The sequence below is a fragment of the Neoroseomonas terrae genome (assembly GCF_018129025.1).
Classification (GTDB): Bacteria; Pseudomonadota; Alphaproteobacteria; order Acetobacterales; family Acetobacteraceae; genus Neoroseomonas; species Neoroseomonas terrae.
The window spans coordinates 112,936-170,370 of record NZ_JAAEDI010000010.1; the positions used below are offsets into that span (position 1 = coordinate 112,936).

50 protein-coding genes (1 of these 50 only partly in view) are annotated in these 57,435 nt (G+C 67.2%); 27 read left to right on the forward strand and 23 right to left on the reverse strand.

The features are described 5' to 3' along the window. Positions 1–196 precede the first annotated feature (196 nt). Together GXW78_RS10885 and GXW78_RS10890 are read right to left on the reverse strand one after the other, a co-directional pair. Positions 197–1,075, reverse strand: a complete 879-nt coding sequence (locus tag GXW78_RS10885; protein ID WP_211868679.1) for an NAD(P)-dependent oxidoreductase — start codon at positions 1,073–1,075, stop codon at positions 197–199. A gap of 8 nt (positions 1,076–1,083) precedes the next feature. Then, entirely contained in the window at positions 1,084–2,055 is a 972-nt protein-coding gene (locus GXW78_RS10890; protein WP_211868681.1) for a Bug family tripartite tricarboxylate transporter substrate binding protein, read from the reverse strand. A gap of 104 nt (positions 2,056–2,159) precedes the next feature. Here GXW78_RS10890 and GXW78_RS10895 point away from each other — a divergent pair, with 104 nt between their 5' ends. Then, positions 2,160–3,218, forward strand: coding sequence for a LacI family DNA-binding transcriptional regulator (locus tag GXW78_RS10895; RefSeq protein WP_272876829.1), 1,059 nt, complete (start codon positions 2,160–2,162; stop codon positions 3,216–3,218). 11 nt (positions 3,219–3,229) lie between these two features. Beyond that, positions 3,230–4,183: an amidohydrolase family protein gene (locus tag GXW78_RS10900; RefSeq protein ID WP_211868683.1), complete on the forward strand. Its 954-nt coding sequence runs from the start codon at positions 3,230–3,232 to the stop codon at positions 4,181–4,183. Between the two features lie 168 nt (positions 4,184–4,351). On the opposite strand, the gene paoC is transcribed toward GXW78_RS10900, so the two are convergent. From paoC to GXW78_RS10920, 4 genes are all read right to left on the reverse strand, one after another. Further along, entirely contained in the window at positions 4,352–6,562 is a 2,211-nt protein-coding gene (gene paoC / locus GXW78_RS10905; protein ID WP_211868684.1) for an aldehyde oxidoreductase molybdenum-binding subunit PaoC, read from the reverse strand. After that, entirely contained in the window at positions 6,559–7,512 is a 954-nt protein-coding gene (locus GXW78_RS10910; protein WP_211868685.1) for an FAD binding domain-containing protein, read from the reverse strand. The genes paoC and GXW78_RS10910 overlap by 4 nt, the downstream gene beginning before the upstream one ends. Then, positions 7,509–8,159: an aldehyde dehydrogenase iron-sulfur subunit PaoA gene (gene paoA, locus GXW78_RS10915; RefSeq protein ID WP_211868686.1), complete on the reverse strand. Its 651-nt coding sequence runs from the start codon at positions 8,157–8,159 to the stop codon at positions 7,509–7,511. Before paoA ends, GXW78_RS10910 begins: the two co-directional genes overlap by 4 nt. A 549-nt stretch (positions 8,160–8,708) precedes the next feature. Next, the gene (locus GXW78_RS10920) at positions 8,709–10,070 is read right to left on the reverse strand and encodes a tripartite tricarboxylate transporter substrate-binding protein (RefSeq protein ID WP_211868687.1); all 1,362 of its coding nucleotides are present in this window, start codon (positions 10,068–10,070) and stop codon (positions 8,709–8,711) included. Positions 10,071–10,307: 237 nt separating this feature from the next. Here GXW78_RS10920 and GXW78_RS10925 point away from each other — a divergent pair, with 237 nt between their 5' ends. Both GXW78_RS10925 and GXW78_RS10930 read left to right on the forward strand, forming a co-directional pair. Continuing rightward, positions 10,308–10,928, forward strand: coding sequence for an amino acid synthesis family protein (locus GXW78_RS10925; RefSeq protein WP_338147727.1), 621 nt, complete (start codon positions 10,308–10,310; stop codon positions 10,926–10,928). A 160-nt stretch (positions 10,929–11,088) separates the two neighbouring features. Beyond that, entirely contained in the window at positions 11,089–11,781 is a 693-nt protein-coding gene (locus tag GXW78_RS10930) for a cupin domain-containing protein (protein WP_211868691.1), read from the forward strand. Positions 11,782–12,054: 273 nt separating this feature from the next. On the opposite strand, the gene mtgA is transcribed toward GXW78_RS10930, so the two are convergent. Next, positions 12,055–12,720: a monofunctional biosynthetic peptidoglycan transglycosylase gene (mtgA, locus tag GXW78_RS10935; RefSeq protein WP_211868693.1), complete on the reverse strand. Its 666-nt coding sequence runs from the start codon at positions 12,718–12,720 to the stop codon at positions 12,055–12,057. A 673-nt stretch (positions 12,721–13,393) separates the two neighbouring features. Between mtgA and GXW78_RS10940 the strand changes: the two genes are divergently transcribed. The 3 genes from GXW78_RS10940 to GXW78_RS10950 all read left to right on the forward strand — a co-directional run bounded on the left by GXW78_RS10940 (position 13,394) and on the right by GXW78_RS10950 (position 16,104). Further along, positions 13,394–14,377, forward strand: a complete 984-nt coding sequence (locus GXW78_RS10940; protein ID WP_211868694.1) for a Bug family tripartite tricarboxylate transporter substrate binding protein — start codon at positions 13,394–13,396, stop codon at positions 14,375–14,377. A gap of 294 nt (positions 14,378–14,671) precedes the next feature. After that, positions 14,672–15,055, forward strand: a complete 384-nt coding sequence (locus GXW78_RS10945; RefSeq protein ID WP_211868696.1) for a c-type cytochrome — start codon at positions 14,672–14,674, stop codon at positions 15,053–15,055. Positions 15,056–15,309: 254 nt separating this feature from the next. Then, positions 15,310–16,104, forward strand: coding sequence for a DUF2189 domain-containing protein (locus GXW78_RS10950; RefSeq protein WP_211868697.1), 795 nt, complete (start codon positions 15,310–15,312; stop codon positions 16,102–16,104). 42 nt (positions 16,105–16,146) lie between these two features. On the opposite strand, the gene GXW78_RS10955 is transcribed toward GXW78_RS10950, so the two are convergent. Genes GXW78_RS10955 through GXW78_RS10975 form a run of 5 tightly spaced genes read right to left on the reverse strand, consistent with a single transcriptional unit; the run spans position 16,147 to position 20,523 of the window. Beyond that, positions 16,147–16,527 carry a cytochrome C oxidase subunit IV family protein gene (locus GXW78_RS10955; protein ID WP_211868698.1) on the reverse strand — a complete coding sequence of 127 codons (381 nt, stop codon included), beginning with the start codon at positions 16,525–16,527 and terminating at the stop codon, positions 16,147–16,149. A gap of 11 nt (positions 16,528–16,538) precedes the next feature. Next, on the reverse strand, positions 16,539–17,261 hold the full coding sequence (locus GXW78_RS10960) for a heme-copper oxidase subunit III family protein (protein ID WP_211868699.1): 723 nt from the start codon (positions 17,259–17,261) through the stop codon (positions 16,539–16,541). Positions 17,262–17,275: 14 nt separating this feature from the next. Then, on the reverse strand, positions 17,276–17,944 hold the full coding sequence (locus tag GXW78_RS10965) for a cytochrome c oxidase subunit 3 (RefSeq protein WP_211868700.1): 669 nt from the start codon (positions 17,942–17,944) through the stop codon (positions 17,276–17,278). Then, a complete protein-coding gene (gene ctaD, locus GXW78_RS10970) occupies positions 17,941–19,701 on the reverse strand; it encodes a cytochrome c oxidase subunit I (protein ID WP_211868701.1) in 1,761 nt (586 codons plus the stop codon). Before ctaD ends, GXW78_RS10965 begins: the two co-directional genes overlap by 4 nt. Before the next feature lie 21 nt (positions 19,702–19,722). After that, entirely contained in the window at positions 19,723–20,523 is an 801-nt protein-coding gene (locus tag GXW78_RS10975) for a cytochrome c oxidase subunit II (RefSeq protein WP_246522039.1), read from the reverse strand. A gap of 610 nt (positions 20,524–21,133) precedes the next feature. On the opposite strand from GXW78_RS10975, the gene GXW78_RS10980 reads away from it, so the two are divergent. Beyond that, positions 21,134–21,472 (forward strand): helix-turn-helix domain-containing protein, encoded by a 339-nt coding sequence (locus GXW78_RS10980; RefSeq protein ID WP_338147730.1) that lies wholly within the window; start codon positions 21,134–21,136, stop codon positions 21,470–21,472. A 61-nt stretch (positions 21,473–21,533) separates the two neighbouring features. On the opposite strand, the gene GXW78_RS10985 is transcribed toward GXW78_RS10980, so the two are convergent. The 8 genes from GXW78_RS10985 to GXW78_RS11020 form a co-directional block, all read right to left on the reverse strand. Further along, on the reverse strand, positions 21,534–23,084 hold the full coding sequence (locus GXW78_RS10985) for a DUF1254 domain-containing protein (protein ID WP_211868703.1): 1,551 nt from the start codon (positions 23,082–23,084) through the stop codon (positions 21,534–21,536). A 20-nt stretch (positions 23,085–23,104) separates the two neighbouring features. Further along, on the reverse strand, positions 23,105–24,673 hold the full coding sequence (locus GXW78_RS10990) for a DUF1254 domain-containing protein (RefSeq protein ID WP_211868705.1): 1,569 nt from the start codon (positions 24,671–24,673) through the stop codon (positions 23,105–23,107). 691 nt (positions 24,674–25,364) lie between these two features. Then, positions 25,365–27,008 carry an ABC transporter substrate-binding protein gene (locus tag GXW78_RS10995; protein WP_211868706.1) on the reverse strand — a complete coding sequence of 548 codons (1,644 nt, stop codon included), beginning with the start codon at positions 27,006–27,008 and terminating at the stop codon, positions 25,365–25,367. 34 nt (positions 27,009–27,042) lie between these two features. After that, entirely contained in the window at positions 27,043–28,005 is a 963-nt protein-coding gene (locus GXW78_RS11000; RefSeq protein WP_211868707.1) for an ABC transporter ATP-binding protein, read from the reverse strand. Next, positions 28,002–28,820 carry an ABC transporter ATP-binding protein gene (locus GXW78_RS11005; protein WP_211868708.1) on the reverse strand — a complete coding sequence of 273 codons (819 nt, stop codon included), beginning with the start codon at positions 28,818–28,820 and terminating at the stop codon, positions 28,002–28,004. Before GXW78_RS11005 ends, GXW78_RS11000 begins: the two co-directional genes overlap by 4 nt. Next, complete coding sequence (locus GXW78_RS11010; RefSeq protein WP_211868709.1) at positions 28,817–29,638, reverse strand: ABC transporter permease; 822 nt, start codon at positions 29,636–29,638, stop codon at positions 28,817–28,819. The genes GXW78_RS11005 and GXW78_RS11010 overlap by 4 nt, the downstream gene beginning before the upstream one ends. Next, the gene (locus GXW78_RS11015) at positions 29,635–30,645 is read right to left on the reverse strand and encodes an ABC transporter permease (RefSeq protein ID WP_211868710.1); all 1,011 of its coding nucleotides are present in this window, start codon (positions 30,643–30,645) and stop codon (positions 29,635–29,637) included. Before GXW78_RS11015 ends, GXW78_RS11010 begins: the two co-directional genes overlap by 4 nt. 16 nt (positions 30,646–30,661) lie before the next feature. Further along, on the reverse strand, positions 30,662–31,960 hold the full coding sequence (locus tag GXW78_RS11020) for an NtaA/DmoA family FMN-dependent monooxygenase (RefSeq protein ID WP_246522041.1): 1,299 nt from the start codon (positions 31,958–31,960) through the stop codon (positions 30,662–30,664). 260 nt (positions 31,961–32,220) lie between these two features. On the opposite strand from GXW78_RS11020, the gene GXW78_RS11025 reads away from it, so the two are divergent. Both GXW78_RS11025 and GXW78_RS11030 read left to right on the forward strand, forming a co-directional pair. After that, positions 32,221–33,162: an allantoinase PuuE gene (locus tag GXW78_RS11025; RefSeq protein WP_211868711.1), complete on the forward strand. Its 942-nt coding sequence runs from the start codon at positions 32,221–32,223 to the stop codon at positions 33,160–33,162. Then, entirely contained in the window at positions 33,159–33,638 is a 480-nt protein-coding gene (locus GXW78_RS11030) for an ureidoglycolate lyase (protein ID WP_211868712.1), read from the forward strand. Before GXW78_RS11025 ends, GXW78_RS11030 begins: the two co-directional genes overlap by 4 nt. Positions 33,639–34,156: 518 nt before the next feature. On the opposite strand, the gene GXW78_RS11035 is transcribed toward GXW78_RS11030, so the two are convergent. Next, complete coding sequence (locus GXW78_RS11035; protein ID WP_211868714.1) at positions 34,157–36,223, reverse strand: ATP-dependent helicase; 2,067 nt, start codon at positions 36,221–36,223, stop codon at positions 34,157–34,159. 300 nt (positions 36,224–36,523) lie between these two features. Between GXW78_RS11035 and GXW78_RS11040 the strand changes: the two genes are divergently transcribed. From GXW78_RS11040 to GXW78_RS11085, 10 genes are all read left to right on the forward strand, one after another. Continuing rightward, positions 36,524–37,147 carry a cytochrome c3 family protein gene (locus tag GXW78_RS11040; protein ID WP_211868716.1) on the forward strand — a complete coding sequence of 208 codons (624 nt, stop codon included), beginning with the start codon at positions 36,524–36,526 and terminating at the stop codon, positions 37,145–37,147. A 29-nt stretch (positions 37,148–37,176) separates the two neighbouring features. Further along, positions 37,177–39,864 carry a 4Fe-4S dicluster domain-containing protein gene (locus GXW78_RS11045; RefSeq protein ID WP_211868718.1) on the forward strand — a complete coding sequence of 896 codons (2,688 nt, stop codon included), beginning with the start codon at positions 37,177–37,179 and terminating at the stop codon, positions 39,862–39,864. After that, entirely contained in the window at positions 39,861–41,183 is a 1,323-nt protein-coding gene (gene nrfD, locus GXW78_RS11050) for an NrfD/PsrC family molybdoenzyme membrane anchor subunit (protein WP_211868719.1), read from the forward strand. The genes GXW78_RS11045 and nrfD overlap by 4 nt, the downstream gene beginning before the upstream one ends. Next, on the forward strand, positions 41,180–41,719 hold the full coding sequence (locus GXW78_RS11055) for a DUF3341 domain-containing protein (protein ID WP_211868721.1): 540 nt from the start codon (positions 41,180–41,182) through the stop codon (positions 41,717–41,719). The genes nrfD and GXW78_RS11055 overlap by 4 nt, the downstream gene beginning before the upstream one ends. Further along, complete coding sequence (locus tag GXW78_RS11060; RefSeq protein WP_211868723.1) at positions 41,716–42,129, forward strand: c-type cytochrome; 414 nt, start codon at positions 41,716–41,718, stop codon at positions 42,127–42,129. The genes GXW78_RS11055 and GXW78_RS11060 overlap by 4 nt, the downstream gene beginning before the upstream one ends. Then, the gene (locus tag GXW78_RS11065; protein WP_211868724.1) at positions 42,129–43,073 is read left to right on the forward strand and encodes a hypothetical protein; all 945 of its coding nucleotides are present in this window, start codon (positions 42,129–42,131) and stop codon (positions 43,071–43,073) included. Before GXW78_RS11060 ends, GXW78_RS11065 begins: the two co-directional genes overlap by 1 nt. An 84-nt stretch (positions 43,074–43,157) precedes the next feature. Then, the gene (locus tag GXW78_RS11070; RefSeq protein WP_211868725.1) at positions 43,158–43,898 is read left to right on the forward strand and encodes a cytochrome c oxidase assembly protein; all 741 of its coding nucleotides are present in this window, start codon (positions 43,158–43,160) and stop codon (positions 43,896–43,898) included. Then, the gene (gene coxB / locus GXW78_RS11075) at positions 43,895–44,869 is read left to right on the forward strand and encodes a cytochrome c oxidase subunit II (RefSeq protein ID WP_338147729.1); all 975 of its coding nucleotides are present in this window, start codon (positions 43,895–43,897) and stop codon (positions 44,867–44,869) included. The genes GXW78_RS11070 and coxB overlap by 4 nt, the downstream gene beginning before the upstream one ends. Next, entirely contained in the window at positions 44,866–47,403 is a 2,538-nt protein-coding gene (locus GXW78_RS11080) for a cbb3-type cytochrome c oxidase subunit I (protein ID WP_211868726.1), read from the forward strand. Before coxB ends, GXW78_RS11080 begins: the two co-directional genes overlap by 4 nt. Next, the gene (locus GXW78_RS11085) at positions 47,400–47,771 is read left to right on the forward strand and encodes a hypothetical protein (RefSeq protein WP_211868727.1); all 372 of its coding nucleotides are present in this window, start codon (positions 47,400–47,402) and stop codon (positions 47,769–47,771) included. The genes GXW78_RS11080 and GXW78_RS11085 overlap by 4 nt, the downstream gene beginning before the upstream one ends. Before the next feature lie 6 nt (positions 47,772–47,777). On the opposite strand, the gene GXW78_RS11090 is transcribed toward GXW78_RS11085, so the two are convergent. Continuing rightward, positions 47,778–48,239 carry a c-type cytochrome gene (locus GXW78_RS11090; protein WP_211868728.1) on the reverse strand — a complete coding sequence of 154 codons (462 nt, stop codon included), beginning with the start codon at positions 48,237–48,239 and terminating at the stop codon, positions 47,778–47,780. A 454-nt stretch (positions 48,240–48,693) separates the two neighbouring features. Here GXW78_RS11090 and GXW78_RS11095 point away from each other — a divergent pair, with 454 nt between their 5' ends. Beyond that, positions 48,694–49,005 (forward strand): hypothetical protein, encoded by a 312-nt coding sequence (locus tag GXW78_RS11095; protein ID WP_211868729.1) that lies wholly within the window; start codon positions 48,694–48,696, stop codon positions 49,003–49,005. Positions 49,006–49,197: 192 nt separating this feature from the next. On the opposite strand, the gene GXW78_RS11100 is transcribed toward GXW78_RS11095, so the two are convergent. Further along, the gene (locus GXW78_RS11100; RefSeq protein ID WP_211868730.1) at positions 49,198–50,790 is read right to left on the reverse strand and encodes a winged helix-turn-helix domain-containing tetratricopeptide repeat protein; all 1,593 of its coding nucleotides are present in this window, start codon (positions 50,788–50,790) and stop codon (positions 49,198–49,200) included. 270 nt (positions 50,791–51,060) lie between these two features. Here GXW78_RS11100 and GXW78_RS11105 point away from each other — a divergent pair, with 270 nt between their 5' ends. The 6 genes from GXW78_RS11105 to GXW78_RS11130 all read left to right on the forward strand — a co-directional run. Further along, positions 51,061–51,222, forward strand: coding sequence for a DUF1127 domain-containing protein (locus GXW78_RS11105; protein ID WP_211868731.1), 162 nt, complete (start codon positions 51,061–51,063; stop codon positions 51,220–51,222). A gap of 42 nt (positions 51,223–51,264) precedes the next feature. Further along, positions 51,265–52,215, forward strand: coding sequence for a DMT family transporter (locus GXW78_RS11110; RefSeq protein ID WP_211868733.1), 951 nt, complete (start codon positions 51,265–51,267; stop codon positions 52,213–52,215). A gap of 191 nt (positions 52,216–52,406) precedes the next feature. After that, positions 52,407–53,942 (forward strand): phosphoric/sulfuric ester hydrolase PehA, encoded by a 1,536-nt coding sequence (gene pehA / locus GXW78_RS11115; protein WP_211868734.1) that lies wholly within the window; start codon positions 52,407–52,409, stop codon positions 53,940–53,942. Beyond that, a complete protein-coding gene (locus GXW78_RS11120; protein ID WP_246522066.1) occupies positions 53,942–55,564 on the forward strand; it encodes an ABC transporter substrate-binding protein in 1,623 nt (540 codons plus the stop codon). The genes pehA and GXW78_RS11120 overlap by 1 nt, the downstream gene beginning before the upstream one ends. 3 nt (positions 55,565–55,567) lie before the next feature. Beyond that, positions 55,568–57,133, forward strand: a complete 1,566-nt coding sequence (locus tag GXW78_RS11125; RefSeq protein ID WP_211868738.1) for an ABC transporter substrate-binding protein — start codon at positions 55,568–55,570, stop codon at positions 57,131–57,133. Positions 57,134–57,136: 3 nt separating this feature from the next. Next, positions 57,137–57,435, forward strand: the start of a protein-coding gene (locus GXW78_RS11130) for an ABC transporter substrate-binding protein (protein ID WP_211868740.1). 1,321 nt of this gene lie beyond the right edge of the window; the window shows 299 of its 1,620 coding nt (coding positions 1–299); its start codon is at positions 57,137–57,139; its stop codon lies off the right edge, out of view.

Below are 57,435 nucleotides of genomic sequence, written 5' to 3' on the forward strand. Positions count from 1 at the left end.
TGCGCACGACATCAGGAGCAATGGGCGCCGCCATCGCGGTGGCAACGCACCGCAGTGCGGAGCGCAATTGGTCCTCGTTTCCTCCATTACTAGGGAGGAGAAAGGTATCGCTACGACCTGTCAACAGTTAGAGGCAGGCCGTCGCCGCGCACGCCGCGGCCGATCACCAGACGGGAGGTGGCTGGCCCTCAGAGCGTCAGTCAGGCCGATACATCCGAATGACCGACGACGTGTCGGCCATCGCATTGCCCGCCGCGACGAAGGCCTCGAACTGTCGCGCTGCCGCGGACACGAGAGGAAGCGCGGCTTCGACGTGCCGCGCGAAGGCCAGCACGGCCTGCATGTCCTTGTTGAGCTGCCTTGCATAGCCGGTCGGCGGATCGAAGTTCCTCTGCTGCATGCGGGGGTAGCGATGGCGCAGCAGGGCACTGTCCGCGAAGCCGCCCGCCAGCGCTTCCGGCAGCTTCGCCGTATCCAGCCCGGCCGCCTCGGCCAGTGCGAGCGCCTCGGCCAGCAGCACAAAGCCCGTGCCGACGATCGCCTGATTGATGACCTTCGTCGTCTGGCCCGCTCCGACCGGACCCATGCGGGTGAGGCCCGACCCGAGCTCGCGCAACAGCGGCATGGCATCGGCGACGTCCTCCTCGGCGCCGCCGAGCATCAGGGCCAGGCTGCCCTCGCGCGCGGCCTTGATGCCGCCGGAGGCGGGGGCATCGACCCAGCGCATCCCGGTCGCGCCGCGCAGGCGGCCGGCCATGTCGCGCGTCGCCTGCGGGTCGATCGTCGAGACGTCGACCAGGATCTTCCCTGGCTGCGGCCCAGCCTCGGCGATGCCACCCGGGCCGAAGACGCAGTTCGCCACCGCCTCGGTATGCAGCACGCACATCAGCACGCAATCGGCGGCCTCAGCGACAGCGGCGGGGCTGGCGGCAACCGCGGCCCCGTGGGGGACGATCGTGTCGAGGCGCTCCGGCTCCAGGTTCCAGGCGGTAACGCGGTGGCCGCGCTCGAGCAGCCGCCGCGCCATCGCCTCCCCCATGAGCCCGATGCCGATGCAGCCAACATTCAGGGGCATGGTGCGGCTCACTCCTCGCGAATGCCGGCGGCGCGGATGACGGCGCCGAAGCGCTGGCGGTCGCGCGCAATGGTCGCGGCGAACTCGTCCGGCCCTTCGACCCGCGGCACCAGCCCGAGCGACAACAGGCGCTCGCGCACTGCGGGATTGGCGGCCATGCGGCGCATCGCGTCGTGCCAGCGCTCGGCGGCCGCGCGCGGCGTGCCGGCTGCGCCGCAGACGCCGAAGAAGCCGCCCACCACGAAGTCCGGCCAAGTCTGCGAGGTCCGCGGCACGCCCGGGAACTGCTCGGATCCCATGTCGTCGCTGAAGGCGAGCACGCGCACCTGGTTCCCCTGTATCTGGCCCGTCACGTCCGCCAGGTTGGTGAACATCATATCGATGCGTCCCGCCGTGAGATCGACGATCGCCGGCGCAGCGCCGCGATAGGGAATGTGGCTGATGTCGAGCTGCGCGAAGTGCTTGAAGGATTCGCCGGCGAGCTGCTGCATCGTGCCACCACCCGCGCTGCCGTAGTTCAGGCGGCCGGGGTTGGCACGGGCATGGGCGATCAGGTCATCCATGCTGCGCCAGGGCCTATCGGCTGGCACCACGAGCACGTAGTTGGGCACGGCGAGCGCCGCGAGCGGCGTCATGTCGCGTCCCGGATCGACGGCCAGCGGCGGGCCCGGCAATTCGGGGAGCATCGACATCTGTCCGGCGGCGCAGGTGTAGACCGTGTGGCCGTCCGGCGCCGAACGCGCGACGAACTCCATCGCGATCTTGCCGCCCGCGCCGGCGCGATTCTCCACAATGACGCGCTGGCCAAAGATGGGCGCGGCATGCTCGGCAATCAGGCGAGAGACGATGTCGCACGCTCCACCTGGCGCAAATCCACAGACAACACGGATCTCGCGATCAGGAAACTCGGCGCGCGCGGCACCGGGCATGAGCGCAAGAAGGACCCCGGCAGCGACGGCCAGTCGAGGCAATGTAAGCATGACTTTCCTCCTGCGCACCGAGGTCATTGCCGTTCGCGTGGCCTCGGCGTTATGTTTGTTAGCGCTAAAGGTAGCGCTAACGTCTTTCCTCTGGCAAGGAACCGATGTCGCCGTCCGACGGAGCTAGAACCCAACGCTCACGCCCAAAGGCCCGGCGCGCTGGTGGCGGACACGTCACCCTTCGTGACGTTGCGGCGCAGGCGGGCGTGACGTCGATGACGGTGTCCCGCGCATTGCGCGAGCCGGACGCTGTCTCGTCTCGCGTTCGGGAGAAGGTCGCCACCGCGGTGCGCGATCTGGGCTATTTGCCCAATCGTTTTGCCGGCGGTCTTGCAGCGCGCCGCTCGCGGCTGGTCACCGTGATCGTCTCGGGCATCTCCGCTTCGGTCTATGCCGACGCACTGCGGGGCGCGGACGAAGTCTTGCGCCCGCTTGGCTATGAGGTGCTGATCAGCCAGCTCACCGAAACACCGGAGCAGGAGGAGCGCGCGGTCGCGGCCCTGCTGGGATGGCAGCCCGAGGGTGTCATTCTCTCCGGCATCGAACGCACGGACGCCACCCGCCGGATGCTGCACGCCGCTGGCGTGCCTGTCGTTGAAGCTCTGGAGCTGACCGACACGCCCATCGATTCCAACGTCGGGCTGGATCATCGCTCTGCCGGCATCGCCATGGGACGGCACCTGGCCGACCGTGGCTATCGCCGTATCGCCTTCTACGGCGCGCGGCTCGACTCCGACTTCCGTGCGTTCCGGCGATTGGAGGGGTTGCGCGCCGGCCTCGCGGAGTGCGGGCTCGTTCCCGTCCGAGTCGTGTGCTCCGAAGCACCCAGCACACCCGAAACAGGCGCCAGGTTCCTGCGAGAGCTGCTGGACGATGCTGCCGCGCCGGATGCGGTGTTCCTGTCCAATGATACCATCGCGATGGGCGCGCTGTTCGAAGCGCAGCGACTTGGCGTCGCGGTGCCGGAGCGCATTGCGATAGCTGGCTTTGGCGGATCCGACATCACAGCCGCGATCAACCCGCCTCTCACGACAATACGCTTCGCACGCCGAGAGATGGGCCGGCGCGCTGCGCTGACGCTCTTGGACCGCATCGAGCGGCGCGCCCCGCCCGGACAGCGGGTCGATGTGGGGTTCGAACTCCTGGCCCGCGGGACGACGTGAGGAGAAATGACGTGACCGACCCGCGTGAGCAGGAGGCTTTCCTGCGCAATCTGCCCATCATCGACCCGCACCAGCACTTCTGGGACCTGCAGGCCCATCCTGAGCGCTACCCCAATTGGACGACGCGTCCGGAGCCCTTCAGATACGGCAGCACCGAGCGGCTGATGGGGCAAAGCTACCTGCCTGACGATTACCGGCGGGATGTGGCCGCGCATAATGTCGTCGGCACTGTCCATGTACAGGCCGGCTGGGTCGGCGACCCGCTTGGCGAGGCGCGCTGGCTCGCGCAGCTCCGGCATCGCGAGCGCCTGCCGACGGTGGCCGTGGGGCAGGCGTCGCTGCATTTGCCTGATGCTGGGCAGACGCTAGCCGGTCTCGCCGGCTTCGACTTCATGCGCGGGATCCGCACCAAGCCGACGCAGGTGGAAGCTCCCGCCGACGCGCAGAGGGGCCGGCCGGGCTCGATGGACGATCCAGCCTGGCGGCGCGGCTACCAGCAACTCGAACAGCACGGCTTCGTCGGGGAAGTGCAGGTGCCCTGGTGGGATCTGGCTGCGGCTGCCGAGGTGGCGCGCGATCATCCCGGTATCCACCTGGTCCTGAACCACACCGCCTTGCCGTCCGACCGATCGGCGGAGGGGCTTGCCGCGTGGCGTCGGGCAGTCGCGCTGCTCGCTCCGCACGACTGCGTCCGCATGAAGCTGTCCGGCATTGGCTTGGCGCCTGGTACGTGGCCTACCGAGGAGAACATGAGGATCGTGCAGGAGGCGATCTCCATCCTGGGCTGGCAGCGGTGCCTGTTCGCCAGCAACTATCCGGTGGACAGCCTGGTCGCGAGCTTCGACACGATCTACTCAGGCTTCAAGCGAGCGGTTCGGGGTTTTCCTCGCCAACAGATGGACGCACTGTTTCATGACAATGCGGCGGCGCTGTACAGGATCGCCGACCAGCCCGCCGCGGCCTGAAATGCGACTTTGAACGAGTATGATGATCTCAGCCGCAGCCATCCATGGTGACGGTGCTGCGCTCTATCCTGGCGCGTTCGGTTGCCGTGGCGTAGCAGGCGCTTTGTGTCACTCGAGCCAGTCGATCGGGAACGCGCAAGCAGCGTTGGGCCGCGCCCTCCGCATCCATCACATGGTCGCCGGCAGCCCTTCCAGCAGCTTATCGAGCGTGATCGGATAGTGCCGCACCCGCACCCCCGTCGCATTGTAAATCGCATTCGCAACTGCCGCGCCCACGCCGCAGATGCCAAGCTCCCCGACACCCTTGGCCTTCATCGGGGAAGAGATCGGATCGACTTCGTCCAGGAAGATCACCTCCTGATGCGGGATGTCGGCGCAGACCGGCACCTCATAGCCGGCCAAATCGTGGTTGACGAAGAATCCGCGGCGCGTGTCCACCGCCAGCTCCTCCATCAGCGCTGCGCCAACCCCCATCGTCATGGCGCCAATCACTTGGCTCCGCGCCGATTTGGGATTGAGGATGCGTCCGGCGGCACAGACGGCGAGCATCCGCCGGACCCGCGACTCCCCAGTGGCGGCATCCACCGCCACCTCCACGAAATGTCCGGCGAAGGTCGATTGCTGGTATCGCTTGGCGAGGTCGCCGTATTCCATCTTGTCCTCGGCCGTCAGGCCATCCGCGCCCGCCGCGTCGCCAAGCCGGACGCCGCGGTTGCCGGCACGCACCATCCCCTCGACAAACTCGGCCTCCGCGGAATTGAAGCCGAGCCGTCCCGCCACGGCCTCACGCAGCTTCACGCAAGCCGCATAGACGCCCGCCGTCGCACTGTTGCCGCCCCATTGGCCGCCTGAGCCGGCCGAGGCGGGAAAGCTGGAATCGCCCAGGTGCACTGTCACCTTGTCGAGTGACACGCCCATCATCTCTGCCGCGGTCTGCGCGATGATGGTGTAGCTGCCTGTACCGATGTCAGTCATGTCGGTTTCGACCGTCACGCCCCGATCCCGGTCCAGCCGCACCCGAGCGCCGGACGCCATCACCAGGTTGTTGCGGAAGCCGACCGCAACCCCCATGCCGAGCAGCCAGCGACCCTCCCGACGTTGGCCCGGCGTCGCGGCGCGCCGGCTCCAGTCAAAGCGCTGTGCGCCATGGCGAAGGCATTCGATAAGCTGGCGCTGCGAGAACGGCCGGTCAGGGTCGTCAGGATCAACCTGCGTGTCGTTGACGACGCGGAACTCAATCGGATCCATGCCGAGGCGCTCCGCCATCTCGTCCATGGCCACCTCGAGCGCCATCAGGCCCGGCGCCTCCCCCGGGGCACGCATGGCATTCCCCTCCGGCAGGTCGAGCACAGCAAGGCGCAGCGCGGTTAGCCGATTGCGGCCAGCGTAGAGCAGCTTCGTTTGAGCAACCGCTGTCTCCGGCCCGCCATCCTCCAGATCGCCCGAAAGGCTTACATGCGCAATTGCCGTGATCCTGCCGTCCGGCGCCGCGCCGATACGAATATGCTGGATCGTGGCCGGCCGGTGCGTGGTGTTGTTCGCCATAAGCGGTCGGGTTAACGCGACCTTGACAGGACGTCCCGCTGCCCGAGCCCCGAGCGCCGCGAGAACCGCGTCAGCGCGCAGGAACAGCTTGCCGCCGAAGCCGCCGCCGACGAAGGGGGAGTCGACGCGCACATTCTCGGCCGGCAAGCCGAGCGTCCTCGCCAAGTCGCGCTTCCCCCAGGCGATCATCTGGTTGGAGGTCCAGATAGTGAGCTTCTCGCCCTCCCACGCGGCGATGGTCGCGTGTGGCTCCATCATCGCGTGGCTTTGGTCCGGCGTGGAATAGGTCTCGTCCAGTCGGATCGCGGCCTGTGCGAACGCGCCTTCGAAATCGCCGACGCGGTCCTCCTGCGGTGGCGCGCCGCTGTCGGCCGAGGCGAGTTCTGCCTTCGGTGCCTCTGCGGTCAGATCGAAGCGGCCGCGCTGAGGCGCATAACCCACGCGGATCATCGCGGCGGCGTCGCGCGCCTGCTCGAAGCTTTCCGCGACCACGACCGCGATCGCCTGATGGTAGTGCTGGATGTCAGGACCGCCGAAGAGGCTGGCCGTGTTCGTCACCCCCTTCTCGAGCCGCGGCATGTCGAGTGTCGTGACCACCGCGAGGACGCCGGGCGCAGCCTTCGCCGCGCTCGCATCGATGGCGGTGATCCGTCCCTTGGCGATGCCTGCTCCGAGGACATGACCATAGGCCTGATTGGGCACAACCTCGTGCCGCTCATAGGCGTATGGCGCGGTGCCCGTGGTCTTGCGTGGTCCGTCGATACGATCGACTGGCTGCCCCACGACCTTGAGGCGGTCGATTGGATTGTCGGACGCGGGAGCGTCGAACTTCATGGCTCAGCCCTCGCCTCGGCCAGGATCGAAGCGAGCGCCCGCTCCGCCAATGTCAGCTTGAATGCGTTGTCATGGCTCGGCCGCGCGCCATCGAGGATGCCGGCCATGGTTGGCTTGGCGCCGCGCGGCAACGTCGCCTCGGCGGCCTCGACCCGCCAGGGGCGATGTGCCACGCCGCCGAGGGCGACGCGGCCGGTGCCATCCCGCTGGACCACTGCCGCCACGGCGACGAGCGCGAAGGCGTAGGAGGCGCGGTCGCGTACCTTGCGGTAGAAATGGCGCCCACCGAGCGGGGGCGGCAGGATAACGCCGGTGATGAATTCGCTCGCCTCGAGCGTTGTCTCGACCTGCGGCGTGTCGCCGGGCAGGCGGTGGAACTCGGCGATCGCGATGCTGCGCGTCGCACCGTCCGCCTTCACCGTTTCCACCACCGCATCCAGGGCCCGCAGGGCGACCGCCATGTCGCTGGGGTGGGTCGCGATGCAGGCCTCGCTGGCCCCAATCACCGCGAGTTGCCGCGTGACGCCGCCGATCGCTGCGCAACCGGCCCCCGGCTGGCGTTTATTGCAGGGCTGCGCAGTGTCATAGAAATATGGGCAGCGAGTGCGTTGCAGAAGATTGCCGGCAGTCGTCGCCTTGTTGCGCAGCTGCGCCGAGGCGCCGGCCAACAGCGCGCGGGATAGCACGGCGTAGTCCCGCCGCACCCGCTCGTCGGCGGCAAGCTCGGTGTTGCGGACCAGGGCGCCGATGCGCAATCCGCCGTCGGCCGTCGGTTCGATCCGGTCGAGGCCGAGCCCATTCACATCGATAAGATGCGTCGGCGTCTCGATCTGCAATTTCATAAGGTCGAGCAGATTTGTGCCGCCGGCAATGAACTTGGCGTGGGGCCGGCGCGCGGCCACCGCCGCCTCGGCAGCGGTCCGTGCGCGCTCATAGGTGAAGGGCCTCATCCCGGCCTCCCGGCGACCTCTACGATCGCGTCGACGATGTTGGAATAGGCACCGCAGCGGCAGATATTGCCGCTCATCCGCTCGCGGATCTCCTCCGCCGTGACCTGCGGTGGCGCCATAAGGTCGGCGGTCACATGGCTCGGGACGCCGGCCCTGATTTCATCCAGCATGGCCACGGAAGCGCAGACTTGGCCGGGTGTGCAGTATCCGCACTGGTACCCGTCGTGGCTGACGAAGGCAGCCTGCATCGGATGCAGGTGGCCGGGGCGGCCAATTCCTTCGATGGTGGTGACTGCATCGCCATCATGCATTACGGCTAATGTCAGGCAGGAATAGATACGCCGGCCTTCCACGATCACCGTGCAGGCGCCGCACTGGCCGTGGTCGCACCCCTTCTTGCTGCCGGTCAATCGCAGGTGCTCACGCAAGGCGTCGAGCAACGTCGTGCGCGGATCCAGCGCAAGGTTGCGGCTTTGCCCGTTTACGCGCAGCGATATCTGCGCCGTTGTCGCTTCCGGCGATCCGGGAGTTCCATGTGGAGCGGAAACTGATTGCGCGCCCGCCTCGCCATGGATAGGCGCGGTACCGGCGGCCGTTCCAGCCACCAATGCGCGCCTGGATATCGAGTGATGGCCTGAAGCTGTCATCGGGTCGTGTCCTTCACCGATGGCCGTCCGACCTGAGGATGGGCGCGGTCGGATCTCGCGATCGACTGTCTGAACACACCCTAAGCGCCTGGCCGCTCGGAGAGTTGCCGAACGCCACGCCGGAGGCAGCGTCTTCGCCGTGGACCCATCTCATGCTCAGGACGACCAGCGAGGCGCGTCATGCCATGAAGGCCGGGGTTAGATCGGACGCGGGGCCGGCGAACGCGAACGGCAGCGGTCTCAGGTCTAACCTCAACAGCCGCCGGATCCGCAGACGAAAAAGACGGCCGGCTCGCCAAAGGCGAATGCAGCACAGCGCGGGTGCCCACACCTACAGGCGCTACGTTCGGAGCCGATCGGGAGGACGCGACCTGCTTGGCTGTGGCCGTGGGACAGCGACATTTGCGTACATCGGCACATGGTGTCTGAATGACATCATGGCTCGGTCTGCATAGCGATCAGCGCTGCATGACAGCGCAGCCAGGTGCCGAACTCATGGGGCCGATGTCAAAGCGCGTCGGTGCGGCTCCCGCCGGCTTGCCCTTGCGTTCAGTTCATCTCGACCTGCATTTCCCGCAGCAGGGGTGTCCAGCGCGCTACTTCTGCACGGTAAAGCTGCGCAGCCGCATCCGGTCCCTCCGGGTCGCCAACCACACCCTCGCTGGCCAACCGCTCCCGAACCGCAGGCGTCCGCATCGCCTGTGTCACGGCTGCCGCCACCCGATCGAGTATCGGCCGCGGTGTTCGCGCTGGCGCAACGATCGCTGCCCAGTTGGAAAACTCATAACCGGGGAAGCCCTGCTCAGCGATCGTCGCCACCTCCGGAAGCAGAGGGCTGCGCTGCGCGCCACTGACGCCGACCGCCTTCACCGCGTTGGATCGTACCTGCGATGCCACGGAGGAGATCGTGGTGAACATCACGTCGAGCCGCCCCGCGAGTAGGTCGTTCAGCGCCGGCGCCGTGCCGCGATAAGGCACGTGCAGCATCTCGATCGCCAACGTCCGCCATAGCATCTCGGACGCGATGTGCGTCCCGCTGCCCTGCGCGACCGCGGGTGCCGCGAGAAGTCCGAACAACGCCGCGGCGAGCGCGGCGCGCCGGCCGCTTGGCGGCGCATCCGGCCGGGTCAGGAACTCGCGCAGATGGCCGGCGACAACGTCGGGCGCCTCCAGCAGGATGGAGTGGCGCAATCCAGGCAGGATCTGAAGCTCCGATCCGGCGATACGCTCATGCATCAGCCGCGCCATGCGCGGGTTCGATCCCTGGTCGAACTCGCCGGTCATCACCAGCGTCGGGACCGCGATCCGATGCAACGCATCGGCGAGGTCGCTCGTCGCCAGGACGCGATAGGCGGCGGCGTAGCTGGGCTTGTGGTTGGCCGCGATGCGGGCGAGCCGGCTCTCGACAACGTCTGGATGGCTTTCGCGGAAGGCATCCGTGAACCATCGCGACGCGGATGCCGTCGCATGGCTCATCGGCTCGTCGCGCTCGAGGGCTGCAAGGCGCTTCAGCACCGCCTCGCGCTCGGCCCCGGTGCGGCCGGCAACGCCGCTGACGAGAGCGAGGCGTCGCACGCGGTCAGGATGGTCCAGCGCGAAGCGTTGCGCGATCAGCGCACCGAGCGAGAAGCCCATGATGTCAGCGCTGGTGAACCCGACATGCTCCATCATCTCCGAGATATCGTCGGTGAAGTCTTCTAGGACATAGGGGCCGGGCACGCGCTCTGACTGGCCATGGCCGCGCAGATCAGGGCGCAGGATACGGAAGCCGGTCCCGAGCGCTCCCGCGACGAGCGACAGGTCCTCCAGGTCGCTGCCGACGCCGTGAATCAGCACGACAGGCCGTCCCTCACCATGCAGCCGATAGCGGGTGCGCAGCCTAGTCCCTGAAAAGAAGCGATCGTCAGACACTTGTCCCAGCCCTCCGCCGAATGGCGCATCGGCACCAACCGCATCGAGCCTAAGCAAGCGTTGAAACGAGGGTCAAGTTAGTTTTTCAGAAAAATGAAACATGCGGGCCACGTATCGCCGCTATTGCCGGGCGTCTTGACATCGAATACTCAGATTAATGAAAATCCTGGCCGCCAGCCCGGAGAAGGAAGCGATGATGAGAGCACGCGACGATCGCATGAGACAGGATCTCTGTCCGTGACGCCTCACCCCATTCGCAAGATCGTCACCTTCATCGACGATACGCTGGAAGAAGGCGGAAGAGCGACAGCACGGCCCATTCGCATGGCGGGCTGCGCGGCGGTCGTCCGTAATCCGTGGGCCGGTGCCGCATTCGTGGACAACCTTCGTCCCGGCATCACGGCGTATGCCGCCGCCCTGGGCGATACCCTCGTGCCGCGGCTGGTCGACCTCTTCCCCGATGCAGATGCCATCGAGGCCTTCGGCAAATGCGCGGTCGTCGGGGTCAATGGCGAGATCGAGCACGCCGCAGCGATGATCCACACCCTGCATTTCGGCAACCGGGTCCGCATCGGCACGCGTGGCGATTCGTTCATGTCCTTCACCAACAAGCGCAACGGTGCCGGTGGCGCCGTCATCCTGCCGCTGACGCACAAGACAAGCGAGCTGCGCGGGTCTCGTTCGCATTTCCTGACCCTCGAATTCGCGATCCCCGACGCGCCCGGACCGGATGAAATCGTGGTCGCTATCGGAGCCTCCGACGGCGGCAGGCCGCATTCGCGGATCGGCGACCGCTACATCGACATGAAAGAGATGGGCGTGGATCAGACGGGCAAGCCGCTTACAGCCCCTGCCTGATCGCGGGAACACGCACCGGCAGCATCCGCGTTCCCGCGTCCGGCACGGCCACGACAACTCGCGCATCGCGACGGAGGCCGTAAGGGCAGTTCCTACGAGCTTGCCTATGCTGGCCGGCTGGCATGGCCAGACCCTGATCCCTCAGCCTCGCCAATGCGGCTTGAACTTCAAGCATGCGGCTCGACAAGATAGATTGTCCGACCGCAACCTTGGCGAGACCTGCTTGGCGATGGAAGATGTAGAGTTGGCGAGCACGGCCGAGGCGTCGGGTGAGACCGACGCAACGTCCGCTGTGATCGGTCCCAAGATCCGCATGCTGCGGCGCTCACTATCGCTGTCCCTGCAGGTCCTTTCAGACCGGACTGGTATCTCGATCGGCCTGCTAAGCCAGATCGAGCGCGGCATCTCCGCGCCATCACTGAAGAACCTCGTTGCCCTGAGCTCGGCGCTTGGCATCCGCACGGGATGGTTCTTCGAGGAGGGCCATGCCGGTGACGATGGCGAGGGGCACTTGATCGTCAGGCGGGAGTTCCGCCGCAAGATCACCATGGCGAGCGGCACGAGCATGAGCAAGGAGCTGCTGAGCCCGAGGCGGGACGGCTCGCTCCAGATGTTCATTCTGACGCTGGAGCCCGGCGGGAGCACCGGTGAAGAACCCTATTCGCACCCGGCCGAGGTCGGCGGTTACGTTGTCTCGGGCCGCCTCGATCTTTGGCTGAATGGCCGGAGCTTCGTGCTGCGCAGCGGGGATAGCTTCTCGATTCCACCGAATTGCCTGCGACGCTATTCGAACGCAGATCCGCGCGAAGCCGTGGAATTGGTGTGGTCGATCGCCTACCCGGATCGCATGTAAGCTGCCGTGCTGTCCGGTGCAGATAGCCTGGGGACGGCCAGGCGATGCCTTCATCGCCGACGGGCATCGCGGCGCGCTGGACCGAGTCTCGTGCACGCGATGGAGCGTGCGAGGCTCCGGCGCTCCGGCACAGATAGTGCCTCCAACAAGTTGGCTGATGTCTACGGCGTCGCTGCACGAATCGAACGCTGTTCTCCGAATCATCTGATGCCGATGATCGACGGAGTAAGTCCGCCAGAAAGCGACTAAATCACCCGGTCGCGCCGCCGGACCCTACCATGAGCAGCCGAGCAGAGGGCGGATCTGCCCGATGCGCCGCTCGATGACGGCGGCGCGCCGGCGCACATACGGACCTGGCGATCCCGCAGACCAGGACAATGGGTTGGGAAGGACCGCCGCCAGGGTCGCGGCTTCCCGCGTCGAGAGCCGCGCGGCAGGCTTCCCAAAGAAGTGCTGGGCGGCCGCTTCCGCGCCATAGATGCCAGGGCCGAACTCCACGATATTAAGGTACACCTCAAGAACGCGCCGCCGCGGCCACAACAGCGCAATTTGCGGCGTGAACCAGGCTTCCAGGACCTTCCGAACAGGATCCCGTCCGGGCCACAAAAAGAGGTTCTTGGCCGTCTGCATCGTGATGGTGCTGGCACCGCGAGGCCGGTCGCCCTCCGACCAGGCGTCCACTTGCTCGCCAAGCGCATTGAAGTCGAATCCCAGCCACTGCTCGCAGAAGAGATTGTCCTCCGCAGCAATCACCGCTGCGGCGAGCGCTGGAGCAATCTCATCATGGGGCATCCAGCCGCGCTGCCAGCCGTATCCCTCCATCAGCCGTATGAGCATCAACGGCGTTGCCGGCGGCGGGAGGAAGCGGAACAGGAGTATCAACGCCAGCGGCACCGCGACTACCAGAATGGACACCCGCACGATGATTCGGCGCACCATGAGCATCCTTCTTGCCGTGGTTCGGATGAGCCGCCCGCGCTTGGCGACCTCCGTGTGCTTTGGCGGGAGATCAAACGGCGGTAGCGCGGGCAATGCTTTGCCCGAACTGTCTGGCAGCCCGATGACCGGGCGCAGTAGGCAGCTACCCCGTGCCGAGAACGTTTTGCAGTGAGACCAGATTATCGCCGCCCCAACCATGTGGCGCCGGATACCGCTCCAACTGCGCCGGAAGGTCGCGAAGCCAAGGTGGCCGATCATCCGACGGCGCAGCTCGGAGCTGCGGCAATGCGCTGCGCGATGGCGAAACCGAGCAACCCGATACCATCAGCGCCGCGGCGGCTATGCAGACTCCTATCAGTGCCGATCGTGACATCCGTGACCTCATCGACGAACCTGTACCACGATTTCGCCGAGCGGGCCCTGTTCGCTACGCGCCGGTCCTCGTCGGATCTTCCTCGGCTCGCGGGCGCCGGGCCTGTTTCGCGACAACGCTTTCGCATCGCGACGGCTACTCTTCGGGTTGATGAGTGTCCCCCGGACATGAAGGATTGCCGTCTGCGATACCGGCGGGCCTGCGGGGCACGCGCCTTTGGTGCGCCGGCACCGTCAGGAGATACTCGGCACGCTCGCCAACCGATGGTATCGACGATGTGCCTTCGGGAGGAAAACACCAGTGAAGCGTCGCCGTCTGCTCGCCAACGGGGCTGCCAGCCTCGCCCTGCCCGTCCTTCTCGGTCGCACGGCCCAGGCCCAGTCCGCCTGGCCCGACCGTCCGATCCGCCTGATCGTTCCCTTCCCGCCCGGCGGCGGCACCGATACCGTGTCGCGCGAGTTGGCGACGCGTATCGGCCTCGCCACGGGGTGGACAATTGTTGCCGACAACCGTCCCGGTGCGGGGGGCACCATCGGCCTGGACGTCGTCGCCAAGGCGGCGCCGGACGGCTACACGATCGGGCTCGGCCAGACCTCCAACCTCGCGATCGCACCGGCCATCTATCCGAATCTGCCCTTCGACCCGTTGCGCGACCTCTCGCCGATCGGTCTCGTCGCGCAGCAGCCGAATCTCATCGTGGTCGCGCGCAACTCGCCGATCCGTGACCTCGACGGCCTGCTGGCAGCGGCGCGGGCCCGGCCCGGGCAGCTCAGCGCAGGCCATCCGGGCAACGGCACGGTCGGCCATCTCGGGGGCGAAGTGATGAATGCCAGCGCGGGCATCGATATCGTCCAGGTGCCCTATCGCGGCGCAGGCACCGTCGTTGCCGACCTGCTGGCCGGCCGAATCGACGTCTATTCCGCGAATCCGCTGTCCGTGAAAGGCGTTCTGGAATCGGGAGAGATCCGGGCACTGGCCGTCACCTCTCCTGCGCGTAGCTCAGCGTTCCCGGACGTGCCGACGGTGGCAGAACTCGGTCACCCGGCTTTCGAGGCGATGAACTGGACCGGCCTGGTCGGCCCAGCGCGCCTGCCGGAGCCGATCGTCAACCGGATGAACGAGGAGATGCGCAAAGTGCTGGCCAATGCCGATGTGCGCGCGCGCTTCACCAACGAGGGCAGCGACGTAGTGGGTTCCACCCCGGCCGAGTTCCGGCGCCATCTGGAATCCGAGATCAACAAGTGGGGCACGCTCATTCGCTCGGCGAACCTGCGCGTCAACTGAGCGCCGCTTGCTTTGGCGGCCTCTCGCCGCAGATGGGTTCGCCCGATCATCGGGCGGCTCATGCTGCCGGTTCGGAGCGGCCGGCACACCTCGTTGAGGTTCAGCCGGCCAGCGATGGGCTAGCGGAGCAGTCTCCCGGCTTCGCCTGGCGACACCCCGAGTCCGAATGGGGCTCTGGGGCCAACAGAATGCTGCGTCACATGCCCCGCAGTTTGCTAGAATAGCGCAACATCTCCACGCCGGTGCCGGGGTTCACCGCGCGCGCCGGTACGGCGCGCCACTGAGGAGGTCGCAATGTGGCGCATCATCCTGCTGGCGGTACCCGCAATCGCAAGCATTGTCGCCACGGCTTCTGCCCAATCGGGTGATGCCGCCGCGGGACGGCGCGTCTTCAGCCAATGCCTCGCATGCCACACCATCACTGAAGGCGGGCGCAACGGCGTCGGTCCCAACCTCTGGGGTGTCGTCGGCCGCCGTGCGGCGAGCATCGAAGGGTTCCGCTACTCGGCGAACATGCGCGAACGCGGCGAGGGCGGGCTGACCTGGACCGAAGATCAACTGCGCGTCTACGTCCGCAACCCGAAGGAGTTGGTGCCGCGCGGCACGATGAGTTTCCCGGGGCTGCGCAACGACACGCAGTTGAACGACCTCATTGCCTATCTTGCAGCGCAGCGATAACCCGGAAGTGTTCTCTGCCCGCGGTGCGGTTGATGGTGCCGCCGCGCAACGCCCGACGACCGACGCGCCGCCCACCGACATCGGCGCGTGCGAAGCGCGGGCCGATATGCTAGCCATGAATTGTAGTTGTTGGCCCGAGAGCCTGTCGCTCGACGGACGCTTGGCTGCCTCGTCACTGCAGGCCGCAGGGTCATCCTCCGTGGCTCCTGGTCACGAAGGAGGTGACTGCGAGCGCTTCAGGAGGAGGCATTGTCATGGTTCAGGCCGTGCTGGTTTCCCGAGACAGCCAGGCTCACCTCGCCCCCATTGTCAGAAAGATCGGCCTTTCCGACATCCGTGTCGCTCTGGCCCGGGGTTACGCCGACTTCAACGAAACGCCGACGCAGCTCGTCTTTCTCGGAATCATCTACCCGATCGTCGGCTTTGTCGCGGCGCGTGCCGCCTCAGGCGGGGCGCTGCTGCCGCTGCTGTATCCGTTGGTGGCCGGTCTTTCGCTGATGGGCCCCGTCGCAGCCCTTGGCATCTATGAGTTGAGCCGCCGGCGTGAACAGGGCCTGCCGACAACCTGGCTCAACGCCTTCGACGTCCTCCGCTCACCGGCGATCGGGTCGATCGCGGCGCTCGGTGTGCTCATGGTGGCGATCTTCGTGGCTTGGCTCTTTGCCGCCCAGGCCGTCTATCGCGCAACGATGGGGGAGATGCTGCCCGGTTCCTTCTGGGCCCTGCTGAGCGCGGTGCTGACGACAAGCGCCGGCTGGCGGCTGATCCTTTGGGGGCATGTGGTAGGGCTCTTTTTCGCCTTCATCATCCTGTCACTGACGGTCGTCTCGTTCCCCCTGCTGCTCGACCGCAATGTCGGCGTGCAGGTCGCGGTCCGCACCTCGATCCGCGCCGTGCTGCACAACCCCATCCCGATGACGGCATGGGGCATCGTTGTCGCGGTGCTTCTCGCACTGGGCTGCCTGCCGCTTTTCGTCGGCCTTGCTGTCGTGATGCCTGTTCTGGGACATGCCACGTGGCACCTGTACCGGCAGGTCGTCGAGGCTTGAGCGGTCACGCGGCGCGGCGGCCTTATGGTCGCCGCGCGGGCCTCAGCCGGGAGTCCGGCTGAAATACACAATGCGCGAAAGCAGCGTGTGATCCGCTTCCAGCACCATGATGGCCACGAAGATCAGCACCGCCAATGGCGGCAGCAGGATAGCGTAGCCCAGCGCGAGCCTTTCCCATTTCATGTGCATGAAGACGGCGACGATCAGCCCTGCCTTCAGCGCCATGAAAACCAGGATCAGCGACCAGCGAAGTAGCCCGTGGAGCTGGAAATAGTCCACGAGGTAGGAAAAGGTGCTGAGGACGAAGAGCCAGCCCCACACCACAAGGTACAGACGGATCGGGTGCTGCTGACCCACCGCATGCGCAGCGTCGGCGCCGCGCGCCGACGTTGGGGCGGCATGTGCCTCGGCGACGTGCGACATGTCGGTTTCCCCTACCAGAGATAGAAGAGGGCGAAAATGAAGACCCAGACCAGATCCACGAAGTGCCAGTAGAGGCCGGTGATCTCCACGATCTCGTAGCGGCCCTTGCGGCTGGTGAAGAAGCCGGCCTTGCCCGTGTCGTAATCCCTACGCCACACCTTTCGCGCGACGATCAGCAGGAAGATCACTCCGATCGTGACATGCGTACCGTGGAAGCCCGTGATCATGAAGAAGGATGAGCCGAACTGCTCTGCACCGAAGGGATTACCCCACGGCCGTACGCCCTCATGGATCAGTTTGGTCCATTCGAAGGCCTGCATGCCGACGAAAAGAGCGCCGAAGGTCGCGGTAACCAGCAGCAGGATCGCTGTGCGTTTGCGGTCCCGCCGATAACCGTAGTTCACCGCCATTGCCATGGTGCCGCTACTCGTGATCAGCACGAAGGTCATGATGGCGATGAGGATGAGCGGCATATGCGTGCCGAAGATTTCGAGCGCGAAGACCTCGCTCGCATTCGGCCAGGTGACCGTCGTCGACATCCGCACCGTCATGTAGGACAGCAGGAAACAACCGAAGACGAAGGTGTCGCTGAGGAGGAAGATCCACATCATCGCCTTCCCCCAGGAGACGTCCTTGAACGTCGTCTGGTCGGAACTCCAGTCCCCGACGAAACCTTGAATCCCGCCGGTGCGATGCGCGGTCGCTGAAATCTGGGTTCGGACGCTGCCTTCCATCCTCGCGATCCTCCCTAGCCGTGCAGTAGCAGGGCGAACAAGGCGAACCAGACCAGCAACAGGAAGTGCCAATAGGTCGCACAAAGCTCCGTGCTGAGGCGGAGCTGTGCGAGCGGCGATCCCCGCGCTGTCCGATAGGCGGTGCGGCCAAGCACGATGAGCCCGCCGATCAGGTGCAGACCGTGTACGGCCGTGATGAGATAGAAGAATGAGCTCGAGGGATTGGTCGCAACACCGAAGCCTTCCGCCATCACCTGCTGCCAGGCGAGGTATTGGCCGGCGAGGAAGGCAAGGGCCGAAAGGCCGCCGGCCGCAAGGCCGACAGCGATGCCTTCGCGCCATCCGATACGCGCGTCAAGCTCGGCGCGATACAAGCTGAAGCTGCTGAGCATCAGCAGCCCGGTATTGAACCAGAGCATCGACGGCGTGGGGATCGACCGCCAATCATCCGCCATGTGCATGCGCATCAGGTAGGCGCTGATGAAGAGCGTGATCAGCGCGCCGACCACGGCCATGAATACCCAGAGGCCCAGCTTGACGGGCGGCACGCCCGGCACCTCGCCCCGCGTCACTTCGGCCGGAACGCCAACCTCGAGCCAAGGCTTTGACATCAGCCTCTGCCGCGACAGCCACCATCCGGCGATGCAGCCGACGACCGCGAGGTAGAGGATGATCGCGTTCATCCGGCGGGCCCCCGTGGCGGCTCGTTCTGCGGGATGAAGTCGCGCGCCGCGCCTGGCACGCTGTAGTCATAGGCCCAGCGATAGACGACCGGCATCGCCTTGCCCCAGTTGCCGTGGCCGGGCGGCGTTTCAGGCGTCTGCCACTCGAGGGTCGTCGCATTCCACGGATTGGGCCCAGCCTCCCGGCCGTGGCGCAGGCTCCACGCAAGGTTGAAGAGGAAGACCATCTGCGCAAAGCCGACAATCAGCGCCATGACGGTGATGAAGGCGTTGAGGTCATGCGCCGAGGCCGGCACGAAGGCGGCCTCGCCGATTTCGTGGTAGCGCCGCGGCACCCCGAGGAGGCCGATATAGTGCATGGGAAAGAAAATCAGATAGGCGCCAAGGAAGCTGACCCAGAAATGGAATCGGCCCATCGCCTCATTCAGCATCCGGCCGGTGATCTTCGGGTACCAGTGGTAGATGGCGCCGAAGATGACGAAGATCGGCGCAACGCCCATCACCATGTGAAAATGGGCAACCACGAACATCGTGTCCGAGAGAGGCACGTCCACGACCACATTGCCGAGGAACAGGCCGGTCAACCCGCCATTGACGAAGGTGACGATGAAGGCCAGCGCAAAGAGCATCGGGATGGTCAGGTGGATATCGCCGCGCCAAAGCGTCAGCAGCCAGTTGTAGACCTTGATCGCCGTGGGCACCGCAATGATCAGCGTCGTCGTCGCGAAGAAGAACCCGAAATAGGGGTTCATGCCGCTGACATACATGTGGTGTGCCCAGACGACGAAGCTGAGCGCACCAATGATGATGATTGCCCATACCATCTGGCGATAGCCGAAGATGTTCCGCCGCGCATGGGTGCTGATGAGGTCGGACACGATGCCGAAGGCAGGCAGGGCGACGATGTAGACTTCAGGATGCCCGAAGAACCAGAAGAGGTGCTGGAACAGCAGCGGACTCCCGCCTTCATGGTTCAGCCGCTGGCCCATCTCGACCAGCGCCGGCATGAAGAAGCTGGTGCCGAGCAGGCGATCCAGCATCAGCATCACGCAGCTCACAAAGAGGGCCGGAAAGGCGAGCAGCGCCATCACCGTTGCCGTGAAGATGCTCCAGACGGTCAGCGGCATGCGCATTAGCGTCATGCCGCGCGTGCGGGCCTGCAGGACGGTCACCACGTAGTTCAACCCGCCCATGGTGAAGCCGATGATGAACAGCATCAGCGAGGAGAGCATGAGCAGGATGCCCCAGTCCTGCCCGCCGGGCGTACCGGTGAGGATGGATTGAGGGGGATATAGCGTCCAGCCGGCGCCGGTCGGTCCGCCCGGGGCGAAGAAGCTCGCCGCGAGGATCAGCACGGCGAGAAGGTAGATCCAGTAGGACAGCATGTTCGCGTAGGGGAACACCATATCCCGAGCGCCAACCATCAACGGGATCAGGTAATTACCGAAGCCGCCGAGGAACAATGCCGTCAGCAGATACACCACCATGATCATGCCGTGCATGGTGATGAACTGATAGTACTCCGCCGGAGTGATGAAGTCGAAGACGCCGGGGAACCCTAGCTGCAGGCGCATCAGCCAGGAAAGCACCAGCGCGACGAGGCCGATTGCCGTCGCTGTCAGCGAATACTGGATGCCGATGACCTTGGCGTCCTGGGAGAAGACGTACTTCGTGATCCAGCTATGCGGATGGTAGAGCTCGACGTCCTCGACCTCGGCGGCGGGGATGCCGGTCATTGGGTCCGAGGCGATGCTCATGCCGGGAGCCTCCTCACGATCCTATTGCGCAGCCGCGAGACGCCGCACGAAGGTCGGCTGCTGCTCGAGCCAGGCTTCGTAATCGGGCGGCTCGGCCACCACGACGCGGGCCCGCATGACGGCGTGGCCTAGCCCGCAGAGCTCTGCGCAGATCGCTTCGAACGTGCCCGTACGCGTCGGCGTCAGCCAGAAGGACGTGACCTGCCCAGGCACCATGTCCATCTTCGCGCGGAACTCGGGCACGTAGAAATTGTGCAGCACGTCCACCGCGCGCAGGCGAACGTGGACCGGCCGCCCGATCGGCAACTGAAGCTCGCCGCCCTCCACGATGACGTCGTCCTGCCCTGACGGGTCAGCGGGGTCGATACCAAGTGGGTTCTCCGGGCCGACGAAGCGGACATTGACCGTGCCAAGCCTCCCGTCGCGGCCCGGCAAGCGGTAGCTCCACTGCCATTGCTGTCCGACGATCTCGATCTCGGTGGCGTCGGGCGGCACGGTGATGAAGCGCTGCCAGACGATCAGTCCGGGTGCAAGCATGGCCGCGACGCCGACCGCCGTACCGATGGTCAGCCACCATTCGAGCTTCTTGTTTTCCGGCTCGTGTTCCGCCTTGTGGCCGGGTCGGTGGCGGAAGCGCAGGACGCAATACGACATGAACAGGACGACGGCGGTGAAGACGACGCCGGTTATCCAGAACGTGACGATCAGCGTGTCATCAATGTACGTCCAGTTCGACGCGATCGGCGTCCACCACCAAGGGCTGAGCAGGTGAAAGAGGATAGAGCCGACGGCCACGGCTATCAGGGCGATCGCTACCGGCATGGGATGCGACCACTCGGCTTGGCAGACCGGTGCGCACCGCGCCGGACTTGGCATATCGCGCTCGCGTTGGGCCGGAAGACGGAGCGGTGTCGCCGTGGTTCACGGGACACAACCATCGCCACGGAGGGTGAGCGCGTGGTGCTCAATCCTCCACCGAAGCGACGAAGCTCTCGCTGCGGCTTGGCCGCAGAAACCGTGCTCGCCATAACGCCACTGTCTCCGTTTCCCTCCGCGCCAGCACCTGCCGCGGGGTTACGCAGACTCCTGATCGTCGACTAAGTCACAGAATTTGCTTATATATCTACCGATGCGCCCGCAATGAGTCAAGTGTTCGTGGTCTTCAGTCCGGCAGAACCGTGGCGTCGTCGTAGCACAATACGCGGACAGGCGACCTCCGCTCGCCACTGAGCGTGGTGCTGGACCTTCTTGCGGTCGACCTTGGTGCAATCATGGCAGGATTGTCGGAGCAAGACGCGAAGAGCATCGCGCCTCGCGCCCATCACTGAAGCGCCGGAGTGCCGTGCTGCGGTTTCCAACCATCACCTTCCGAGGGCGTCGGCCCCCGGGCTGAGTTCGTGCGATCAGACGGCTGCGCGGACTCTGCGCAGCGATCGGCGTTTCCCGGCCGCAAGGCGCATGCGCCTTCATGGCGACGGTCGGTGTCAGCCCGCGCAGCTATCTCAAGGCGCGGCGGCTGATGCTGGCGCAGCGCGCCCTCCGCGCGACAGAAAGCCCCCTGACGCTTACGAAGTCGGTCGCGCTCGTGCACGGCTTCTCGCACCACGGCCATTTCGCACGGGACACCAAGGCGCTGTTCGGCGAGCCGCGCCGCGACCCTCGCAGAAGGCCATCGAGACGCCGCCGATTGACGCCTGATCTGCGGGTCCGCGGGCGGCTCGTGGAGGCCGAACGTCATGCGACAGCGGCAGGAACGCTCGCCCAATGGTAAAAGCTCAACGGTGCGTCAGCCGAAGGGTCTGCAGACCTTCCTCGTCCCGATGCTTCACCGGTCAGCCGATCTTTACCACGTCGTCCGGTTTCCAGGTCTGGTCGTAGAACTCGATGCCCGTGCCGTAGAGGCGCAGCGTCACCAGGAAGTTCCGCCCGTCCTGCACCTGGATCCAGTTGGACTCCGGAGCGGCTGCGGGACGAGAAGCAGCGAAGTACAGGTCAATGGACCCGTCACCGTTCTTTTGCACCTTGTTGTAGCCGTTGATGGAGGGCAGGCGCTGCGGCGTCTCGGGCATGGTGCCATCGGTGATGTTGTAGGCCGTGACCGCCCAGAACAAGCCGGCCGGAATCCCGGGTGGAATATGCAGGCGATAGGCGTTCGACCCGCTCAGGAACTGCCCATCCTTGTCGCGCACGGTCAGGGGATACTTCGAGCCGGCGCCCGTGGTCCGCATCACCATCGCCGGTGCCGAGGAATAGGCCACCTGAAAGAAGGTCGCGCGCTGCATCGCGTCGAGGTAGCTGTCCTGGTACCAGTCGGCGGTCGCGCCGCCCCAGGCGGACTCCCATTGGCGTCCTTCGTAGTAGAGGTTGCGCCCGTCCGCGCGGCCGAGCTGGCGCCGGGCCATGATCATGCGCGGTGCCTTCTTCACGGCCTGTTCCAGCAGCGCCTGCTGGCGCGCATCGGGGCTGAAGGGCCGCCCCTTGATGATGCCGATCTCGGCGAGCGTGCCGCGGACCTCCATGGGCATGCACTCGACCGGCTCGTAATCCACGAAGGCCTTGAGCTTGGTCCAATAGCTGTTGTCCACCGGATACATCATATTGACCCGACGGCCGGACCCGTTCGGGAACTGCATCGGCTTGATGCGGCGCTCGATTTCGTGAAGAGGATAAACGCGCGTCTGCTGGGCATTGGCCGCGGCCGGCGCGGGGTTCGGTCCGTTGTCGCCCTGCTCCATCAGCGTGCGGAAGAACAGGAACACGTTGTAGGTCGAGGAGGTGAAGGCGAAATACCCGCCCGGCACCGGCCCCGCGTAGCCTGGCGGCAACAGCAGATAGAGCCCGCCCTGCGCCCGGTCTGGCCCGACGGAACCGACATCGGTGATGGTGCGCTGGAAGAAGTCGGTGAACATGCCGATGACGTTGGCCGGTGCATGGACCACCAGCGGACCCGTCTCCTTCAGGTCCAGATAGCTCATCGAATAGATCACGTCGGCGTTCGGCGTCGGCACCTGGCACAGGCTGTCCATCCGGTCCTTCCAGATGGGCAGTATGTTGTAGCCCTTGCCGAAGGTGGCCTCGGAGCCGTCGCGCATGCCGATCACGTTCAGCAGCGGCAGCGTGTTGACGTAGGCGCTGATGGCGCTCTGCAGGAAATACTCGTCGCGCAGGGCTTCCGCCTCGGCTGGGCCGAGCCAGTTGCCGTTGTTGATCTGCGCCATCAGCGGCGTGAGCACGCCGCCGGGCAGCGCCGCGGCAGAGGCAGCGGGCGCTGCTGTCGAGTCCGCCGGCGTAGGGCCACCGGTCTGCGCCTGCGCGAGCGTCGCCGCTGGCAGCAGCGCGCTTGCGCTGAGCGCCGCGCGGCGCGAGACGGATGATGCGGTCATGTTCGTGATCCCTGCGTCGTTCAGCGCTTCTCGACCTTCGGCGGTTGCCACGTGCCATCGAGGACCGACTGCTGCCCCCAATAGGCGCGAATGTAGAGGGAGAAATTCTCGTCCGGCGCCGGAATCCAATTGGCCTCCCGCCCCTGGCCGGGATTGTCCTTGCCGGCATAGAGCGTCAGCGACCCATCCTGATTGCGCACCAGATTTGTGTTCTTGGTGCCGAGCGAGAAGCGGTTCAGCGGGTTGGCGTGGAACAGATGCTTGTCGTTATAGAGGGTCATGGACCAGAAGCCGCGTACAGGTGGCGTCTGCCCCGCTGGGAAGGTGATTGCATAACTGCCGGCGCCATGCAGCTGCGTGCCGTCGCCGTCGAGATCGGTGTAGAAGTACTGCGTCTCGTTCGGGCGGTTGTCGAACATGTTCGATTTCGCGGTGCCGAGCCGGTTGAAGTAGTCCACGCCGAACTGCGCGTTGTTTTTCGATCGGTTCCAGTTGTTGCCGGCCGGCACGCCGTTGTGGCGCCATTGGAAGAAGGACGCCACGATCTCGCGTTCCGCCGCGACCGCACTCTCGGTCAGCAGGCGCGCGACGGCCGGGTCAGCCTTCCCGGCGTTGAGCAGCTGTCGAACATTGGCATAGATCGCTTCCTCGCCCGGCTGCGGCGCGATGGCGTCGAGAATCGCAGGCAACTGCTCGAAGAAGCGTTCCGGGTCCACCCACCGGGTCTCCTCACCGTTGGAGGGGGGCACGGGGAAACTCGGCAGCGCCGCGTAGTCCATCGTCTTCATGCGGCCGGTGAATTCGGTCAGCGGATAGACCATGACCTGGTTGATCACCGGGCGGATCGCGCGGCGGTCCTCATCGGTGTCGTTCAGGAAGATGCGCGGGATCGCGTTGGCGAGTTCGGTTGGGCTGCGCACCACCCCGGTGATGCCTTGTGGAACCCGTCCCTGCCAGCGCGGTCCGGCGATCAGGTAGAAGCCGCGCCTGGTGCCATAGGGCTTTCCGAGCTGGCCGAACTGGTCCGATCGGCCGTCATAAAGCGCATAGACCCAAAAACGATCGGCGAAGTCGGGCACCTGGATGACGACCGGCTGCTCGTCCAGGGAGAAGTAGCCATTGCCGTAGACCACGTCCTGGTTCGGGCAGGTGACGAACGTCTCCTCCGGCTTGATGTAGTCGACGAGCATGGCGATGTAGCCTCGCGGCGCCACCGGCACGATGCCGCCATTCAGGCCGATGCGCGGCGCCTGGGTGATAAGCGCGCGGCGGCTCGATTGGTTCACCATCGGCCAGGCCCAGGCATAGGCGAACTGCGCCATGGCACGGATATATCCCTCGGGCATGATCACGCCGTCGGCAGGCTTGGTGACTTGGGCGAAGGTGGCCGGGGTTGCCGAGGTCGGCGCGGCGGCAGATGAGGCGCGGCGCTGCGCTTGCTGAGCCCCTGCGGAAACAGGCACCGCAGCGCCTGCAACGAGCGATGCAGCAGCCAGGGATCGACGTCTGATTGGCATGGCGGTCTCCCACGAAGTCGTGCGTACTGAGTGCGGGCAAAGATTGGGCAATAAAGCCGGCGTGTTGACCACCCGGTTTCTGCACGGCGCAATCACGGTCGTGCCATGCTCGTTACCGGAGGAAATTCTCCAGAAAAACTGCCGCTGTTCAGCCCAGACGTGGGAAAAGCCATGAGCGTCGGCTCCCGGCGCTACCGTCGGAGCTGGCCTATGTCTGGCTTGAGGGCGAAGCAGCCAGTGAGCGCCTCAGGCTGCTCGACCAGATCATACCCTGGCAGAAGCGCCCGGGCCGCTCAAGCAGCCGGTGCCGGCTGATCGATCTGCGACTTCTTCACTCTGCGCGAGGCTCTGACGGACTCAGCACATCATGGCGCGGCGCAATCTCCGGCGACGCGTGCTCAGTTCAATCCAAAGCCTAAGGCGGAGAACGCCTGAGAACATGGGCGCCGCACGATGCGGCATGATGTGCTCCGGCTGCCCAGTAAGCGGGATCCTGTGCCGAGAGCAGCGGGCGACGATGCGGCCGCTGCGAGGCGCCATTGCGGGATCATTTGCCGCGTACGAGTTGTGAAGCGTTGCGCATGGCGTCCACCTCCGAGACACCTGGGGGCACGGGAAACCGGCTGTGCCTGTCCGCTACGGCGAGGTGCCGTCCCGACCTGTCGAGCGGCAGCAGGACGACGCCGGACGTCTGCCGACGCGGTGTTGGGGAGCTGAGCGCGTCTCCGCAGGCCCGCGTCGCCAGATTTCCGGGGCTAAGCGGCTAGCTCCGCGGCCGGATATACGCGTACCGGACGAAAGGATCCTGCGAGAAGGTAACGCTGGTGATCCGCCGGCTGGTGACGATGGTCCGGCCCAGCATGACCAACGGGACACCGGACGAGGCAGAATCCGCCATCTTGTTCTGCATGACCTGATACGCATCGCGCCGCGCCGCCGCGTCGGCCGAATTCCGAAACCGCCCATGCAGCGCATCCGCCTCGGCATCGGCAAAGCGTGCCCAGTTGGTCAGGCCGCTGGTCGGCGTCTTGGAGGCGATGACGAGGTTCGCCAGCGTCGAGGGATCATTCAGCCAGATCACGCCCTCATTCATCAGCATCCCGGTCATTTCCTCGTTCTGACCGTTGATGCGGTTGCGGAAGGCGTCGAGAAGCTGCAACGCCGGTGTCGGCCGCAGATTGGCGGTCACACCGATACCCTTCAACGCATCGGCGATGAGTATGGCGATGTCGTTGTTGTACGGAAGCGCGTTGCTGTACCAGAAATCAAAGGCGAAGTTGGCCTTCCCTGCTTCCGCCAGCAGCGCCTTCGCGCGGTCGGGGTCGAAGGTGTAGCGGGCGAAGCTGTTGTTGCAGGTGATATCTTCCATATTGAAGAAGCAGTCCTGCCGCCGCCCGCGGCCCGACAGTGCGGTACGGATGATGCGGTCGATCGGCATGGCGTAGAGCATCGCCTGGCGCACGCGCACATCGGTGAACGGCTCCTTGTCCATCGCCATGTGGATGCGCAGGACCGAGGGGGTGTTGCCGTTCATTACCGGGAAGCCGGCGGCGGCGAGAGCATCGTATTGCCGGCCGCTGAGCCCTTCCGCCGCATAGTCCACCACGCCACCGCGGATCAGCGAGACGAGGTCGGCATTGCCGCGCACGCGCAGGATCACCTGCTCGAAGGGCGGCTGCCGGCCGGACCAGTGGTTGGGCACGGCGCGGAGCTCAAGCTGCTGTCCCATCGCGCGGTTGGCGACGTAGTAGGGGCCGGTGGTGGCGACGTTGCGCATCATCCACTCATTCGCCCAGGGGTCGGCGGCCGTGGCGTGCTTCTTCACCTCCACGGAATCGACGATGGCGAACTGGAAGAACTTCATCGAGGTCAGTGCCACCGGAATCGCGGTCGGCGTGCCGAGATTGTCGGTGAAGGTGATGCGCACCGTCAGCGGATCGACCGCTTCGATCTGTTCCTGCTTGAAGATGCCGGCGATGCCGGCTTGGTTGCGGCCGTTGCCGACAATGCCGACAAGGCGCGAGAAGCTGTAGCGCACATCCTCCGAGGTCATCGGATTGCCGGTGCCATGGAACCTGATGCCCTGCCGCAGCTTGAAGGTGATGACCGGGCCTTCCACCGTCCAGGATTCCGCGAGCTGCGGCACGACCTCTGTCGGATGTGCCTGCAGCGTGCCGTCGGGCTGCTCGTCGAAGCGCATCTGAACCAGGCGCTCATAGATGTTGACCCCGATCTCCTGATCCTGCTGGCTGCGGGAATCCGCCGGGTCGAGGCTGGAGATATCCGCCGGGATGGCATGCACCAGCGGGCGCTGGCCGGAGCCCTGCGCGAAGGATTCCCGCGCCGTCACGATGGCTGCGCCGGAAGCCACGGCGAGCTTGGCGAAATGTCGGCGATCGAGAGTCATGGCAGGCTTCCCGTGCTGGTGAGGAGGAACGGCATCAGGCGAGGACCACCGGACAGGCCACGGCATGGCCCCCACCGGCGTCGATAAGCGGCGGTCGCCGCGTCGTGCAGGCGGGCTGCTGCATCGGGCAGCGGCCGACCAGGCGGCAGGCATCGGGCGGGTCGATCGGGCTCGGGATCTCGCCGGCGAGGCGCAGGCGCTGCCGCTTCACGCCCCACCGCGCGACCGGTGCCGCCGAGAGCAGGGCGCGCGTATAGGGATGCAGCGGCCGGGCGAAGACATCTTCCGTCCGGCCCGATTCAACGATGCCGCCGAGATACATCACCGCCACGCGGTCAGCCATGTGGCGCACGACCTGGAGGTCGTGGCTGATGAAGAGGTAGGCGAGCTTCAACTCGGCCTGGAGACGCTTGAGCAGCTCGAGCATCTGCCCGCGTACCGAGACGTCGAGCGATGCCGTGGGTTCGTCGAGGATGACGATGTTTGGCTCCGCCGCGAGGGCGCGGGCGATGCCGACCCGCTGGCGCTGCCCACCGCTGAGCTCATGTGGGTAGCGGTCGAGATGCGCCGGCGTCAGCCCGACCATCTCCATCAGCTCTATCGCGCGCTTCTCGCGCTTCGCGAACGGCATGCGCAGATGCAGGCGCAGGGGCTCATGCACGACCTGGCGCACCGTCATGCGCGGGTTGAGCGAGGCGTTCGGGTCCTGGAAGACCATCTGAACTTCGCCATAGAGCTCCGCTAGGCCGAGCGCACCGAGCGAGCGGATCGAGCGCCCATTGATCAGCACGTCGCCGTCGCTGGGTTCGACCAGGCGTAGGGCGCAGCGTGCAAAGGTGGACTTGCCCGAGCCGCTCTCGCCGACCAGGGCCAACGTCTCGCCTTCGGCAAGATCGATGTCGACGCCGCTGAGCGCGACGAGGCGCCGACTGCCGCCCACGGGATAAAGCTTCGTCAGTCCGCTGGTACGCAGGACCACATACGGTTCGGCCCTCATGCCTCGATCATCTCCGGCGTCTCGCCGAGTTGCGAGGCGGCGAGCAGGCGGCGCGTGTAGTCCTGCCGCGGCCGCGTGAAGATCGCTTCGGTGGTGCCGGTCTCGACGACGCGGCCGGCATTCATCACCACGACACGGTCGCAGGTCTCGGCCACCACGCCGAGGTCGTGAGTGATCAGGCAGGCCGTCAGTCCGCGCTCCCGCACCAGGTCGCCGATCAGTTCCATGATCGCCGCCTGGATGGTGACGTCGAGGCCGGTGGTGGGTTCATCGAGTATCAGCAGTTCGGGCTCGCAGACCAGGGCGGCGAGGGCGATCATCGCGCGCTGCGCCATGCCGCCGGAGAACTCATGGGGGTACTGACGCGCGCGGCGTTCCGGTTCGGGGATGGAGACGGCGCGCAGCGCCTCGATGGTGCGCTTCATGGCGCGGGAGGCACTACCGCCGTGATGCAGCCGGTGCACGTCGGCGAGCTGGCGACCGACGGTGAAGACGGGATTCAGCGCGGCGCGCGCATCCTGGAAGACGATGCTGATGCGGCGGCCGCGAATGCCGCGCATCTCCTCCGGCTTCAGGGTGAGCAGGTCACGGCCGTCGAACAGGATGCGCCCGGCGCTACGCTGGAAGGTCGGTGGCTGGATGCCGAGGATGGACAGGGCGGTCAGCGACTTGCCGCTGCCGGTCTCGCCGACGATCGCGGTGACGGTGCCGCGAGGGACCGCAAAGGAGACATCGTGCAGCACCGGCGTCAGCGCGCCGTTCGGCGACCGGAAGGAACCGCTGAGGCCCTCGATCTCGAGCAAGGGCGAACTCATCGCCGACGCCTCGGATCGGCGAGGTCGGCCAGCGCGTCCCCGAGCAGGTAGAAGGCGCCGGTCATGCCAAGGATGGCGAGGCCTGGGAAGAACGACACCCACCATTCGCCCGTCATCACGCCGTCCTGGCCGCGCGCGATCATGTTGCCCCACTCCGGCGTGTTCGGGTTGAGGCCGAGGCCGAGGAAGCCGAGGCTCGCCGTGACCAGCGACACGAAAGCAGCATTGATCGAGGTGAAGGCGAGCAGCGGCCCCATGCTGTTCGGCAGCAGGTGTCGGAAGGCAACCTGCCAGGACCGGTTGCCGACCATCCGTGCCGCTTCGGCATAGGGCCAGTTGCGGCGCGATTGCACCTCGGCCCGCGCGAGCCGCGCATAGTCGGGGATGCCGATGAAGGACAGCACGAGGATGATGTTCAGCACACCGGGCCCGACGGCCTTCACCACAAGCATCGCGAAGAGCACGCCGGGAAAGGCCTGGAAGATCTCCACGCTGCGGGAGATCGCGATATCGGTCGCACCGCCATAGTAGCCGGCGACGACGCCGAGCGCGCTGCCGATCACCAGCGCCAGGATCACCGCTACCAGCGCGATGCCGAGATTGTACTGCGTGCCGGCCATCAGCCGCGACAGCACGTCGCTTCCGAGACGGTCGGTTCCGAGGGGGAACTCCACGCTTGGCGGCAGGAAGCTGTCACCGACGCCGGGTGAAAGCGGATCATACGGCGTCCAGACCAGCGATATCAGCGCCAGGGCGACATAGGCCCCGAGGATGCAGAGGCCGATGCGCATCGACCAGGCCAGCGGCGCGCGGGTCATGCGTGGCGCATCCGCGGATCGATGACGATGTAGAGAACGTCGACCAGCAGGAAGGTGATGACGTAGAGCAGCGCCGCATAGATCACGAAGCCCTGCAGCGCGGCGAAGTCGGACCCTTCGATTGCCTGCAACGCATACTGACCAAGGCCCGGCCAGCCGAAGATCGATTCCAGCAGCACGGCGCCGCCGAACACGTTCCCGGCCAGCACGCCGATCAGGGTGATGACGGGCAGCAAGGCGTTGCGCAGGGCGTAGCGGAACCACAGCACGCGCTCGCCATGACCCATCGCGACGGCGGTGCGGATGTAGTCGCTCTGCAAGGCCTCCACCATCGAGGCGCGCGTGACGCGCGCGATCGGGGCCATAGATGCGATGGCGAGGGTGACTGCCGGCAGGACGAGCTGCCACAGTGCCAGCCGCCACGATGACCAGTCGCCCAGCAGCGCCAGATCAATCAGCATGAAGCCGGTGATGGGTTCCGGCGGCCTAACCTCGATCGGCAGGCGCCCCACGGGCCCAGGGAACCAGCCGAGGGTGACGAAGAAGATCCAGATCAACACCAGGCCGATCCAGAACTGCGGCAGCGCCATGCCGGCCAGCGTGAAGCCGCGGACCAGGAAGTCCGGTACGCGTTCCCGCTTCACCGCCGCGAAGACGCCGAGCGGAATGCCGATCAGGGCGCCGAGGCCGAGGCCCGTCAGGCCGAGTTCGAGCGTCGCTGGCAGGCGCTCCGTCAGATCCGTCGAAACGGCCTGGTTGGTCGAGAACGAGATGCCGAAATCGAAGCGCGCGACGTCGGCCAGGTAGCGCAGATACTGCATCCACATCGGATCGGCGAGGCCGAGCCTTTCGCGGATCTGCGCACGGAGTTCGTCGGTCGCCTCCGGCGGCGCGAATAGCTCGGTGGGATCTCCGCCGAACAACCGCGCCGTGATGAAGGTGATGGTGACGACCCCGAGCGCGACCGGCAGCGCCCAGAGCAGCCGCTGCAGGATCAGCCGGATCATCGCGCGGCCATCCTTCCTAGAATTCCATCATGTTGTCGCGGAAATGCGCGTGGCTGTAGGCCGAGCGCACCGCGCCGCGCTTCTGCAGCACCGGGACGAGACCTTCGGTCACCTCCATGACGTAGCGGCGGTTGAGCGGACCGGCTATGATGTAGCCGTCGCCGCCGACCTCCTCGATGATGTCGATCATCTGCGACGCGACGGAATCCGGCGTGCCGCAGATGCGATCGTAGCCATGGCTGTAGTTGCGCACGATCTCGCGCAGGGTGCTGCCCTGGGCGAGGAATTGGCGCAGCGTGCCCTGCTGACCGTTCGTCGTGAGTTCGGCGAGCGGCGTGTCGAGATCGAACTGCGCGAAGTCGATATCGGTCAGGCTGGACATGCCGGCCAGCACCACCTCGGGCGCCGCATCCTTCGCGGCCAGCTTGCGCTGCAGGCGCTCCTTTGCCTCCTGCTCGGTCTCGCCGAGGGTCGGCATCATCATGAACACGACCTTGCAACTGTCGGGATCGCGGCCCTCGGCGGCGACGCGCTTGCGCATGTCGGCGCGGAAGGCCTTCATCTCCGGTACCGAGTTGAAGGCCGCGAGCACCACGTCGATGTGCTTGGCGGCGAAGGCGCGGCCCTGGGGCGAACCGCCTGCCTGCATCAGCACCGGCTGACCCTGCGGCGAGCGCGCCGTGTTCAGTGGACCGCGGGAGGCGAAAAAGCGCCCCTTGTAGTCCACCGTGCGCACTTTGCATGGATCGACAAAGATGCCGCGCTCCTCATCCATCACCACCGCGTCGGGCTCCCAGGAGCCCCAGAGCTGCTTGACGACATCGACGAACTCGGCGGCCATCTCGTAGCGCGCGTGGTGTTCGAGGTGAGCGTCCATGCCGAAATTCTGCGCGGCGCGCTCCGCGGTCGACGTGACGAAGTTGCAGCCGATCCGACCCTCCGACATCAGGTCGAGCGTGGCGACCTGCCGTGCCAGCAGATAGGGCGGATAGAAGGAGGTGGAGATCGTCGGCACGATGCCGAGATTCTTCGTCAGGTAGGCAAGCACCGAGACGAGCGGCATCGGGTCGTTCTTCGGGGCTCGCAGCGCACGCTCAAGGTAGAACTGAGTGGATCCGCCGTAGTTGTCCGGGACGAAGAGTGAGTCTTCCATCATCAGGAAGTCGAAGCATGCGCGCTCGATAGCGCGGGCGAGATCGATCTGCAGATCGGGCTTTGCCCAGTCGCGCGCGGAGCGCCCGGTCCAGGGCTGGTTCCAGCCATGGACGCCGAAGCTGTTGCCGACGAACCAACCGAGGTGGAACGGCCGCGGCATCAGCCGATCACCATCTGGCGCGGCGCGACCATAACAACAGGATCAGGTTTCATGCGCATCCCCGGCACGTGACGAGGAAAGCCTACGAATGGCGGGCGCCGTGTGTCACCCGGCTTGCTGCCGCTAATTCAAGCAACCGTGACAGGTTTGATCGACCGCAGTGCATCCGCTGCTCTCGATGGTCGAATTATCGGCAAGTCCGACCTGTTCAGGCCCCCATGCGACGATAGGCTGAGCGTTGCAACGTCCTGGAGATGTCGATGTCCGACCCCCTCGCTCGCGACCTGATTGGCTATGGCGAGCACCCTCCGCACCCGCAGTGGCCGGGCAATGCGCGCGTCGCAGTCAACTTCGTGATGAACTACGAGGAGGGATCCGAGAATTCCTTCCTCGATGGCGACGGCCGATCGGAAGGCAGCTCCGCCGAGGCGCTGCAATCACCCGTGCCGAAGGGCGAACGCGACCTCGCCATGGAAGGCATGTTCGAATTCGGGTCGCGCGTCGGCTTCTGGCGGATCATGCGCCTGTTCGAGAAGCGCAACATCAACATGACCATCTTCGCCTGTGCGCTGGCGCTGGAACGCCATCCGCCCGCCGCTGCGGCGATCAAGGAAGCGGGTCATGACATCTGCTGCCATGGCTGGCGCTGGATCGAGCATTTCAAGCTGACGCGGGAGCAGGAACGGGAGCACATCCAGCTCGCGATCCAGAGCCTCCAGAAGACCATGGGCGAGCGCCCCTATGGCTGGTACTGCCGCTACGGACCCAGCGTGAACACCCGCGCTTTGCTGATGGAGGAAGGCGGCTTCCTTTACGACAGCGACTGCTACAATGACGAATTGCCCTACTGGGTGCTGCAGGATGGCGAGCCGCGACTGGTGGTGCCCTATTCGCTCGTCACCAATGACAGCAAGTTCAACCGCGGCATGTTCGCGACCGCGGATGACTACTTCACCTTCCTGCGCGACCAGTTCGACATGCTGTACGAGGAAGGCGAGACGCAGCCGAAGATGATGTCCTGCGGCCTGCACATGCGCACCATCGGCCACCCGGCGCGCGCGATCGGGCTGGCGCGCTTCCTCGACTACATCCAGTCGCATGACCGCGTGTGGATCGCCCGCCGAATCGACATCGCCGAGCATTGGCGCAAGACCTTCCCCTACAAGCCCGGGATGGAACAGATCGCGAAGGTGGGCTCGTGACCCGCGTCCTGCACCTGGAACCTCTGACGGCGGAGGCCTTCGCACCGTTCGGCGATGTCGTCGAACCGCCGGCAGCCGGCGAAAGGCTGTCGCTGGCCGGCTCATTGCAGGGATTGGACGGAGCCGTGCAGCCGCGCCTGTCCTTCAACAACGCCGCGCCTTGGTCGCTGCCGCTGACGGCGACGAAGATGGAGCGGCACAACCGGACATCCCAGTGCTTCGTTCCGATGGATGTCTCGCGATGGGTGGTGATGGTCGCACCCGACAAGGGGGGCAGGCCCGACCCCGCAAAGCTTCGGGCGTTCCTTGTCCGCGGCGACCAGGCAGTCAATTACCGACTAGGGACCTGGCATCACCCCCTGCGTCCTTTGGATCAGCCTGGCCGGTTCGCGGTCTTGATGTGGACGACCGGCGACCGGGCGAACGATGAGGAGTGGTCGGATCTGCCCGAGGAAATCGCGATCGAGGAACCGTAGCCGCTGCGGCGGACGAAGCAGCTTTCGGAGAATCGAAGCTGCTGTCGGTTGGCGACTGGATGAGGTGGAAACACGCGGGGTTATTGGCGCTGGCATTCCACCCGGAATGCCAGACGACCACAGGGAGCAGCGCCAGCACGTCGGCCACGGGAATCGGGCGGAGTGTTCACCGCCTTCATGCGCGACGCCGCGCAGGGTCTCGCTGATCCATTGCCGCGATGCCCTTGATCTCATGGCATGAGCCTCACGGTCGGCACCCGGCTCATCGGATGCCTCGCGGATCGCGGCGTGGACCGCTCCCTAGCCGCCACGTCGCCGTCGGCCATCCCGGGAATCTTCGCGGCGCTCATGCGCTTTCGCCCAGTACGGCAGCAAGCTCCGACGCGCGAATTGCCCCTCGAAGCGCGCGGGGCCTATCACATCAGTGACGCGGCCCCGCTGAATGGAAGCCACCGCAGTCTCGCAGCACCGTAGCGGCCGCTTCGGCGCAGTGCGGCCAAAGCAGCGCCCCGCCAATCTCACCGCCACATGCTTCGCATCTGGGCCGCGATATCGATACGCGGGCCGGCGGCAGGCCGGACAGCGGACGAGACGTCCCGGCACCCCGGCCAGCTCACATAGTCGAAGTGATCGAGGATCTCGCGAGGAATGAAGCGGGTGCGTGACGCGTAGACGTGCCGATCGCCCTTGGCTCGCTGCGAATGCGTGTAGAAGCGCTGAGGCAGGATCAGATGCAGGCTGTCCTTCGCGCGCGTCATCGCGACATAGAGCAGCCGACGCTCTTCCTCGATGTCTGCCGTCGTGCCGGTACCGAGATCGGACGGCATGCAGCCATCGACGGCGTTCAGCAGGAAGACCGACCGCCACTCCTGCCCCTTCGCCGAATGGATCGTCGACAGGACCAGGTAGTCGTTGTCGAGCGACGGGACGCCCGATTTGTCGCTGGTCGCCGCCGGCGGGTCGAGGGTCAGTTCGGTCAGGAACCGCTCGCGCGAGGGATAGCCCGCGGCGATGCCCTGCAACTGAAGCAGGTCCGCAAGCCGCGTCGATGCGTCATCATGCTGGCGCTCCAGCACGGGCTCATACCAGGCACGCACGATATCGAGTTCCGTCGGCCACGCCGATGCGCGGCCACGCAGCGCGGTCAATAGGGCGACGAGACCTTGCCATTCCTCCCCGATGCGCGACGGCGCGGGGAACTCGGCTAGCGCACCGATCGGATCGGGCGCCGTGCTCATCACCGCCAAGGCGCGCCGTGCCGTCGCCGGCCCTGCACCCGGCACCAGCAGCATGACGCGGAAGCCCGCAACGAGGTCGCGCGGATTCTGCGCGAAGCGCAGCAGCGCCAGCACATCCTTCACATGCGCGCTGTCCAGGAACTTCAGCCCCCCGAACTTCACGAAGGGTATGCGCCGGCGCGTCAACTCGACCTCGAGGACCGCGCTGTGGCTCGCCGTGCGGAACAGCACGGCCTGCTGCTTCAGCGTCGCGCCCGCCTCCCGGTTCTCGAGCACCTGGGTCGCAATGAACCGCGCCTGCTCCATGTCGTCGCGTACCGTGACCAGCTCCGGCCGCGCCGCTCCCGTGCGATCCGTCCAGAGGTTCTTCGTGAACCTCTCCTTCGCGAATCCGATGACGGCGTTCGCGGCATCGAGAATCGGCTTCGTCGATCGGTAATTGCGATCCAGCGTGACGATCTCCGCCGGTGGGTCGAAGGCGGCCGGGAAGCCGAGGATGTTGCGCACCGTCGCGGCGCGGAAGCCGTAGATCGACTGCGCATCGTCCCCCACCACCGTCAGGCCGCGCCCATCCGGCTTCATCGTCAACAGGATGCTGGCCTGGAGGCGATTGGTGTCCTGGTACTCATCCACCAGCACGTGATCGAAGCGCGCGCCAATCTGCACCGCGAGGCCCGGGTCGGCCTGCATCCGCGCCCAGTAGAGCAGCAGGTCGTCGAAATCGAGCACGCCCTGCGCCTGCTTCGCGTCGACATAGGCCGCGAACAGGGTCCGGAGTTCGCCGTCCCAGGATGCACACCATGGAAAGGCCTCCTTCAGCACATCGGCCAAGGCGGCGCCGCTGTTGACGACCCGGGAATAGATCTCGAGGCAGGTCGCCTTCGTCGGAAACCGGCGCTCCATCCGTGAGTAGCCGAGGTCGTCACGGGCCAGATTCATGAGGTCGGCGGAATCCTCGCGATCATGGATCGAGAAGTCCGGCATCAGGCCGATCTGATCCGCATAGTCACGCAGCAACCGGACACCGATGCTGTGGAACGTGCCGGCCCAGGGCAGGCCCGCGGCCAGGATGCCGGCGCGCTCACCCATGACCTGCCGGCAGATCGCTTCGGCCCGGCGCGTGAGGTCGCTCGCCGCCCGGCGGGAAAACGTCATCAGCAGGATGCGGTCCGGGTCGGCGCCGTTCACCAGCAGATGCGCCACGCGATGCGCGATGGTGTTGGTCTTGCCCGATCCGGCGCCGGCAATGACCAGCAGCGGGCCCGGGAACAGGTTGCCCGCCCCCAGCCCGAACTCCACCGCGCGCCGCTGGTCGGGATTCAACCGTTCGAGATAGGCCGCGGTCATGAAGTGAATCGGAACATCGCGCCGCCAAGTCTCTCAGTTTCCCGTTTTGTTCGCAATCCGCCCGTTGTCTCGTATCGGCTAACCCCGGGGCACTCCTCCCGACCGGCCCCTTACGCGAACCTGGCAACCGGAACGACATCAGCGGCCCACGCGCCGTGCGCCGCCACTCTCCCCGTCCATCACCCTGCCGCCGGCAACCGCCCTCCGCGGCTGGCGTTAGCGTTTGGTCGTCAGTCACTTGGCAGGCCGGGAGTGGCAATGCCACAAATCTTCTCCTCGAGGGCCGATCGCCTGCTGCGGATGGCGATGCTGGCGGCCCTCGCGGCCACGTTGCTGGCGTCGGTTGTGGCGTTCGCGCACGCGCGGTTCGGTGGCGTGTGGGCACTTGGCCAGCCGGCGTCTCAGCCGATCCCGTTCAGCCATGCCGTCCATGCCGGCGGCCTGGGCCTCGATTGCCGCTTTTGCCATGCCGCCGTGGAAACCGGCCCCCAGGCTGGCATGCCGACTGCCGAGACCTGCCTCGCGTGCCACACGCGAGTCTGGAACGTGACCGCGCAGTTCGCGCCGCTCGCCACGGCGCTCGCACAGGACACGCCCGTCACCTGGGCTTCGACGCATCGCTTGCCGGAGCATGTCCGCTTCCACCACGGCGCGCATGTGCAGGCGGGCGTCACGTGCCAGACCTGCCACGGGCAAGTCTGGGAGATGCCTCGCACTGTCAAAGCCGAGCCCCTGTCGATGGGCTGGTGCATCGACTGCCACCGCGACCCGGCACCGCGCCAGGGCCCGGTCGAACATGTCTTCACTCGTGACGCGTCGTCCGGTCCGCCGCCGGAGCCTCGCTTCGGCCTCGCCGCGCATCCGGTGCTCCATCAGGGCGTCTCGGTCTCGGCGCTTACGAATTGCTCGACATGCCACCGGTGAGCCAACCACGCCGTCGCGATGCTCTGCTGATGAGCGCCAGCGTCGCGCTCGCCGCCGCTGGCTGCGACGGGCCGGAGGAGCATGGCCATCCGCTGCACGCGAGAGCGCGCGGCACGGAACAGGAGGCGGCGAGCTACGCCAGCGTGCTGGATCTGGAAGGGCTCGGTCGGGGCGTACTGGTGCGCACGCGCGGCGGTCACGCGGTCAAGATCGAGGGCAATCCGCAGCACCCGGCGAGTCTCGGCGCCACCGACATCTTCGCCGAGGCGGCTGTGCTCTCGCTGCACGACCCCGAAAGGTCCCAGCGGATTCGCCACGATGGCGCCCCGCAGATGCCCCGGCAACTCAACGCCGCTCTCGCCGCCGCTCGCGACGCGCTGCCGCCTGACGGCGCCGGGCTGCGGCTGCTGACCGGGCCGCTCGCTTCGCCCACCCTGGCACGGCTGATCGGGGAGGTGCTGAACCTCTATCCTGGCGCCCGTTGGCATCGATGCGATCCACTGGCCGACGACGCGGCGCTGGATGGCTCGCTCGCGGCCTTCGGGCGGCCGGTCGCCGTCCTTCCGGACCTCGCCCGCGCGCGCGCGGTCCTGTGCCTCGGCGCTGATCCGCTCGGGCCCGGACCGGCGCAATTGCGGCAGGCGCGGGACTGGAGCGTCGCGCGTCGCAACGGCCGCGCCGCCGGTGCGCTGCCGCATCTGTTTGTCGCAGAGGCCTCGCCCAGCCTGACCGGCGCCCGCGCCGATCGCCGGATCCCGCTGCACCCGGCCGAGGCCGAGTCCTTCGCCCGTGCCGTGGCCGCGACGCTCGGCGTGCCGGGTTTGGCATCCTCCGGCTCACATGCGGCGGCGGCGGGGGTCGCGGAGGCGCTACGATCGGCAGGCCAGGCCGGCCTGGTCTTGGCCGGACGCGGTCAGTCGCCGGCGGTTCACGCGCTGGCGCACGCCATGAACCACACGCTGGGCGCCGCCGGCACCGCGCTGCGGCTGACCGCCCCGCCAATGGCCCGCCCGGAGCGGATGACGGCCTCGCTCGCCGCGCTCGTGGCGGACATGGTGGCCGGCCAGGTGACGCATCTCCTCATTCTCGGCTCCAATCCGGTCCAGGAAGCCCCGGCAGCGCTTGGCTTTGCCGATGCATTGCGCCGCGTCGGCGTCACCTTGCATGCCGGACTCTGGTTCGATGAGACAGCGCAACGCTGCCACTGGCACGTGCCGCTGCGCCATCCGCTCGAAGCGTGGGGGGATTCCCGCGCCTTCGACGGTACGCCGGCCATTCGTCAGCCGGTGACGCGGCCGTTGGTCGAAGTCGCGTACGAAGAAGCGTCGCTGCTGAGCGCCCTGCTCGGCACGCCGCTCACGGCCCGCGCGGCGGTCACCGCCACTTGGCGCGATGTCTGGGGGGAGGAGAGCTTCGAATCGCGCTGGGCCGAGGCGCTGGAGACCGGCACCGCCGGGGGGCCTGCCCCGGCTATCGCACCGCCGCTGGATCCCGGATGGGATCGGCCGGGCCGCCCACCATCAACTGGCCTTACCGCCATATTCGCCCCTGATCCCGGTCTGCGCGAAGACGCCCAGAACGCCTGGTTGCAGGAGATGCCACGCCCCATGACCGGGATCGCCTGGGGCAATGCCGCCCTGTTCGACCCGCAGACTGCCGAGCGGCTCGCCCTCTCCCCCGGCGATGAGGTGGAACTGATCCTCGATGGCCGCCGGGTGCTTGCCGCCTGCTGGCCTACGCCCGGCCAGGCGCCCGGCTGCGTCACGCTGCCGCTGGGCGGGGGCCGGGCGGCAGCGGGTGCGGTCGGCTCGGAGCGCGGCTTCGATGCCAATCTCCTGCGCCCGGCCGACGGCGCCTGGTTGGCCGGCGGCCTCGAAGTGCGACCGACCGGGCGGCGCGCCGCGCTGGTCGCCACTGCCCCGCCGCACCGGCCGGACGGATCGGGGGCGGTGCCGAGGCTGCGCGCTGGGGAGGAGTTGCCGCCGATCACCCCGCAGGCCTCCCTGCATCCGTCGTGGCCGCAGCCCGGCCGCGCCTGGGCCATGGTGATCGACGTCGATGCCTGCATCGGCTGCAACGCCTGCGCCGTCGCCTGTCAGGCGGAGAACAACGTCCCGGTCGTAGGACCCGCGGAGTTGGCGCGTGGCCGCGGCATGCACTGGCTGCGCATCGACCGCCACGACCATCCGCAGGCGCCAGCCGCAAGCTTCCAGCCGGTGCCCTGCATGCACTGCGAGAAGGCCCCCTGCGAACCGGTCTGTCCGGTCAACGCCACCGTGCACGACAATGAGGGGCTGAACGTGATGGTCCATGCGCGCTGCATCGGCACGCGCACCTGCTCGAACAACTGCCCCTACAAGGTTCGCCGCTTCAATTGGAACGATCACCGCCCCAGCCTGGATACGGCGCGCCGCAACGTGGAGGTGCCGCTGCGCCCGCGCGGGGTGATGGAGAAATGCACCTATTGCAGCCACCGCATTTCGGCCGCGCGCAGCGCAGCCGCGGTCGAGGGCCGCGCCCTGCGCGACGGCGAGATCGAGACCGCCTGCCAGCGCGCCTGTCCAACCCAGGCCATCACCTTCGGCGACCTCAACGCTGACGACAGTGCGGTCGCGGCCCAGCGACGGGACGGGCGCAGCTACGCGCTGCTGGAGCATCTCGGCACGCGGCCGCGCACCACCTACCTCGCGCCTGTCGTGCCCGGCGATACGACATGAGCACCTCGACCGCGCCGGTCGTCGCCGCAGCGCTGCGGCCGGGCGGCTGGGGCTTTGGCGTCGGCATCCTGCTCTCCCTTGCCGGTGTCGCGGTGCTGGGCGCGGCAATCGCCGCGCTCCTCGTGCTGGGCGTGGGTGTCTGGGGAAACAACATCCCCTTCGTCTGGGGCTTCGACCTGATCGCCTATGCCTGGTGGATCGGCATCGCCAATGCCGCGAGTCTGTTCGCCGCCGTGCTGGTGTTGCGACGGCACAACCTGCGCACCGCCGTCAACCGCTTCGCCGAGGCCGTGGCGCTGGCCGCCGTGCTGGCCGCCGCACTCTATCCGATCCTGCATCTCGGCCGGCCCTGGCTGTTCTACTGGACCATCCCCTATCCCGCGACGACCGGCCTCTGGCCACAATTCGGCAGCCCGTTGGTATGGGACTTCTGGGGCATCATGGCGCATGTCGTGGTCACCTCGCTGTTCTGGTTCATCGGGCTGATCCCCGATCTCGCGACGCTGCGCGACCGCGCGGCAACGCAGGGCCGCCGCAGGCTTGCCCGCGCCTACGGGCTGGCGGCGCTCGGCTGGCGCGGCTCGGTCGTCCACTGGCACCGGCACCAGGCGGCTTACCGGCTGGTGGCAGCGCTGGTGCTGCCACTGCTGCTCTCGGCGCAGACCGTGGTGGCGCTCGAATTCGCCGCCACGCTCGTGCCCGCCTGGCACGAGGCCCGGCTGCCGGTGCACCTGGTGGTGACCGGTCTGCCCGCGGGCCTCGGCGTGGTGCTGGCCATGGCAGCGGTGCTGCGGCGCGCGCTGTCGCTAGAGCGCATCATCGATGCGGTGGACATGGATCTGCTGGCGCGGCTGCTGGCCTGCGCCGCCCTGGCCTCGGGCGCGGCCTATGTGCATGAGCTGGTGAACGGGCTGCTGATTGCCGACGGCGCGCCGCGCGAAGCGTTCCTGGCGCGCATCTCTGGCGCCGGCGCGTTGTCCTACTGGGGCGCGGTGGTGCTCGGGGCGCTGCTGCCGCAGGTGCTCTGGCGGCGCGACCTCCGCATGAAGGACTGGGTGGTCATACCGGTCGGCATGCTGGCTGCGGCGGGCGTCTGGCTCGACCGTTGGTCGCTGTTGGTGGGCGGCCTGCTGCGCGACCATCTGCCGGTGCACGCCGTGCCCTATGTACCGACGCCGGCCGAATGGGCACTGCTGGGTGGCAGCGCCGCACTCTTCGCTCTCGTGCTGCTGCTGTTCGGCCGGGTCATTCCGGTGGTGGCGATGTTCGAGATCCGCCATGAGGAGACGGAGGCCCAGGCTTTGGAGGAGCAGCGATGAGCGCTCCCTCCCCCTACGGCGCCATCGCCGAGTTCGGTGACGCGGATCGCATGGTCGCCGCCATCCGCCACGCCCGCGCGGCCGGCTGGTCGAGGATGGAAGCGCATGCGCCGCATCCGGTGCCCGAGGCAGCGGTCGCACTTGGCGCGCATGCGGCGCCGGTCGGCTGGATCGCCCTCGCATCCGGGCTCGCCGGGGCGGCGATCGCCTTTGGGACACAATGGTATCTCTCGGTGCACGACTATCCGCTGAATGTCGGCGGTCGGCCGCCGCAGGCCTGGCCCGTCTTCCTGCCCGCGGCCTATATCGTCGGGGTGCTCTGGGCGGCGGCGGCGGCGCTGCTCGGCATGCTGTGGCTGAACGGATTGCCACGGCTGCATCATCCGGTCTTCTTCGCGCGGAGCATCCATCGCGCCAGCCAGGACCGCTACTTCCTCCATCTGCTGGCGGAGGATCCGCTCTTCGAACCGCAAGCGGCGCTGGTGTTCCTGCACAGCCTCTCCCCGCTGCGCGCAAGCCTGGTGCGGGCGGCATGACCCGCGCGCTGGCCACTCTGCTGTTGCTCCTCGCCGCCTGCGACGGCTGGCCGGAAAGCGCTCCGCCGCCGCCGCCTTCCGCAGCACCCGAAGGGGCCATACCGCGTGGAGAGGCCGCCCGCCGTGCCGCGCTGGCGCCTCCTGGACCACCCGTGGACGCAGCGCTGCTGGCCGAAGGGGCGGAACGCTACGCTATCTTCTGCACCCCCTGCCACGGCGCCGGAGGGCAGGGCGACGGCGTGGTGGTCGCCCGCGGCCACCCCGCTATTCCACCGCTGCCGGGCGACGTGGACAGGACCATGGCGGCGATCGCCGGCAACCTCGCCGGCGCCCATCCGGTCGCGGACCGGCTGGACCCGCGGCAACGCTGGGCGGTCGCGCGCTACATCGCCACGCTGCGGGGCGAGTGATGGCGCCGCTCATCGCGCCGTGGGCGCAGGCCTGGCTGCCGGCCTTCATCCTGGCGGCCGGGCTGACGATGGGGGCCATGGCAGCCCTCGCGGTCGGCCACCTGCTGGGCGAGGCCTGGCTGGAGCCGCTGCGCCCCCCGCTCGCCGTCATGGCGCGGGGCGCGCCCATCCTGTTGCTCCTGGCACTGCCGCTGCTGCTCGCCGCCCCCGCCCTGTATCCCTGGGCCGCCGCGCCCGTCGCTGGCTGGTACGATCCTGGGCTCCTGATGTTGCGCGGGCTGGCGGTCCTGCTGCTATGGATCGCGCTTGGGCGGATGGTGGCCCACCGGCGGCTGCGGGGCCGCATGGCCGGCGGCGCGCTGCTGCTTCTGGTGCTGACCGGCGCGGTGTTCATGCAGGACTGGGCACTGTCGCGAGACACCGATGGAGCCGGCAGCCTTCAGGGGCTGACGCTGGTCGTGCAGCAGGCGGGCGCCGCCATGGCGCTGGCGACGCTGCTGGCAGCCCGCGGTGGCACGGTTGGCGAAGAGGCACGCACTGGGCTCGAGCGGGCGCTACTGAGCTTCGCCATGGCGACGCTCTGGCTCCGCTTCGTACAGTACATCGTGGTCTATGCGGCGGACCTACCGCCGGAAGCTGCCTGGTATCTGCGGCGCTCCCAGGGAATCTGGGGCTGGCTCGAGGGCGGTGTTGGTCTCCCGGCGCTGCTGGCGGCGATCGGGCTCGCGCTGGTGCCGCAATGGCGGCGATGGCGTTTCGCGGCAGTCAGCCTGCTGCTGCTGGTACAGTATGTCGTGCACGTCTCCTGGGTGGTCCGGCCCGACAAGGCGCCGGCCGCCGCACCGACGTCGCTCCTGGCGGAGTTCGTGGTCCCGGTCGTCGTGGTGCTGGCGCTCGCCGCCGCATGGCTCCCTTTGTGGCGGGAGGCTGGCTCCCGTTCCTGACCCGACGCTCCTCGCGGTCCGACGCAGGCATCCTTTCGGGCTCTCGCGCGTTGGCCCAGCGACAGGGCGGGAGTTCCGAGGGGCATGGGCGAGTGGACGCTGGAAAGCTCCTGGCAGACCTATTGCGGAAATCCACCGGCGCCTGGCGGTGCGGAATGGAACTGGGACTTCTGGCTCGGCGGGGCACTCGCGGCGGGTCTCGCGCTGGCCTGGTCGCGAAGCGCGGATAGACGTGCGCTGCTGATTGGCTGGGTGTTGTTGGCGTTCGCGCTGGTGTCTCCGCTTTGCAACTTGTCGGTCGCGCTGTTCTCGGCCCGGGTCGGGCAGCATCTCGTCATCCTGCTTGCGGCCGCGCCGCTCTTGGCGCTCGGGCTTTCGGCGCCGCGGCGACCCCAGGCGCCGGGCGGAATCGCGGCCGCCGCGGCCTGCTTCGCAGTACTGCTTTGGGTATGGCACCTGCCGGGTCCCTATGTGGCGACCTTCCGGTCGGACGTTGCCTACTGGGTCATGCATCTCAGCCTGCTGGGGGCTGGCATCTGGCTATGGCGCGGTCTGCTGCTCGCGGCGGCCACGCGGCCGGAAGCGGTGCTGCCGGCCGGCATCGCCACCGCGGCGCAGATGAGCGCGCTTGGCGCCTTCCTGACCTTCGCCCCGCGCGCGCTCTTTCCCCCGCACGCCTACACGACCCTGGCCTGGGGCCTGACACCGCTGGAGGACCAGCAGCTCGGCGGGTTGCTGATGTGGGTGCCGGGAGGGCTCGCCTTCGCGGGCGTGGCGATGGGCGCGCTGGTCATGGCGATGCGGCGCGGGCGCTTTGCGGCGTGAGGCGGCCCGCCGCCCTTGCCATGGTGGCGCTGGCGGGCTGCTCGGGCGCGCAAACGCCGCTGGACCCATGGGGCATCCAGGCGGCACGCATCGCTGAGCTGACCCACGTTCTGTTCATCGGCGGCACGGTCATCTTCGTACTGACCATGGGGTTTCTGGCAGCCGCCCTGCTGGCGCCCGGCCGGGTGCGGGAGCGGATCGGATCGCGGCGCTTCGTCGTCGGCGGAGGCATCGTGTTCCCGGTCGTCACCCTGGCGGCGCTGCTGGTCTACTCGCTCGGCGTCTCGCGCGCGCTGACCCTGCCGTTGGGGCCGGCGCCGCTGCGCGTCGAAATCATCGGCCGCCAATACTGGTGGGAGGTGCGCTACCCAGATCTCGGCGCGGGCGCCGTCACCGCGAACCAACTGCACCTGCCAGTCGGGCGCGAGATCGAGCTGCTGCTGACCTCCGCCGACGTGATCCACAGCGTCTGGATTCCGAATCTGCACGGCAAGATGGACATGATCCCCGGACGCGTGAACCGCCAGCGGCTGCGGGTGGATCGCACCGGCGTGCTGCGTGGGCAATGCGCCGAGTTCTGCGGCCTGCAACACAGCATCATGGCCTTCTGGGTGGTTGCGCAGGAACCGGCGGAGTTCGACGCCTGGGTTGCCCGCCAGCAGGCGCCGGTACCTCCGCCGGCGGACGAAGAACAGGCGCGCGGCATGCAGGTGTTCGGCGAGGCCGGTTGCGGTGCCTGCCACACCGTGCGCGGCACCGAGTTCCAGGGCCGCCTGGCGCCCGACCTGTCGCGTGTCGGCTCGCGCCTGTCGCTGGCCGCCGGTGCGCTCGACAACCATCGCGGCACGATGGCGGGCTGGATCGCCGGGGCGCAGGACATCAAGCCGGGCAATGCCATGCCGGCCTATGGGCGGTCACTGGAGGGCACCGATCTGCTGGCGGTGGCAGCGTGGCTGGAGGCGCTGAGATGAGCGCCGATCATCATGCATCGGAGCGCCTGCCCAACCCCCTGCCGCGCCCACCGGACGAACTCGGCCGGCTCCGCGCCGCCTGGCAGCGGCCCCGGGGCTGGCGCGTCATCGGCGAGATCAACAACAACCTGATCGGCCCGCTGTTCGTGGTGACGGCGCTGCTGTTCCTGACGCTGGCGGGGCTGCTGGGCGTGCTGATGCGCGTGCAGCTGGCGATGCCGGGCCTGACCATCATCGACCCGGCGACCTACAATCAGGTCTTCACCATGCATGGCACGGTGATGATGTTCCTGTTCGCCGTGCCGGCAGTGGAGGCGGTCGGGATCACGCTGCTGCCGGGCATGCTCGGCGCGCGGGAACTGCCGACGCCGCGGCTCGGCGCCTATGCCTACTGGATCTACCTGATCGGCGGACTGGCCTTCTTCAGCTCGCTGTTCTTCGGCGTCGCGCCGGACGGCGGCTGGTTCATGTACCCGCCGCTGACCAGCAAAGAGCATTCGCCGGGCGTCAACACCGACATGTACCTGCTCGGCATCGGCTTCATCGAGATATCGGCCATCGCCGGCGCTATCGAGTTGATCGTAGGCATCCTGCGCTGCCGCGCGCCCGGGATGACGCTGGGGCGCATGCCGATCTTCGCCTGGGCGATGCTGGTCTTTGCCGCGATGGTGGTCTTTGCCTTCCCGGCGGTGATCGTGGCGAGCACGCTGCTCGAACTCGAACGTGCCTTCGGCTGGCCGTTCTTCCTGCCCGAGCGCGGCGGCGACCCGCTGCTGTGGCAGCACCTGTTCTGGTTCTTCGGTCACCCGGAGGTCTACGTCATCTTCCTGCCGGCGGCGGGCATGGTCTCGATGATTGTGCCGGCCATGGCGGGCACGGCGCTGCTGGCGCATGGGCTCGTGGTGACGGCGCTGGTGGGCACCGCCTTCCTCAGCTTCGGGCTGTGGGTGCACCATATGTACGCGACCGGCATCCCGGGGCTGAGCCTGGCCTATTTCTCCGCCGCGGGCTTCGCTGTGTCGGTGCCCTCGGGGCTGCAGGTCTTCGCCTGGATCGGAACATTCGCGGATGGCAAGCGCGTGCGCATCGCCACACCGACATTGTTCGTCTTCGGCTTCCTGTTCATCTTCGTGCTGGGCGGACTGACCGGGGTGATGGCCTCAGTCACGCCCTTCGACTGGCAGGCGCACGACACTTATTTCATCGTGGCGCACCTGCACTACGTGCTGATCGGCGGCATGGTCTTCCCGCTCCTGGCTGCGCTGTACTACTGGGCGCCGGCGATCGGCACGCCGCTGTCCGAACGGCTCGGCCGATGGGCGTTCTGGCTGCTGTTCCTCGGCACCAACCTGACCTTCTTCCCGATGCACATCGCCGGCTTCATGGGCATGCCGCGGCGCATCTACACCTACCCGGCGGGCATGGGGCTGGAACTGTGGAACGCGCTTTCCACGGCCGGCGCGCTGACGGTGCTGGCCGGGGGAGTGGTGCTGATGGTGGACATCGCGCGCAACTTCCGCCTCACCACCGGCGGCAGCGGCAATCCGTGGCAGTCGGGCACGGCCGAGTGGCTGGGCGGCGAGGATTACGGCCTGCGCAGCATTCCGCGCATCGCCGGCCGGTATCCTCTGTGGGACAACCCGCAGCTCGGGGCGGAGGTCGAAGCGGGACGGCATCTGCTGCCCGGTACGCTGACCGGCCGTCGAGAATCCCTCATCACGAGCGCCGACGAGGCGCTGGCGCAGTACGTCGCCATCCTTCCAGGCCCGGGCTTCGCGCATGTCGTCGCGGCAATCGGGACGGCGGGGTTCTTTCTGTCGCTGGCAGTCGAGGCGCTGGTGCCGGCGGCGGCCTTTGGTGTCGTGGCGCTGGGCGGATTCCTGCGCTGGCTCTGGACCGGCACCGACCACGGGCCGCTGCCCGCGCGGCACGATGGAATAGGCGAGGGTCTCGACCTGCCCAACTACGTCACCGGGCCGCTTGCGACGTCCTGGTGGGCGATGATCTGCCTGATGCTGGTCAGCGGCACCGCCTATGCGTGCACCATGGGTAGCTATCTGTTCCTGTGGCTCGTGAATGGCGATGCGATGTGGCCGCCCGACGGCATGGATCGTCCGGTAGCCGCTTGGGGCGCGGCCGCGCTGGTCGGATACGGCGCGTCCGCCGGCGTGGTTCTGGCGGCCTCCGCCATCCTGCGACTGCGCGGCGTGCTACCGGCGTTGCTCGTGCCGTTGGCGCTGCTTCTGCTGAGCGCAGGTTTTGCCGCCGACCTGACGGCGTTGTGGCAGGCGGGGCTGCGGCCGAGCCTGCATGCCCATGCCGCAGCTTCCTACGCGCTGATGGTCTGGCAGGGCCTGCATGTCGCGGTGGCTGCCATCATGGCCTGCTACCTGGTCGCGCGGTCCTGGGCCGGGATGCTGAACGGTACGCGACGGTTGAGTTTCGACAACGTCATGCTGTTCTGGCTTTACACGGTGGGGCAGGGAGTGCTCGGCGTGGCGCTGCTGCACGGCTTTCCGAGGCTGCTCGCATGAACGCCGCTGCCGTGGCCCGGCCAGTCCGTGCGGTGCTGCTTTCGGTGGCAGGCCTCGTGGTCTGGGCGGGGCATTTCACGGCGATCTACGCCGCCAGCGCGGTGGCCTGCGAGCGAGGATTGGCGGAGCGGTCCGTGTTTGGCCTGCCCTGGATCTCGGCGATGGTGGGGCTCGCCACCGTCGTGGCGCTGGCGCTGCTGGCCCTGGTGCTGCGCCCTTCGCTTCGGATGCCTGCCGCATCGGTGCTGGATGGTGGCGAGGCGGAGCCTCGCTTCACGCGCTGGTTCGCCGGCAGTACCGCCGTGCTTGCGGCGTTGGGTGTGGTGTTCCAGGCCGTGCCGGTGCTGCTGCTGCCCGGTTGTGGCTGACGTCGCTTAGCCGCGCGGGCGCAGCCGAGGCGCCTCGCGCGGGCCACCCTCCTGCGGACCGAGTTGCATTCCTGGCGGGACCGGCGGCAGGCGAGTCGCGCCAAGGGTGAACAGGAAAGCCGCTGCGTCGCGGGCCTGCTCCTCGGTCAAGCCGAGCGCCGGCATGGCGGAACCCGGCGAGATCGATCGAGGATCGAGCAGCCACGCGACAAGGTTCTCGGGCGCGTTGGGCAACCGGCCGCCGACATAGCCGCGCCGCGACCATTCCATCAGCGGTGGCCCCACCCACGAGACAGCGCCGGGCACGCCCGGGATGACGTGGCAAGCACCGCAGCCGGCCTCCAGGATCACCGCATGACCCCGTCGCGGATCGCCGCCGGCGACATGCGGAGCGGCGGGATCCTCGGCGTCACAGGCGCCGCCGAGCAGCAGGAGCAGGGTTGCGCAGGCGGCGCGTCGCGGGCTCATCCACGGATTCCTCCAGCGCGATCTCACGGCAGGGCGGGCCTGTCTCCTTCCCGCCGTCTGCGCCAGCAACGCCCGAACGGTGCCAGCGGTTTGCCGGGCGACCGTCCGCGCGGGGTATCGCGGGCTTTGTCTCTGGAGAATAGGGACTGACGTGCATCCATGGCCGTCGAGGCGTCGCTCGCCATGCGAGAAGGATCGTCCGCTGAGGCACCCGCAGCACGGCCGAACGCGCCACTCCGCGGCCGTGCCTGCGCATCAACCGGGAATCCGGACTTTCTCCAGATCTTCTCCAGCCGTTCTCCAAGCACCCACGATATCGCCTGCGTAGGGTTCACTTACGTCCCCAAGGGCAGTCATGTCCGGGAAGGCCGGATGGTCCGGCGCGGGACGTCATGCATCAGCGAACCGCGCCGCGCGCCCACGGGTCGCTCGGCCAAACCCTTGGAGACAGATCATGTCGAGCACCCTCATCCGCATTGTTGCCACCGTCGCGATGGCATCGTTCGGTGTCGCACCAGGCGCCCAGGCCTTTCGCCAGTCCGGCACCTATACGCCGCAGGTCATGGGCTCGGGCGAGAACCAGTCCGCCGTGCCACCGAGCGGGGTGATGGGTTCCGTGCAACCGCGCGCCATCATCACGGGCGCGGGCGAGAACCTGTCGGTGCAGCATCTTGACGTGCCGCCCCCGGCGTCTCCCGACTACGTTGCGCGGATCACCGGCAGCGGAGAGAACCTCTCCGTGGTCCACGTCCCGTCGGGCGGCTGACCCGGTTCCGCGTCGTCAGCCGGATCCTGGTTCGGTGGAACGACCCGAACGGGATCCGGCCCGACAGCCTGCCGTCCCTGTTGGCATGAGGACGCCCGGCCAACCAGCGTCGTTCAACGCTGCCGACACGATCTCCGCGCGCGCGACGCATCGTCCGGTGCGTCGTCACGGAATGACGAGCTGGTGCCTGCGCTACAGCCCAGCGGCCGGACCATCATCGAGGCCAGCGTGCCGCAGCCCGTCCAGGCAACGATCGATCAGACCTTGCTCGGCACAGAAGAAGAAGTCGGCGCGCGCCGCACTCAGAGTGTAGCCCGGCGCCTTCTCCAGCAGTCCCGCCAGCGCCCGGCTCGCTTCCTCTCGCCGCTCCATCAGCCCCAGCGATGCCGTCAGCATCATATGGGGCCAGGACTTCGCATTCGGCACCCGCGTCGCACGGCGGGCGTAGTCCACCGCTTCAGCAAGCTCGTCGAGATCGATATGGGCAAGTGCGCGCGCCGCGTGAAAGCTCGACAGATGCGGGTCGCGCGGGCTGAGCTCCGCGGCGCGGTCGATATGCACCATCCCTTCCCGCGGCCGGCCACTCCAGATCATGGTGCAGCCAAGCGCGTAGTGCGCCTGCGCGAAGCTCGGGTTCAGCGCCACCGCCTCCGCCAGCAGCGCGATCGCCTCCTCGTAATCATGGCGAAAGGCGTGCACGCGGCCCAGAACGCATAGGTTCATGCAATCCTGGTTGTCGAGCGCCACGGCGCTGCGGCTCAGGCGCAGCGCCTCATCGATCCGCGCCTCCCGCTCGCCAGGCCCGTCCACCACGGCCTCCTGCAGCAGCACATACGCGAGGCCGCCATGCGCGCGCGCGAAGGTGGGGTCGAGCGAGATGGCGCGGCGAAACATCGTCTCCGCCTCCGCCATGCCGGGTTGCGTGAAGCCCCATAGGTGGAACAGCCCACGCTGGTAGCAGTCCCAGGCGCCCAGGTTGACCGGAGGCCGCCGCGCCGCCGCCTCTCTCTCAAGCCGCGCGAGCTCGGGTTCGATCGCCGCCGCGATCTGCTCGGACATGGCGCGCTGCACGTCGAGCACATCGGCTAATGCGAGGTCATAGGTTTCCGACCAGAGCTGCCGTCCGCTCTCGCAGGACACGAGGTCGGCGGCGAGACGCACATGATCGCCCCGCTTGGCGACGCTGCCATGCACGAGGTAACGCACGCCGAAAGTCGCGCCGATCTCGCGCGAGTCTACGTCCCGGCCCCGGAAGGCTGCGGCGGTGTGGCGGCTCAGTACGTCCATCCAGCGATGGCGCGCGAGCAGGCGGATGATGTCCTCGGTCAGGCCATAGCTGAAGTAGTCGCTATCCGGCTCGGCGCTGTGATTGGCGAAGGGCAGCACCACGACGGAAGGTCGGGGCGACGGTTCGGCAGCCACGACGGCCGCCACGGGCATCTCCGCCGGCGCAGGGTCGGGCACCGCCTCCTCGGGCAGTTCCATGACCTCGCCTACGAAGCGGAAGCCGCGCTTGTGGATGGTCTTGATCAGTGACTGCCGCTCGCCGTCGTCGCCCACGGCCTTGCGCGCAGCGTTGATGCGGCTGCTGAGCGCTGCCTCGGAGACGATCCGCCCGCTCCAGATCTCGTCGAGCAGTTCGTCCTTGCTGACCACGCGGTCGCGGTGTCGCAGCAGATGAACCAGCAGGTCGAAGACCTGGGGCTCGACATGCACGCGACTTCCATCACGACGCAGTTCCTGCCGGCGCAGATCGACTTCATGGCCGGCGAAGGTGAGAGGCATTCCGGTCCTCCCCGCAGATAGCCGCCCTCCGGCGACGTGTCCGGGTGCCCATGCAAAGGGCCACGACCACGCCGCGACCCCGCAAGTATCCGTCACTCGGCCAGCCACGCTCAACAGTCGAGTGCGACAGATCACGCGAAGCGCCGATTCCACAAGGAAATCTCAAGTGGCTCACAAGCGCGACACCAAGCACCGCGCGCCACGGTGCCGCAGATTTGGCAGGCCGCGCGACGCTTCTGCCGGCGGCATGCAACGGAAGGAACGCCTGCCATGACGACCCTCGGATCGATGATCGACGGCTTCGCGCGCATCCGGGAACGCGCCCGGGGACGGAAGCTGCTGCTCGAGATGGATGCCCGGCTCCTGAAGGATATCGGCATCTCCCGTGACATCGCCGCGGCGGAAGCCGCCAAGCCCTGGTGGCGGGACTGACGCGCAGGCGTCCCCCGCTGCCGGTCACCGGAGGCATCCGACATGACCACCACGCTTTCACCGCTCGGCATTGCGGCCGGGCTCGCTGCATCCACCATCTGGGGCGGCGCCATTGCCGTAACGCGCCTCGGCGTGTCCGGCGAGGCATCGTTCGGGCCTGCGGACATCGCGATGCTGCGCTTCGCAGTCCCGGCGCTCCTGCTGCTGCCTGTCCTGCGCCGGGCCTGGCCGCGGTTACGACAGGTCTCCCCCTGGCTGCTCGCCCTGCTGCTGGGGGGCGGGGGCGCGCCATTCGTCCTCATCGTCGGCAGCGGGCTCAGCGTCGCCGGTACGGCGGAGGCGGGGGCGCTGCTGCCGGGGACGGTGCCGCTCTGCGTGGCGCTTGTCTCCGCGCTGATGGGTGAGCGCATCAGCAGTACCCGCGTGGCGGGCCTCGCGATGATCGCCTTGGCCGTCGCAACCGTGGTGCTGCCCGCGATCGCCGTCGGCGGCGGGGCGCCTTCACTCGGTCATCTCCTTCTGCTTCTGGCTGCGCTGCTGGCCGCCGGATACACGATCGCGCTGCGGCGAAGCGGCATCGGACCGTGGGAGGCGGCGGCCTTCGTCAGCGCGGGCTCCGTGGCGGGACTTGGACCGTTCTATCTGCTGACGATGGAGCCCGCCGTACTGGCCATGCCGCTGCATGACGTCGCCGTGCAGGCGGTGTTCCAAGGGATAGCTTCGGGGATCCTCGCACCCGTGGCCTTCGCAGCGGCGGTGCAGCGACTGGGTGCCTCGAAGGCCGCAGCCTTCGGCAGCCTGAGCCCGGGCGCGGCCTGTCTAGGTGGCTTTGCGCTGCTCGGTGAGATGCCGGATGGGCTTGCCCTGGTGGCGGTTCTCATCTCCTGCATTGGTGTCGCGTTGGCGACGCGAACATCCGGCGCACCGCTGCGGATATGGCCGGCAACCCAGGGCGGCCGCACCCGGAAGTGCCAGGTCGAACAGGGCGCATGAGGGATAGCGGCGCCGCCCATCGTTTCCTGATGCGCCCGCTGCCATCCCGAACGAGTGGTTAGGTCGAACCCCGCACAACTCTCCGTGCTGCAAGCAGCATGTCCTGGCACTGTCATCAAGAGTCATCGACGCCGTCACATGACCTTCTCGGAACGGCGTTAAACCCCGCCCGCCTAGCGGATGTGTCGTGGATGTCTCAACGAAAGAATGTGTTGCTCATCGTCGTGGACCAGTGGCGGGCGGATTTCGTGCCTGCGCTCGGTGCGGGCTTTCTGCGCACACCCAATCTGGATCGCCTGTGCAAGGAAGGGGTGACCTTCCGCAACCATGTGACCAACACCGTCCCCTGCGGTCCGGCGCGCGCCAGCCTGCTGACGGGCCTCTACCTCATGAATCACCGCGCGGTGCAGAACACCGTGCCGCTGGATGCGCGCCATACCAACCTCGCGAAGGAACTACGCCGCATCGGCTATGATCCGGCACTGATCGGCTACACCACGACGACGCCTGATCCGCGCACCACCGGCGGGAAGGATCCCCGGTTCACCACGCTCGGCGACCTGATGGACGGCTTCCGCGCCGTCGGCGCCTTCGAGCCCAGCATGGACGGCTACTTCGGCTGGCTCGCACAGAAAGGCTATCAGCTCCCCGCGAAGCGCGAGGACATCTGGCTGCCCGAAGGCGAGGACGCCGTGCCCGGCGTCACCAGCCGCCCGAGCCGCATTCCGGCCGAGCTCTCCGACACGGCGTACTTCACTGAGCGTGCCCTAACTTATCTGAAGGGTCGCAACGGCAAGCCGTGGTTCCTGCATCTCGGCTACTACCGGCCGCATCCGCCCTTCATCGCGGCCGCGCCATATCATGCGATGTATCGGCCGGAAGACATGCCGGCTCTGCATCGCCAACCCCAGTGGCAGGACGAAGCGAAGCAGCATCCGCTTCTGGATTTCTACCTCCACGGCATCAGCCAGGGTTCCTTCTTCCACGGCGCCGGTGGTGCGGCGACGGAGTTGGATGCGGAGGCCATCGCGCAGATGCGCGCCACCTACTGCGGCATGATCACCGAGGTGGACGACGCGCTGGGCCATGTCGTCGCCTATCTGGATGAGACGAAGCAGTGGGAGGACACGCTCGTCATCTTCACGTCCGATCACGGCGAGCAACTCGGCGACCACTATCTGCTCGGCAAGATCGGCTACCACGACGAGAGCTTCCGCATCCCGCTGGTGATCAAGGATCCCGCCGCGCCGGCCGGGTCCGCCGGCCGCATCGAGGACGCCTTCACCGAAAGCGTCGATGTACTGCCCACCATCCTGGACTGGCTCGGCGGCAGCGCGCCACGCGCCTGCGACGGCCGGTCGCTCCTGCCGCTGGTGGCTGGCGAGAGACCAGCCGATTGGCGCCAGCACCTGTTCTACGAGTTCGACTTCCGTGATGTCTTCTACTCGCATCCGGAGACGACGCTGCGCCTGCATATGGATGATTGCGCACTCTGCGTCGTGCAGGATGAGGACTGGAAATACGTCCACTTCACGACGCTGCCGCCGTTGCTGTTCAACCTGCGCGAGGATCCGCAGCAGTTCCACAATCTCGCCAGCGATCCCGCCTGCGCGACGATCGTTCGTGACTATGCGCAGCGCGCTCTTTCGCACCGCATGCGCCACGCCGAACGCACTCTCACACACTTCCGTGCCACCCCCCATGGCCTTGAGGAGCGCCAGCCGTGATGATCTCCCGCCGTCCCCTCCTCCTTGGTGCCTCGGCCATCGCCCTGCCGCGCGTCGCCATCGCCCAGGCCGACCAGCGCCCGGCGATCAACATCGCGGTGCAGAAGATCAGCAACTCCAACACGCTGGAGGTACTGCGCGAGCAGTCCAATGTCGGCGAGCGCATCTTCTTTTCCTCGCTGTGGGAGCCGCTGATCGGCCGCGACTGGCTGAACGAGCTGCGCACCGTGCCGATGCTGGCGACGGAATGGCGCCGCATCTCCGACAGCGTGGTCGAACTGACGCTGCGGGAGGGCGTGAAGTTCCACAATGGCGACGTGATGACGGCCGAGGACGTGGCCTTCTCCTTCGGGCGGGAGCGCATGTTCGGCGACTCGCCTGCCTCGGCCCAGGGCCGCACCATCACCGTCCGTGGCGACATCGTCCCCTCCCCGGCGCAGCGGGAGTTACCGGTCGAGGTGACGGGCGTCGCCCGCCGGGCCTGGCCGGCGCTCGAGCGGGTCGAGATCGTGGACGCACGCACAGTCCGCTTCCACAACGCGTCGCCCGACGTGACGATGGAAGGACGCCTTTCGCGGTACGGCAGTGAGATCATCTCGCGCCGCGGTTTTCAGGAGGCGCGCGGCTGGTTCGATTGGGCGCGCCGGCCCGTGCTGACCGGCCCCTACCAGGTGGTGGAATTCCGGCCTGACCACTCGCTGACGCTGGCCGCCCACGACGAGTACTGGGGGGGCCGTCCGCCCCTCCGTCAAATCCGCTTCCTGGAGGTCCCGGAGGTTTCCGCCCGCATCAACGCGCTGCGCACCGGCGAAGTGCAGTTCGCCTGCGACCTGCCGCCGGACCAGATCGAAGGCATCGAGCGGGACCGCGCCTATGAGGTGCAGGGCGGCACAATTCTGAATCACCGCCTGACCTGCTTCGACAAATCCCATACTGCGCTGCGGGACGCGCGGGTCCGCCGCGCCTTCACGCATGCCATCGACCGGCAGGCTATCGTGGAAAGCCTGTGGGGTGGCCGCACCGTGATCCCGCGCGGCCTCCAGTGGGACTACTACGGCGAAATGTTCGTCTCGGATTGGGAAGTACCGCGCTTCGATCCGGCCGAAGCCCGGCGCCTGCTGCGCGAGGCGAACTACCGCGGCGAGCCGATCCCGTACCGCCTGCTGAACAACTACTACACGAACCAGACACCGACGGCACAAGTGCTCGTGGAGATGTGGCGCCAGGTCGGTCTGAACGTGGCCATCGACATGAAGGAGAACTGGTCGCAGATCCTCGAGCGCGGCCCGACGCGCGCGGTCCGGGATTGGTCCAACTCCGCCCCCTTCAACGATCCGGTGTCCTCGCTGGTCGCGCAGCACGGGCCGAACGGCCAGCAGCAGCAGGTCGGTGAATACGCCAATGAGGAGCTGAATCGCCTCTGCGTCGAGCTGGAGACCAGCACCGACCGCGCGCGCCGCAAGGTCGTGTTCCGCCGCCTGCTGGAGATCGCGGAACGCGAGGACCCCGCCTACACCGTGCTGCACCAGAACGCGACCTTCACGGCAAAGCGGCGCGAAACACCCTGGCGGGCCGCGCCCGCCTTTGCCATGGAATTCCGCTCCATGAACTGGGGGCGCTGAGCGATGGCGCTGCTTGCGCGCCGCGCCCTCCTCGGGGCGAGCGGCGCATTGGCGTTGCCGCAGCTCGCCGTCGGCCAGCCCGCAAGACCGTCGATTACCATTGCGGTGCAGAAGATCAGCAACAGCAACTCGCTGGAGATGCTGCGCGAGCAATCCAATGTCGGTGGCCGCATCTTCTATTCCTATGCGGAGCCGCTGATCGACACGGACTGGACCGGCGACCTGTCGCTTAGGCCCGGCCTGGCCACCGCCTGGCGCCGGATCGACGACCGCACGCTGGATTTGACTTTGCGCGACGGCGTGCGCTTCCACGACGGCAGGATGATGACGGCCGAGGATGTCGCCCATTCCTTCGGTCCGCGCATGTGGGGCCGCGAGGGAAGCCCGCGCAACCCGCCGCCGGAGGCCGTCGCTGTCGCGCGCCGGTCGTTCCCCGGCTTCGAGCGCATCGAGATTGTCGATGCGCGCACCGTCCGCTTCGTCAACCGTACGCCGGACGTCACGCTGGAAGGCAAGCTGAGCCGCAGCCTTGCGACCATCCATTCCGCCACCGCCTATGACGCCGTCGCGAACTGGAACGAGTGGTCGCGCAAGCCCGTCGGCACCGGCCCCTACCGCGTGGCGGAGTTCCGCGCCGACCACCATTTGCTGCTGGAGGCGCATGACGATTACTGGGGCGGACGGCCGCCCCTGTCGCGCATTCGCTTCCTGGAGGTGCCGGAAGTCGCCGCGCGCATCGCCATGCTGCAATCCGGTGAATGCGAGTTCGCCTGCGACATCCCACCTGACCAGATCGTCGAGGTTGAGCGCAACCCGCGCCATGAGGTTGTCGGCGGATTGATCAGCAACAACCGCATGATCACCTTCGACAGGAACCATGCGGTGCTCGCCAATCCGCTGGTGCGCCGCGCGCTGACCCATTCTATCGACCGCGAGACCATTGTGCAGGCGCTTTGGGCCGGGCGCGCGCGCGTACCGGCCGGTCTCCAGTTCGAGTTCTTCGGCGACATGTTCATCCGCGACTGGACGGTGCCGGAATTCGACCTCACCGAGGCTCGCCGCCTGCTGCGACAGGCAAACTACCGCGGGGAGCCCATCCCCTACCGCGTGCTGAACAACTATTACACCGCGCAGGTGCCGACCGCGCAGATCCTGGTCGAGACCTGGCGGCAGGCCGGACTCAACGTGCAGATCGAGATGCGCGAGAACTGGAGCCAGATCCGCGAACGCACACCGAACCGCGCACTGCGGGACTGGTCCAACGGTGCCTCCTTCGGTGATCCCGTGTCGCAGACGCCGCAGAACTATGGCCGCGACGGCATCGCCTGGACCGACAATGAGTGGCGTAATGAGGAGTTCGGCACCCTCTCGGCGCTGCTGGAAACCTCGACCGACATGGCGCAGCGCCGCCGGGCCTGGGTCCGCATGCTGGCAATCGCGGAACGGGAGGATCCGGCCTGGACCGTGCTGCACCAGACCGCAAACTTCACCGGCAAGCGCAAGGACATCCACTGGAAGGCCGCGCAGGCCTTCGTGATGGACTTCCGCGCGCGCAACTGGGGGGCCTGAACGATGCTCCGTGCAACGCGCCGTACGGCGCTGCTCACCGCCGCTGCCGCAACCCTGCCACGCATCGCCCTGGGCCAGGCGGACCAACGTCCGAGCCTCACCATCGCGGTGCAGAAGCTCTCCAACTCCAACACGCTGGAGCCGCCACGGGAGCAGTCCAATGTCGGCTTTCGCATTTCGAACCTCTTTGCGGAGCCGCTGATCGAGACCGATTGGCGTGGCGATCTCTCGGCGAAGCCGGGCCTTGCCACCGCCTGGCGCCGGACGGGCGAGCGGACGCTCGAATTCGACCTGCGCGAAGG

Coding starts and splice junctions, on each gene's coding strand:
- GXW78_RS10910 (WP_211868685.1), bottom strand. CDS start 7,512: ATGAGGCCCTTCACCTATGAGCGCGCACGGACCGCTGCCGAGGCGGCG.
- GXW78_RS11040 (WP_211868716.1), top strand. CDS start 36,524: ATGGCGATGCTGGCGGCCCTCGCGGCCACGTTGCTGGCGTCGGTTGTG.
- GXW78_RS10955 (WP_211868698.1), bottom strand. CDS start 16,527: ATGTCGCACGTCGCCGAGGCACATGCCGCCCCAACGTCGGCGCGCGGC.
- GXW78_RS11035 (WP_211868714.1), bottom strand. CDS start 36,223: ATGACCGCGGCCTATCTCGAACGGTTGAATCCCGACCAGCGGCGCGCG.
- paoC (WP_211868684.1), bottom strand. CDS start 6,562: ATGAAGTTCGACGCTCCCGCGTCCGACAATCCAATCGACCGCCTCAAG.
- GXW78_RS11020 (WP_246522041.1), bottom strand. CDS start 31,960: ATGCCGCGGCCGTTCCACCTCGGTTGGTTCGTCGGCAACAGCTTCGGC.
- GXW78_RS10945 (WP_211868696.1), top strand. CDS start 14,672: ATGTGGCGCATCATCCTGCTGGCGGTACCCGCAATCGCAAGCATTGTC.
- GXW78_RS10895 (WP_272876829.1), top strand. CDS start 2,160: ATGTCGCCGTCCGACGGAGCTAGAACCCAACGCTCACGCCCAAAGGCC.
- mtgA (WP_211868693.1), bottom strand. CDS start 12,720: ATGGTGCGCCGAATCATCGTGCGGGTGTCCATTCTGGTAGTCGCGGTG.
- GXW78_RS11100 (WP_211868730.1), bottom strand. CDS start 50,790: ATGCCTCTCACCTTCGCCGGCCATGAAGTCGATCTGCGCCGGCAGGAA.
- GXW78_RS10995 (WP_211868706.1), bottom strand. CDS start 27,008: ATGACTCTCGATCGCCGACATTTCGCCAAGCTCGCCGTGGCTTCCGGC.
- GXW78_RS11090 (WP_211868728.1), bottom strand. CDS start 48,239: ATGAGCCCGCGACGCGCCGCCTGCGCAACCCTGCTCCTGCTGCTCGGC.
- GXW78_RS10890 (WP_211868681.1), bottom strand. CDS start 2,055: ATGCTTACATTGCCTCGACTGGCCGTCGCTGCCGGGGTCCTTCTTGCG.
- ctaD (WP_211868701.1), bottom strand. CDS start 19,701: ATGAGCATCGCCTCGGACCCAATGACCGGCATCCCCGCCGCCGAGGTC.
- GXW78_RS11060 (WP_211868723.1), top strand. CDS start 41,716: ATGACCCGCGCGCTGGCCACTCTGCTGTTGCTCCTCGCCGCCTGCGAC.
- GXW78_RS10885 (WP_211868679.1), bottom strand. CDS start 1,075: ATGCCCCTGAATGTTGGCTGCATCGGCATCGGGCTCATGGGGGAGGCG.
- GXW78_RS11005 (WP_211868708.1), bottom strand. CDS start 28,820: ATGAGTTCGCCCTTGCTCGAGATCGAGGGCCTCAGCGGTTCCTTCCGG.
- GXW78_RS11055 (WP_211868721.1), top strand. CDS start 41,180: ATGAGCGCTCCCTCCCCCTACGGCGCCATCGCCGAGTTCGGTGACGCG.
- GXW78_RS11070 (WP_211868725.1), top strand. CDS start 43,158: ATGGGCGAGTGGACGCTGGAAAGCTCCTGGCAGACCTATTGCGGAAAT.
- pehA (WP_211868734.1), top strand. CDS start 52,407: ATGTCTCAACGAAAGAATGTGTTGCTCATCGTCGTGGACCAGTGGCGG.
- GXW78_RS11110 (WP_211868733.1), top strand. CDS start 51,265: ATGACCACCACGCTTTCACCGCTCGGCATTGCGGCCGGGCTCGCTGCA.
- GXW78_RS11010 (WP_211868709.1), bottom strand. CDS start 29,638: ATGACCCGCGCGCCGCTGGCCTGGTCGATGCGCATCGGCCTCTGCATC.
- nrfD (WP_211868719.1), top strand. CDS start 39,861: ATGAGCACCTCGACCGCGCCGGTCGTCGCCGCAGCGCTGCGGCCGGGC.
- GXW78_RS11120 (WP_246522066.1), top strand. CDS start 53,942: ATGATCTCCCGCCGTCCCCTCCTCCTTGGTGCCTCGGCCATCGCCCTG.
- GXW78_RS10950 (WP_211868697.1), top strand. CDS start 15,310: ATGGTTCAGGCCGTGCTGGTTTCCCGAGACAGCCAGGCTCACCTCGCC.
- GXW78_RS11095 (WP_211868729.1), top strand. CDS start 48,694: ATGTCGAGCACCCTCATCCGCATTGTTGCCACCGTCGCGATGGCATCG.
- GXW78_RS10985 (WP_211868703.1), bottom strand. CDS start 23,084: ATGACCGCATCATCCGTCTCGCGCCGCGCGGCGCTCAGCGCAAGCGCG.
- GXW78_RS11025 (WP_211868711.1), top strand. CDS start 32,221: ATGTCCGACCCCCTCGCTCGCGACCTGATTGGCTATGGCGAGCACCCT.
- GXW78_RS10960 (WP_211868699.1), bottom strand. CDS start 17,261: ATGGAAGGCAGCGTCCGAACCCAGATTTCAGCGACCGCGCATCGCACC.
- paoA (WP_211868686.1), bottom strand. CDS start 8,159: ATGACAGCTTCAGGCCATCACTCGATATCCAGGCGCGCATTGGTGGCT.
- GXW78_RS11125 (WP_211868738.1), top strand. CDS start 55,568: ATGGCGCTGCTTGCGCGCCGCGCCCTCCTCGGGGCGAGCGGCGCATTG.
- GXW78_RS11080 (WP_211868726.1), top strand. CDS start 44,866: ATGAGCGCCGATCATCATGCATCGGAGCGCCTGCCCAACCCCCTGCCG.
- GXW78_RS11105 (WP_211868731.1), top strand. CDS start 51,061: ATGACGACCCTCGGATCGATGATCGACGGCTTCGCGCGCATCCGGGAA.
- GXW78_RS10975 (WP_246522039.1), bottom strand. CDS start 20,523: ATGCCGGTAGCGATCGCCCTGATAGCCGTGGCCGTCGGCTCTATCCTC.
- GXW78_RS11015 (WP_211868710.1), bottom strand. CDS start 30,645: ATGATCCGGCTGATCCTGCAGCGGCTGCTCTGGGCGCTGCCGGTCGCG.
- GXW78_RS11065 (WP_211868724.1), top strand. CDS start 42,129: ATGGCGCCGCTCATCGCGCCGTGGGCGCAGGCCTGGCTGCCGGCCTTC.
- GXW78_RS10965 (WP_211868700.1), bottom strand. CDS start 17,944: ATGAACGCGATCATCCTCTACCTCGCGGTCGTCGGCTGCATCGCCGGA.
- GXW78_RS11045 (WP_211868718.1), top strand. CDS start 37,177: ATGAGCGCCAGCGTCGCGCTCGCCGCCGCTGGCTGCGACGGGCCGGAG.
- GXW78_RS11085 (WP_211868727.1), top strand. CDS start 47,400: ATGAACGCCGCTGCCGTGGCCCGGCCAGTCCGTGCGGTGCTGCTTTCG.
- GXW78_RS11000 (WP_211868707.1), bottom strand. CDS start 28,005: ATGAGGGCCGAACCGTATGTGGTCCTGCGTACCAGCGGACTGACGAAG.